We start from the raw sequence: 55,570 nt of genomic DNA, 5'->3' as shown, positions 1-55,570 counted from the left end.
CCGGCTCACCGGCCGCGCCGCCTTCCTCGCCCTGGTCGTCTGCTCCCTGGTGGTCGCGCTCGCCTACCCGATGCGGCAGTACGTCTCCCAGCAGGCCGCCATCGCCGACCAGGAGCGGCAGGCCGCCGAGGCCGCCGACCGGGTCGAGCAGCTGCGCGACGAGAAGGCCCGGCTGCAGGACCCCGCGTACGTCCGCCGGCTGGCCCGCGAGCACCTGCACTACGTGCTGCCCGGCGAGACCGGCTTCACCGTGAACGACCCGGACGCCGCGGGCCGCCCCCGCTCCGACGCCGGCGGCGACGGCCGCGCCTGGTACTCCGACCTCTGGGAAGGCGTCGACCACGCCGACGCGCGCCGCTGAGGGATGATGGGGGCGACCCCGCCCCGACGACGAGAAGACTTGACCACGCATGGAAACGCCCCCTCCGCAGACCGAATCCACCGCGCCCACCGAGGCGGACGTCGCCGCGTTCGAGGAACAGCTCGGGCGCCCGCCGCGCGGCCTGCGGGCGATCGCGCACCGCTGCCCCTGCGGGCAGCCGGACGTCGTCGAGACCGCGCCGCGGCTCCCCGACGGCACCCCGTTCCCGACCACGTACTACCTGACGTGCCCGAAGGCCAACTCGGCGATCGGCACGCTGGAGGCCAACGGGGTCATGAAGGAGATGCAGGCCCGGCTCGGCACCGACCCGGAGCTGGCCGCCGCCTACCGCGCCGCCCACGAGGACTACATCGCCCGCCGCGACGCCATCGAGGTCCTGGAGGGCTTCCCGAGCGCCGGCGGCATGCCGGACCGGGTCAAGTGCCTGCACGTGCTCGTCGGCCACGCGCTGGTCGCCGGCCCCGGGGTGAACCCGCTGGGCGACGAGGCGCTGGCGATGCTGCCGGAGTGGTGGGCCAAGGGTCCGTGCGTCACGCCGTGCGCCGACAAGGAGGCCGGCAAGGAAGAGGGGGCCGCCGAATGACGCGCGTCGCGGGCATCGACTGCGGGACCAACTCCATCCGTCTGCTCGTCGCCGACGTCCACCCCGACACCGGCGAGCTGATCGAGCTGGACCGGCGGATGACGATCGTCCGGCTCGGCCAGGGCGTGGACCGGACCGGCCGGCTGGCCCCCGAGGCGCTGGAGCGCACCTTCGCGGCCTGCCGTGAGTACGCCGCCGTGATCGAGGAGCTGGGCGCCGAGCGGCTGCGCTTCGTCGCCACCTCCGCCTCCCGGGACGCCGAGAACCGGGACGAGTTCGTGCGCGGGGTCGTGGACATCCTGGGCGTGGAGCCCGAGGTGATCTCCGGCGATCAGGAGGCCGCGTTCTCGTTCACCGGCGCGACGTCGGAGCTGGACGGGGACGAGCGGTACCTGGTGGTGGACATCGGCGGCGGCTCGACCGAGTTCGTCGTCGGCAACAGGCACGTCGAGGCGGCCCGTTCGGTCGACATCGGCTGCGTCCGGCTCACCGAGCGGCATGTGCGGCACGACCCGGTGAGCGCCGAGGAGGCCGACGCGATCCGCGCGGACGTCCGCGCCGCGCTCGACCTGGCCGAACAGACCGTCCCGCTCGCCTCGGCCGAGACCCTGGTGGGCCTGGCCGGCTCGGTCACCACCGTCGCCGCGATCGCGCTGGACCTGCCGGAGTACGACTCCGGGAAGATCCACCGTGCCGTGATCCCGTACGAGCAGGTCGTCGCCGTCACCGAGCGGCTGCTCGCCTCCACCCACGACGAGCGGGCCGCGATCCCCGTGATGCACCCCGGCCGGGTGGACGTCATCGTGGCCGGCGCGCTGGTCCTGCGGGAGATCATGGAGCGGACCGGAGCCCGTCAGGTCGTGGTCAGCGAGCACGACATTCTCGACGGAATCGCCCTGTCGGTGGCATAAGGGCCGGGTCGTGCGCCATCCGGCGACAGCCCGTCGGAAAAACTTCGTGAAGTTCTTCACAAGAAAAAGCCCCTGATGGGAGCCCAAGAGGGTCTCAGGACGGTCTTCTGAGCCTCACGCGCCCCTGTCGGGGCTCTTTCTTAGGTGTGAAGCCGAGTTCGCTCGAAGTTTCCATCGCGTGAACGTGTCGGGCCGTTCCGCGTTACGAACGGCTCTCTGGGCCAGTTCAACGGGGGTGAACAACGTTCACCCCTGCACCCGGGTTCCTTTGCGGCAACATGACCTGGGTCACGTGGGCCGCGGAGTGTAGCAGAGGTGGTCCAGAAGCTTGTGAAGGGGCGCACGAGCGACCCCCTCCGGGCGGGTGGATACTCGATGGCATGAGCACCACGGAGCGTCCCAGGATCCTCGTAGTAGGCGGTGGGTACGTAGGCCTGTACGCAGCTCGGCGCATTCTGAAGAAGATGCGCTACGCGGAGGCGACCGTCACGGTCGTCGACCCGCGGTCGTACATGACCTACCAGCCCTTCCTCCCCGAAGCCGCCGCCGGCAGCATCTCGCCGCGCCACGTCGTCGTCCCGCTGCGACGCGTCGTGCGCGGAGCGGAGGTGCTCACCGGCCGGGTCACCACCATCGACCAGGACCGCAAGGTCGCCACGATCGCGCCCCTCGTGGGCGAGGCGTACGAGCTGCCTTTCGACTACCTGGTCATCGCGATGGGCGCGGTCTCCCGCACCTTCCCGATCCCCGGCCTCGCCGAGCAGGGCATCGGCATGAAGGGCATCGAGGAGGCCATCGGGCTGCGCAACCACGTCCTCGAGCAGCTGGACAAGGCCGACTCGACGACCGATGAGGAGGTCCGCCGCAAGGCGCTGACCTTCGTCTTCGTGGGCGGCGGCTTCGCCGGCGCGGAGACCATCGGCGAGGTCGAGGACATGGCCCGCGACGCCGCGAAGTACTACCAGAACGTGAGCCGCGAGGACATGCGGTTCATCCTGGTGGACGCGGCCGACAAGATCCTTCCCGAGGTCGGCCCCAAGCTCGGCCAGTACGGCAAGGAGCACCTGGAGAGCCGCGGGATCGAGATCTACCTCTCGACCTCCATGGACTCCTGCGTCGACGGCCACGTCGTGCTGAAGAACGGCCTCGAGGTCGACTCCAACACCATCGTGTGGACCGCCGGCGTCAAGCCGAACCCGGCCCTGGCCCGCTTCGGTCTGCCGCTCGGCCCCCGCGGCCACGTGGACACCTCGGAGAAGCTCCAGGTCCAGGGCACCGACTACATCTGGGCCGCGGGCGACAACGCCCAGGTCCCGGACGTCGCCTCCCGCGAGGCCGGCATCGAGAACGCCTGGTGCCCGCCGAACGCCCAGCACGCCCTGCGCCAGGCCAAGGTCCTCGGCGACAACGTGGTGGCCGGCATGCGCGGCTTCCCGCAGAAGACCTACAAGCACTCCAACAAGGGTGCCGTCGCGGGTCTGGGTCTGCACAAGGGCGTCGCGATGATCGTCATGGGCAAGATCAAGATCAAGCTCAAGGGCCGTCTCGCCTGGTACATGCACCGTGGCTACCACGGCATGGCCATGCCGACCTGGAACCGCAAGATCCGCGTCTTCGCCGACTGGACCCTGGCGATGTTCCTCAAGCGCGAGGTCGTCTCCCTCGGTGCGATGGAGACGCCGCGCGAGGAGTTCTACGAGGCCGCCAAGCCGGCCCCGGCGCCCGCCAAGGCGGCCGCTCCGGAGAAGGCCAAGGCCTCCTGAGGCTCCGGCCGTACAACTGAACAACCCCGAAGGGGCCGTCCGCCATCCGTGGTGCGGACGGCCCCTCGGTGTGTTTTGAACGGTGTTGCGCGCAAAGGGGGACTGAAAACCCTACCGTCGGTGTTCCCATGGTGACTGGTGACGAACAACTGGGGCACGACATCAACGGAGGTGTGCGCCATGGCCGATGCCGCACAGCGGCTGACCGCTCTCGCCGAGGACCTGCTGGGGCGTCCGTTCCCGGTCCGGCTGCGTGCCTGGGACGGCAGCGAAGCAGGACCCGCCGGGGGACCCGTGCTCGTCGTCCGGCAGCGCCGGGCCCTGCGCCGGCTGCTGTGGAAGCCGGGCGAGCTGGGCCTCGCGCGGGCCTGGGTGGCCGGTGAGATCGACGTCGAGGGCGACCTCTACACGCTTCTGGACGGGCTCGCCGGGCTGCTCTGGGACCGCGGCGACGAGGACGGGACGCACGCCGTGCATCCGCTCCTCGACCCGCGGCTGCGGACCGCCGCCAAGGCCCTGCTGAAGGTCGCCGGCCCCTTCCCGCCGCCCCCGCCGCCGGCCGAGGAACTGCGCCGGCGCAGCGGCCGGCTGCACACCCGGGCCCGCGACAAACAGGTCATCAGCCACCACTACGACGTGGGCAACGACTTCTACGCGCTGGTCCTCGGGCCGTCCATGGTCTACTCGTGCGCCTACTGGACCGACGGCGGGACGCTGGAGGACGCCCAGCGCGACAAGCTGGACCTGATCGCCCGCAAGCTGGCGCTGCGGCCGGGCGACCGGCTGCTCGACGTGGGCTGCGGCTGGGGCTCGATGGCGATCCACGCGGCCCGCGAGTTCGGCGCCGAGGTCGTCGGCATCACCCTCTCCCGCGAGCAGGCCGCCTTCGCCCGCAAGCGGGTCGCCGAGGAGGGTCTGGCCGACAAGGTGGAGATCCGCGTCCAGGACTACCGGGACGTGAAGGACGGCCCGTACGACGCGATCTCGTCGATCGGCATGGCCGAGCACGTCGGCTCGGTGCAGTACCGGGAGTACGCGGACGACCTGTACGCCCTGCTCAAGCCCGGCGGGCGGCTGCTCAACCACCAGATCTCCCGGCGCCCTGAGCGCGACGAGGACGCGTACCACGTGGACGCGTTCATCGACGCGTACGTCTTCCCCGACGGCGAACTCGCCCCGATGGGCCGCACGCTGAGCACCCTGGAGGACGCCGGCTTCGAGGTGCGCGACGTGGAGGCGATCCGGGAGCACTACGCGCTCACGCTGCGGGAGTGGGTGGCGAACCTGGAGCGGCACTGGCCGCGGGCGGTGAAGCTCACCTCACCGGGCCGGGCCCGGATCTGGCGGCTGTACATGGCCGCCTCGGCGGTCTCCTTCGAGCGCAACCGGATCGGCGTGAACCAGTTCCTGGCGGTGAAGACCCCGGAGTCGGGGACGAGCGGGCTGCCGCTGCGGCCGCGGCGCTGGACCGAGCGGGACGAGCGGGAGGACTGAGGGGCCGTACGTCCTGTGTACGGCGAAGGGCCGGGTTCCCGCGGGGGAACCCGGCCCTTCGCCGTACCGCCGTTCCGCTACTCGGCCTTGATGGCGTTCAGCATGTTCAGCCGGGCCGCGCTGCGGGCCGGCCACAGAGCGGCGAGCACGCCGACCAGTCCGGCGAGGACCAGGAAGATCCCGATCCGGTCCCACGGCAGGACCAGCGTGTAGCCGGGCACGCTGCTCTTGAAGGTCTCGCCGACGGCCCAGCCGAGGAACGAGCCGAGTCCGATGCCGACCACGGCGCCGAACACCGAGATGACCACGGCCTCCAGACGGACCATCCGCTTCACCCGGCGGCGGTCCAGGCCGATCGCCCGCAGCATGCCGATCTCCTGCTGGCGCTCGAACACCGACATCGCGAGGGTGTTGACGACACCGAGGACGGCGATGAGCAGGGCCATCGCGAGCAGGCCGTACATGATGTTCAGCATCAGGTTGATCGGGCCGCCGAAGGCGTCACGGATGTCCTGCTTGTCCATCACGGTCATCGCCGGGTTGTCGCCCAGCGCCTTGACCAGCGCGTTCTCGTTGGCCGGCTTCTCGCCGCCGTCCATGCGGACGAAGACCTGCGGGATGAACGGCTTCTCCTCGTGGGCGTCCAGGATCTTGGAGTCCAGCAGGAACGGGGAGGTGAAGGCGCTCTCCTCGTAGATCGCGCCGACGGTCAGGGTCCCCTTCTTCTTGTCGTTGTAGACGACCGGCAGGCTGTCGCCGACCTTGAACCCCTGCTTCTTCGCGGTGGGCTCCGCCACCGCGACCTCGCCCCGGGCGAGCGAGCCCAGGTCGCCGTCGACGGTCTTGAGGTTCAGGACCTGCTCGACGTCGCCGGGGGTGACGCCGGAGAACGAGCGGAACTCGCCCTTGACGTCCAGGTAGCCGGACTGCTGCGGGGAGGCCGCGGTGACGCCCGGGGCCTTGCGCAGCGCGGCCAGGGCCGAGCCGTCCATACCCGGGCCGGCGCCGTCGGCCATGGTGACCATGTAGTCGGCCTTGACCTGGTCGACGGTCGCCTTGTCCAGGGCGGTGCCGACCGTGGCGCCGAGCACCGACAGACCGGTGACGAGGGTGAGGCCGATGGCCAGCGCGGAGGCGGTGGCGCCGGTACGGCGCGGGTTGCGCACCGCGTTCTGGCCGGCCAGTTTGCCCGCCACGCCGAAGCCCTTCAGGACCGGCTTCAGCAGCGCGATCACCGGGCGGGACAGCAGCGGGATCAGGATGATCACGCCGACCAGGGCGCAGAACGCGCCGCCGCCGACGAGCATCCGGCCGGTGTCGCCGGCCTCGGAGGCGCCGACGACGATCAGCGCCGCGCCGATCGCGGTGATCAGCCCGCCGATGGAGTTGCGCAGCACCAGCGACTTGACCGTGGCGACCGCGTGGACGCTGCCCATCGCCGCCACCGGCGGGATCTTCGCGGCCCGGCGGCCCGGCAGGTAGGCGGCGACCATGGTGATGATCACGCCGACGGCGAGCGCCGCGACGACGGGGGTGGCGCCCAGGATCAGCGGGCCGTCGGGCACCTTCATGCCGAAGGCGGACATGCCCGAGCGGAGCCCGGTGGCCAGGCCGATGCCGAGGAGGTAGCCGACGGCGGAGGCGATCAGGCCGACGAGGAAGGCCTCGAGCAGCACCGAGCGGGTGATCTGGCGGCGCGAGGCGCCGACCGCGCGGAGCAGGGCCAGTTCCTTGGTGCGCTGGGCGACCAGCATGGAGAAGGTGTTGGAGATCAGGAAGACGCCGACGAACAGAGCGATGGCGGCGAAGCCGAGCAGCACCTGGTTGAGCGCGCCGAGGCCGCTCTCGATCTCCTCGGCCTGCTGGTCGGCGAGGGCCTGGCCGGTCTGGGCGGTGCCGGAGGCCGGGAGCAGCGGGACGATCCGGTCGACCAGGGCCGTGTCGTCGGTGCCCTTCGCGGCGCTGACGGTGGCGTCCGTGTACCAGCCGGGCTGCAGGTAGAGCTTCTGCGCCATGGCGTTGTCGAACAGGATCAGGCTGCCGCCGGCGTTGACCGCGCCGTCGTCGGTGGTGAAGACGCCGGAGAGGGTGAACTCCCGGACCGGCCCGTTGGTGGCCACGCGGACGCGGTCGCCGACCCGGTAGCCGCCCTTGTCGGCGGTGTCCTTGTCGAGGGCGACCTGGCCGGCCTGCGTGGGGCCGGTGCCGTCGCCGAAGTCGTACGCCGGGTCCTCGCCGTCCTTGCCGGGGGCGAAGTTGGTGCCCTTGTTGGACCAGCCGGCGCCGATCAGCTTGCCGTCCTTGTCGGCGACGCCGGCGAAGCCGTCGACCCGGCCGGTGACGGACTCGACGCCGTCGAGCTTCCCGATCTTGTCGAGGACCTGCTGGGAGAGGCCGGGGGCCTTCTGGGCGTCCTCGGGGGAGGGGTGCGCGCTGACGGCGACGGCGACGTCGTCGTAGCTCTTGGCGGACTGGCTGCGGAAGGCGTTGCCGAGGGTGTCGGTGAAGACCAGGGTGCCGGAGACGAAGGCCACGCCGAGCATCACGGCGAGCACGGTCATCAGCAGTCTGGCCTTGTGCGCGAGCACGTTGCGCAGGGCGGTACGGAACATGGGTGTGAGTCCTGGAGGAGGAGGTCTGGGGCGGGACGAGGAGCCGGCCGGCCGGTCCGGCCGGGGCGTCAGCTCGTACGGCCCTTGGCGTCGAAGGCCTTCATCCGGTCGAGGACGCCGTCCGCGGTGGGGTGCAGCATCTCGTCGACGATCCGGCCGTCCGCGAGGAAGATCACCCGGTCCGCGTAGGAGGCGGCCGCGGGGTCGTGGGTGACCATGACGACGGTCTGGCCGAGCTCGCGCACCGAGTTGCGCAGGAAGCCCAGGACCTCGGCGCCGGACCGGGAGTCGAGGTTTCCGGTGGGCTCGTCGCCGAAGATGATCTCGGGACGGGAGGCGAGCGCGCGGGCCACGGCGACGCGCTGCTGCTGGCCGCCGGAGAGCTGGGCGGGACGGTGGCTGAGCCGGCCGGAGAGGCCGATCATCTCGATGACCTGGTTCAGCCACTGCTGGTCGGGCTTGCGGCCGGCGATGTCCATCGGCAGCGTGATGTTCTCAAGCGCGGACAGCGTCGGCAGCAGGTTGAACGCCTGGAAGATGAAGCCGATCTTGTCGCGGCGCAGCTGGGTCAGCTGCTTGTCCTTGAGGGTGCCGAGCTCGGTCTCGCCGAGCCGGACCGAGCCGGAGCTGAACGAGTCCAGGCCCGCGACGCAGTGCATCAGCGTCGACTTGCCGGAGCCCGAGGGGCCCATGATCGCGGTGAACTCGCCCTGCCGGAAGTCCACGGTGACCCGGTCGAGGGCGACCACCTGGGTCTCGCCCTGTCCGTAGACCTTGGTCAGATCCATGGCGCGGGCGGCCGCCGCGGTGACGCGGGGGACGGTCGGGGTGGTGGTCACGGGGACTCCTGTCGGAACGGGCGTTTGCGGAACCGTTCCATCGTCTCGGCCGCCGGTCCGGCGGTCGTCCGTCCACGTGCCCGTTCCCGGGGCCGTCTCGAGTCGGACCGGCTCCCCGCTTCCTCATCCTGAGGTATGACGGCGACCCCGAGCCCGCCGGGCGGGCCGGTACCCCGAGGGGGAATGCGTCACCGGGCGACGACTTTTCGTCATTCCCGCGTGTACAACTTTGCGCCTGCGAGCCCCGTCACACTTTGCCGGAAGGCCCCCGACCTGCACTGACGCACCCTCAGACGTCAATAAAATAAGACAACATCGGGTCAGTGTTCCGCTGAACGAGGGAAGCGTCCCGATAGTCTCGTGTGCGCACGCGGACACCGCGCGTCACGCCCGGATGGTGGAATGCAGACACGGCGAGCTTAAACCTCGCTGGCCTTCGGGCCGTACCGGTTCGAGTCCGGTTCCGGGCACTTCCTCCCGATACGTCCGAGGATGCCCCCGGAGAGGCCCCCGGACGGGCCCCCGACACTCACCCCGATGCCCTTGCCCCGGCCGGGAAATCTCCTCCCCGAGCACTAGCGAGATTCTTTTGCTTCCGCATTACTCTTGACGCAAGGCCGCGCAGTGCGGCCATGGAGGAGTGAGATGAGGAGCAGCAACCCGGTCTTCTCGCGACGGGGGTTCAGCCGCGACAACGGCTACGCGGGCTTCAACGCGCAGCAGCAGCAGGCCGGGGGCCCCGCCGTCGGGACGAACCCGTACGCGCAGGGCGCGGCCAACCCGTACGCCCAGGGCGCCGGCAACCCGTACGCCACCAACCCGTACGCCCCGCAGGACACGCAGCACGGCGCCCCCGCGCCGGTCCGCACGGGCGCCATGACGATGGACGACGTCGTCGCGCGCACGGCCATCACGCTCGGCACCGTCGTCGTCGGCGCGGTCCTCGCCTGGACGCTGCTGCCGGTCTCGCCGACCAGCTACGCGCTGGCCGTGGGCGCCGCCCTGGTGGCCTTCGTGCTCGCGATCGTCCAGTCGTTCAAGCGGACCCCGGTGCCCGCGCTGATCATCGGCTACGCCGCGTTCGAGGGCGTCTTCCTCGGCGTGATCAGCGAGATGTTCAACGCCCGCTGGTCCGGCGCGCCCTTCCAGGCCGTGCTCGGCACCATGGCGGTCTCCGGCGCCACGCTGTTCATGTACAAGCAGCGCTGGATCCGGGTCACCGCCCGCTACGCCCGCATCGGCATGACCATCGCGATCGCGTTCGTCGTCGTGATGGCGGTCAACCTGCTGCTCAGCGTCTTCGGCGCGGTCGACGACGGCGGCCTGCGGAGCTTCGGCCCGCTGGGCGCGATCGTCGGCATCCTGGCCATCCTCATCGGCTGCTTCTTCCTCACCCTCGACTTCAAGCAGATCGAGGACGGCGTCGCCTACGGGGCTCCGCGCGAGGAGTCCTGGCTGGCCGCCTTCGGTCTGACCATGTCGCTGGTCTGGATCTACCTGGAGATGCTGCGCCTCGCCGCGATCTTCTCCGGCGGCGACGACTAGCTGGCCGCGCCGGGGCATGTCCCCGGCTTGTGCGAAGGGCCCGTCCGGCTTCTGCCGGGCGGGCCCTTCGGCCGTTGTCGCTCAGAGCAGCCGGCGGGCGGCTCGGCGGAGGTCGTACTCGTGGATGATCGCCTTCGCGTGTCCGTACGCGAGGTCGTGTTCGCCGCGGAGCCAGCTCACCTTCTCCTCGAAGCGGACGAGGGAAGGGCCTTCCTCCACGGTGCGCAGCCAGTCGGCCACTTCACGACCGGTGCAGTGGGGGATGCGGGCGAGCAGATTGCGGTGGGTCTCTTCGGAGAAGACATGGGACATCGGCGCCTCCGGACGCATGTTGCCGTTGCTCCTTCACGTCACCGTGCCTGAGCGTTCGCCCGTTGGCAACAGTCCCCGGCGGGCCACTAGGGTCGTGGCATGGCTGAGATGGAGGAGCTGAGCACCGCGGTGGAGCGCTTCGCGGACCGGCTGCGGGCCGCCCCGCAGAGCCGGCTGCAGCGCGGCGCGGCCGCCGAGGGACTGGCCCTGGCCAGGGAGTTGTCCCGGCGCGCGCAGCGCCTGGAGGAGCCCGGGACCGAGCCGCGGACCATGCCGGACGCGGGCGTGTTCGCCGTCGCGGACCAACTTGTGGTCGCCGGGAACGATTTGGCGGAGATTCTGCGGACGGCCCCGTCCGGCGTCCCCGAGGGGGAACTGGACGAGGCCGTGCGGGAAGTGCGGGAGGCTCAGGCGCGGTCCGGGCTGTAGCCGCGCGCCCGCTGTCTCCGGAGGGACGTCAGAGGGACGCGATCACGCGGTCCGCGAGGATGTAGACGCTCTCGTCGTCCTCGGCGTCGCCGCAGGCGAACGTCAGCGCGTAGGCGCCGGAGACGCCCGAGCCGCCGAGCAGGACCGGGCTCTTGCCCTGGCGCAGCGCCTCGGCGAGCCGCTCCGCGGTCTCCCGGTGGCCCGGGGTCATGCAGAGCGTGGTGCCGTCGGCGAACACGTACACGTCGAGGGTGCCGAGCGGGCCGGGGCGCACGTCGGTGAGCGCCGTGCGGTCGTCGGCGAGCTCCTCCAGGCGGGCCACGGTGCGCTCGTGGTCGGTGACCACGGGGGTGCGGACCGGGACGAAGTCGGGGTGCGAGGGGTGCCGGCGGCGGGCCGCGGCGAGTTCGGGGGAGTCCTCGGCGTACTCGGTGAGCTCCGGAATGTCGTCCAGGACCTCCTCCAGGGCGGCGGCCTCCAGGGCGGCGCCGTCCAGCGCCGTGCCGTCCAGGGACGCGGCCTCCAGGGACGCGGCCTCCAGAGCGGCGGCCTCCAGCTCCATGGCCTCCAGGCCGAGCGCCTCCAGGCCCGCGAAGTCGGCCTGACGCGGCACGTAGTAGGGGCCGCCGTCCTCGCCGGGGCCGGCCAGGCCGCCGAGCACGGACGGGGCGTCCGCGGCGTCCCGCGCCTCCTGCGCGGCCCAGAAGGCCCGCGCCTCGGCGAGCTCGCGCTCGCGCTCCTCGGCCAGGGCTTCGGCGACCGCGGCCCGTATCTCCAGGGCGGGCGTCTGCCGGGCGTGCGGGACGGTGGCTCCCTGGGCGCCGGCGAGCTCGCCGCGCAGGGCGGTGACCTGCTTGCGGAGACCGTGGGCGGCGTGCAGGGCAGCGGCGCCCACCACCGTGGCGGCGGCCGTGGTCACCAGCAGGGCAAGAGACATGGCGCTCACTGACGTACTCCCGTTCCGAGTCGATCCCCCGACTTCCTACATCAGCTTGTCCCGGGGTGGGACCCCCTGTCAGTGCATTACGTCACGAAATGGACAGGTATTTATGCCTGGTGTTTAGTCCCGAACCACCTGTGACCTGGGGATATGACTCTCCCCCGGGACGTAGGTCACATCCTGGGGGAGATTCGGTCACGGCTTGGACGCGGGGTGGTTAGCCGGGGCGCGCCGGGAGAGGCGCGCCGCAGGTCAGCCCGGGTCGGGTCAGCTCAGGCGCTCGATGACCATGGCCATGCCCTGGCCGCCGCCGACGCACATGGTCTCCAGGCCGAACTGCTTGTCGTGGAACTGCAGGCCGTTGATCAGGGTGCCGGTGAGGCGGGCGCCGGTCATGCCGAAGGGGTGGCCGACGGCGATCGCGCCGCCGTTGACGTTCAGCTTGTCCAGCGGGATGCCGAGCTCCTGGTACGAGGGGATCACCTGGGCGGCGAAGGCCTCGTTGATCTCGAACAGGTCGATGTCGTCGACGGTCAGGCCGGCGCGCTGAAGCGCCTGCTTGGACGCCTCGACCGGGCCGAGGCCCATGATCTCGGGGGAGAGGCCGGAGACGCCGGTGGAGACGATCCGGGCCAGCGGGGTCAGACCGAGCTCGCGGGCCTTCGTGTCGGACATGATCACCAGCGCGGCGGCGCCGTCGTTGAGCGGGCAGCAGTTGCCGGCGGTGACCAGGCCGTCGGGGCGGAAGACCGGCTTCAGGCCCTCCACGCCCTCCAGGGTGACGCCGGCGCGCGGGCCGTCGTCCGTGGAGACCACGGTGCCGTCCGGGAGCGTCACCGGGGTGATCTCGCGCTCCCAGAAGCCGTTCTTGATGGCCTGCTCGGCGAGGTTCTGCGAGCGGACGCCGAACTCGTCCAGCTCGCGGCGGCTGATGCCCTTCCAGCGGGCCAGGTTCTCGGCGGTCTGGCCCATGGCCATGTACGCGTCCGGGACGAGGCCGTCCTCGCGCGGGTCGTGCCAGGTGGAGCCCTCGGAGGCGGCGACGGCCGCGGTGCGGGCCTCGGCCTCGGCGAACAGCGGGTTGTGCGTGTCCGGCAGGGAGTCGGAGTTGCCCTTCGTGAAGCGGGACACCATCTCGACGCCGGCGGAGATGAAGACGTCGCCCTCGCCGGCCTTGATGGCGTGCAGCGCCATGCGGGAGGTCTGCAGGGAGGACGAGCAGTAGCGGGTGATCGTGCAGCCCGGCAGGTGGTCCATGCCCATCTGCACGGCCACGATGCGGCCCAGGTTGTTGCCCTGCTCGCCGCCGGGCAGACCGCAGCCGAGCATCAGGTCGTCGATGTCGCGCGGGTCGAGCTCGGGGACCTTGGCCAGCGCGGCCTGGATGATCGTGGCGGTCAGGTCGTCCGGCCGCAGGTCCTTCAGGGAGCCCTTGAAGGCCCGGCCGATCGGGGAGCGGGCGGTCGAGACGATGACGGCTTCGGGCATCACGGCTCCATGAGGGTGTGGCGACGACGGGAGACTGCTAGCGAAGCTACCTGTACGTACGGCACGGGTCACCGCCGGGAAGGTGTGACACAGACCTCTTTTCTAAGCGCTCGCTCAGGAGCTTTTGTTCCCGCTATGGCGCCGGGCTGTCCGTGGGCGCCGGTGTTTCCACCGGAGCGGCCACCCGCCTGCGGCGGCGGTGCTTGAGCAGGGCCCACGGGGCCCGCGCGCCGGTGACCTCCGTGCCGGCCTCCGCGGCCGCCTCCGCCGCCGCCTTGGCGACCGGGAGCATGCCCTCGCGGCGGTCGACCTCCAGGCGCTCCCCCTCCGGCCAGACGCCCAGGGACGCGCAGACTGTGGGCAGTATCGCCATCGCGGCCGTCGCGTACCCCTCCGCGGAGGGGTGGAAGTTGTCCACCCCGAACATCTCCCGCGGGTTCGCCGCGAACTCCGGGCCCAGCAGATCGCCCAGCGACACCGTCCGCCCGCCCTGTTCCACCACCACGATCGTCTGCGCCGCCGCCAGCTGCCGCGAGGCCCGCCGGGCGAGCCAGCGCAGCGGCTGGTACACCGGCTCGATCGTCCCCAGATCCGGGCAGGTGCCGACCACCACCTCCGCGCCCGCGGTTCGCAGTCGCCGCACCGCCGCCGCCAGATGCCGCACCGACTCCGTCGCCGGCATCCGGTGCGTCACGTCGTTCGCGCCGATCATGATCACGCACACGTCCGGAGGCCCGCCGGCCGCCGACATCAGCAGCGCCACCTGCCGGTCCAGATCGTCCGAGCGCGCCCCCGGCAGTGCCACGTTCCGCAGGTCCACCGGCCGCTCCGCGACCGCCGCGAGCCCCGAGGCCAGCAGCGCCCCCGGCGTCTGACCCGCCCGGCGCACCCCCTGCCCCGCGGCCGTCGAATCACCCAGAAGGGCCAGCCGCAGCGGCTCCTCCCCGCTCGCCGGCTGCTCGAACGACCGCCCGTAGCGGCCGTCCGCCGTCGGGGCCAGCGGCGCCACGCCCCCGCCCACCGACCGCCGGGCCAGTTGCACCTCGGCCAGCAGCACACCCACCGTGGCCACCCCGAGCAGCCCGATCCCGCCTCCGCCGTACGCCGCGCCCGCCGCGATCCGGCGCGCCACCCTCGCCCTGGACATCCGGGCAGCCACCTCCTTCAAGCCGTTCAGGGAGTAACTGCCCCGTAACGTGCTCCGACTACGCATACGCTGGCTGCATCACTACGGAGACCCCGGAGATTACGGTGCAATTCCACGACTCGATGATCAGCCTCGTCGGCAACACCCCGCTGGTGAAGCTCAACAGTGTCACAGAGGGCATTTCGGCGACCGTTCTGGCCAAGGTCGAGTACTTCAACCCCGGCGGCTCGGTCAAGGACCGCATCGCCCTGCGCATGATCGAAGCGGCCGAGGCGAGCGGCGAGCTCAAGCCCGGCGGCACGATCGTCGAGCCCACGTCGGGCAACACCGGCGTCGGCCTCGCCATCGTGGCCCAGCAGAAGGGCTACAAGTGCATCTTCGTCTGCCCTGACAAGGTGTCCACGGACAAGATCAACGTGCTGCGCGCCTACGGTGCCGAGGTGGTGGTCTGCCCGACCGCCGTCGACCCCGAGCACCCCGACTCGTACTACAACGTGTCGGACCGCCTCGTGCGTGAGACCGAGGGCGCGTGGAAGCCGGACCAGTACTCCAACGCGAACAACCCCCGGTCCCACTACGAGACCACCGGCCCCGAGCTCTGGGAGCAGACGGACGGGAAGATCACCCACTTCGTCGCGGGCGTCGGCACCGGCGGCACCATCTCCGGCACCGGCAACTACCTCAAGGAGGTCTCCGGCGGCTCGGTGAAGGTGATCGGCGCCGACCCGGAGGGCTCCGTGTACTCCGGCGGCTCCGGCCGCCCGTACCTGGTCGAGGGCGTCGGCGAGGACTTCTGGCCCACGGCCTACGACCGGAACGTCGCCGACGCGATCGTCCCGGTGTCCGACAAGGACTCCTTCCAGATGACCCGCCGCCTCGCCAAGGAGGAGGGCCTGCTGGTCGGCGGCTCCTGCGGCATGGCGGTCGTGGCGGCGCTCGAGGTCGCCAAGGAGCTCGGCCCGGACGACGTCGTGGTCGTGCTGCTGCCGGACTCCGGCCGCGGCTACCTGTCGAAGATCTTCAACGACGAGTGGATGGCCGACTACGGCTTCCTGGAGGACACCACCTCCGCCACCGTCGCCGACGTGCTGCGCCACAAGTCCGGCGGGCTGCCGTCGCTGGTGCACATGCACCCGGACGAGACCGTCGGCCAGGCCATCGAGGTGCTGCGCGAGTACGGCGTCTCGCAGATGCCGATCGTGAAGCCGGGCGCCGGCCACCCCGACGTGATGGCCGCCGAGGTCGTCGGCTCGGTCGTGGAGCGCGAGCTGCTCGACCACCTGTTCACGAAGAAGGCCTCCCTGGAGGACGCCCTGGAGCAGCACATGAGCGCGCCGCTGCCGCAGGTCGGCTCCGGCGAGCCGGTCGCCGACCTGATGTCCGTGCTGGGCGCGGCGGACGCGGCGATCGTGCTGGTCGAGGGCAAGCCCACCGGCGTCGTCAGCCGCCAGGACCTGCTGGCCTTCCTGGCCAACGACGGCGCGAAGTAACGCAGCACGGCGTGGCGTGACGGGCGGCGTGCTGCGGTTCGCGCAAACGGTACGGGCCGGACACGTACCCGCAGCACCCGCTTAACACGCGTCCGGCAGAGTCGTTCCTGTCGGCGTCACGGACCTCCGGAGCGGCTCCCGGACCTCCCTGCACGCCGCGGACGCGGAGACCGGCCCTGACCCGGGCCCGTGTCCCCCGCGGGGACCGCCGTCGTCCCGCCCCCCAGTCATGGGGGTGCGGCGGTCCCCGCGCCAACCGCCTTCCCCGTGAGCTCCGGCCCCCGGGGCCTCGCCTTGCTCGGCTGCATATCCTCATGCAGAGTTCTGGATGAGTGAATAGTCGATGTGGGGACGAAGGGGGACGGCGCGGTATGAGCGACAGCCCGGCCGGACGGCTGCAGACGCTCTTCGAGGGGCACCGGCTCACGCCGACCCAGCGGCGGATCGCGCACTGCATGGTGCGCCGCGCCGCCGACGTCCCCTTCCTCTCCAGCGTCGAGCTGGCCGAGCTGGCCGGCGTCAGCCAGCCCTCGGTGACCCGCTTCGCCGTCGCCCTCGGCTTCGACGGCTACCCGGCGCTCCGCCGGCACCTGCGCGAGGTCGCCCCGCCCGAGCAGCCCCGGGCCGCCGACGGGGGCAGCGAGCACAACGAGTACCAGCAGGCCGTGCTCGCGGAGATCGAGAACCTGCGGCACCTCGCCGGACTGCTCGCCGACCCCGCCCCCGTGGAGCGGGCCGGCCGGCTGCTCGCCGCCTCCCGGCCGCTGCCCGTGCTCGGGCTGCGGGCCGCCTCCTCGCAGGCCCGCGGCTTCGCGTACTTCGCCGGCAAGGTCCACCCCGACGTCCGGCTGCTCGACGAGGGCGGCTCGATGCTCACCGACCGGATCGACGCGGCCGTACGCGCCGGGGCCACGGCGCTGCTCTGCTTCGCGCTGCCCCGCCACCCCCGGGAGGTCGTCGAGGCCCTGGAGTACGCCAGGGGCGCCGGGCTGACCGTGGTGACGGTCGCCGAGTCGGCGTTCGCCCCGGTCGCCGCGCACAGCGACCTGCTGATCCCGGCCGCCGTCGGCACCGGCCTCGCCTTCGACACGGCCTGTGCGCCGATGCTGCTCGGCCGGGTGCTCCTGGAGGCGATGGCCGACGAACTGCCGGACGCCCAGGCCCGCCTGGAGCAGTTCGACGCGAAGGCCGCGGCCCGGGGCCTGTTCGTCGACTAGTCGGCTACACGTCCAGCTCGGCCCCGATCTTCGACAACTGGTGCCGGGCCATTGCCAGGTTGGCCCGGCCCTTGTCCAACGCGAGGTAGAGGAACAGGCCGTTGGACTGGCGGCCCTTGAGCAGCCGGATCAGGTGGTACTGGCCGCCCAGGGTGATCAGGATGTCCTCGATCTCGTCCTTGAGGCCCAGCATCTCCATCGTCCGCACCTTGGCGCGGACCACGTCCGTGTTGCCGGCCGCGGCCATGTTCAGGTCGAGGTCCTTGCCACCGCCGATCGTGCCCAGGGCCATGCCGCTGGTGTAGTCGACGAGGGCGGCGCCGACGGCGCCCTCGATCGAGGCGGCTTCCTTGAGGGAGGTCTCGGTGTTCGCCATGGTTCTTTCCTTCTCGGTGTCGTCGGGTGAATCGGTGTGGAGCAGTCGGTTCGGTTCGGATCTCTGCGTCAGTTCGGTTCTCTGCGTTCCAGCGCCCCGTCGACCAGCTCGCCTATCCGGGCGCTGGAGCGCCGGGCCTCCAGATGGAGCCGGCCCACGTTGATCCGGGGTTCGGCGATGAGGGTCAGGACGGCGGCGCCGCCCGCCGCGTACGTCGCCACGTAGCCGTGCTCGCCGCGGACCAGCAGTTCGCGGAAGCCGCCCTGGCCGGTGGCGTCGGCCAGCCGCTGTCCGACGCCGAGGGCCGCCGCGGTCAGCGCGGCCACGCTCTCCGCCTCGCCGTCGACGGTGTCCTGGGCGAGGACGAGGCCGTCGGCGCTGGCGGCGAGCGCGCCGGTCAGCTGGGGGAGCCGTGCCCGCAGCCGTCTGAGCTCGCCGAGCACCTCGGCTTCTGCGGTCATCAGCAGTCTCCTCTCGGCGCGCAGGCGCAGGGCACGCCTCATCACAGACTTGCCTCCAGGGCGTCACGGAGCCGGCGCAGCAGGGCGATGTCGGGGTCGTCGGCGACCTCGCCCACCCAGGAGGGCAGCGGGGCCGGCGCTTCGGGCACGGGGTCGAGCGGGGTGGTCACGAGCCCGGCGGCGGCCAGCCGCCGGACGTCGAGCAGGGTGTGGAAGGCGGGCCGGCCGAGCAGCCGTGCCAGGTCGGCGGGGGTGCGCCGGCCGTCGGCGGCGGCCAGCAGGGCGCGCCGGCGCGTGCCCAGGGTCCGTGCGGCCTCGTCGGCGCGCGGCCGTACGGGGGCGCTGTCGACGGCCGGGTACGGCCAGACGTTGTCGAGCAGTTCGCGGCGGCGTTCGGTCTCGCGCTCCACGGCCGCGGCGGAGACCGGCCGCAGCTGGCCGAACCAGTGCGCCACCCCGTACCGGAAGCGGGTCGGCCCGCTGGCCGGGGCGAGGGCGAAGAACGCGGCGTCGAAGACCGCGCCGAGGTGGCATATCTCCAGTTCGCCGTCGCGGAGCCGGCCGCTGTCGACCAGGAACCGGCCGACCTCGTGGCGCGCCCCGGCCCGGTTCACGGCCTCCTCCCAGCCCTCGCGGGGCAGTCGCCCGCCGGCCGTGAGCAGGACGTCCAGGCCGGGCGCGGCCGGGCTCTCGGCGTGCACGACGCGGCCGTCGACGAGGTAGAGCGTGCCGTGGTCGCGCAGCAGGGCGCCGGTGGCCCGCTCGGCGGCGAGCCGGACGAGCATCGGGGAGACGGTCATCCCAGGACCAGCCGTTCCGCGAGGTCGCGCAGCCGGATCCGGGCCAGGGCCAGGTTGCCCTCGGCGCCGTCCAGCCACAGGTGCAGGAAGACGCTGCTGTCGAAGGAGGTCTCCACGAACCGGAGTACGTGGTAGCCGGTGCGGGTGGTGAGGATCAGGTCCTCGACGGGCAGCCCCTTTGGTGAGTCAGCGGCGTCCGAGGCGCCTGCGGCGCCCGGGGGGTCGGTCGCGAAGGACTCGTACTCCGCGGCCGCGCGGGCGAGTTCGGCGGTCTCGGCCGCGGTGGTCTCGTGGTCGCCGACCGGCGACTCGCCGGCCGTGCCCAGCGCGAGCCCGCTGGTCCAGTCGACCAAGGAAGCCCCGCGCGCACCTGGTAAGGCCATGGCCTCGAGCAGGCACTCGTCGATTCCGGGCACGCTGGTTCCCCTCCCGGCACGGCGTGCGAATGTTCGGCAGTAACCAGGACGTTACTCAACGTGCAGTGACCGGAGGGGAGTTCCGGCATTTTCCATCGGAACATGCCGGAAGGATGGTTGGATGGGCGGGCTGCGGCGTCAGCCGCGTCGTTCGACGGCCCGCGCCATCTCGTCCAGGTCCTTGGCGAGCGCCCGGCTCACCGCCTTGACGCCGAGCCCGCCGATCAGCCGGGACAGCAGGCCCATGGGTCCGCCGGCGGTGGGGGTGGCGGTGAATCGCATCACGGCCGTGGTCCAGGTGGCCGCCGCGTCCCCCTTCATCAGCTCGAACTCGGACTCGTAGTGCATGCCGTGCGAGTCGGCGACCGTCACGTACCGCTCCGGCGGCACGCACTCGGTCACCGTCATCACCTCGGTGGCCTCCTTGCCCAGCATCCGCCGGGTCTCCCGCCAGCGGGTGCCCACGGCGAAGCCGCCCTCGGTCAGCACCTCGATCCGCTCGACCCCGCTGAGCACCTGTGCCATCTCCGGCAGGTCGGTGATCGCTTCCCAGACCAGGCCCGGGGGCGCCTGGATCCGCCGCTCGACGACGACGGTTCTGCTCGCAGCCATGTCTTCATGGAAACACCCTCAGCCCGGCGGCGCGTCCGGGTCGGCGCCGCCCGACTCGGCCACCAGCTCGGCGAGGGTCTGCGCACGGCGGACGGGCGTGAACCGGAGGCCGTCCGCCGTGCGGGTGAAGCCGTGCACGGCCGGCCGGGGCAGGCTGTTGTAGCCGTAGTGGCTGGAGAAGCAGTACGCCCCGGTGTCCAGGACCGCCACGACGTCCCCCGGCGCGAGGCGCGGCAGCGGCCGGGCCGCGGCCAGCAGGTCGCCGGCGAAGCAGGCCGGTCCGGCCACGTCCTGGACGACGTCGGGCCCGGTGCGGGGCCGGCCCTCGGCGTCGTACGCGGCGAGCCGCAGCGGGTACGTCTCGGGGGCGTACACCGTGCGGGTGGCCAGCTGTACGCCCGCGTGGGTGACGGCCACCGGGCGGCCGCCGGAGGTCTTGGCGTACTCGACGCGGGTCAGGACCGTGCCGTGCCGGGCGAGCAGCGAGCGGCCGTACTCGGTGACCAGGGCGTAGCGGCCGCCGAAGAGGCCGGGGACCCGCTCGGCGAGCAGCCGGGCGTACTCGGCGTGGGTGGGGGTGTCCTCGTCGGAGGCGAAGTTCACCGGCAGGCCGCCGCCGATGTCGAGGGTGTCGACCTGGGTCCGGCCGGCCTTCGCGTTGATCTCCTCGGCCAGCGCGTACAGCTCCGCGACGCCCTCGGCCATCAGGGCGAGCGGCACGCCCTGCGAGCCGCTGTGCACGTGCAGCCGGGTGAGCCAGGGCCGGTCGAGGTACGCCCGGACGATCTCGTCGCGGGCTCCGGGGTCGCGCAGGGCGACGCCGAACTTCGAGGTGGGGACGGCGGTGGACAGCGCGCCGATGGCGCCCGCGCCGAGCTGGGGGTTCACCCGCAGGCCGACGCGCGGGAAGCGCGCCGTCCGGGCGACGAGCGCGTCGAGCCGGGCCAGCTCCTGGTGGTTGTCGGCGTTCAGCGCGATGCCCAGGGTCAGCGCCTCGCGCAGCTCGCGTTCGGTCTTGGCGGGGGAGTCGAGGACGGTACGGGGGGCGGGGACGCCGGCCGCGCGGGCCAGGGCCAGCTCGCCGGGGCTCGCCACCTCGGCGCCGAGCCCCGCGTCGTGGAGCAGGCGCAGGACGGGCACGAGCGGGCAGGCCTTGACGGCGAAGGCGTGGAGGAAGCGGACGTCCGGGGCCACGGCGGCGAAGGCGTCCCGCAGTGCGGCGGCGGAGGCCCGGATGCCGTCGGTGTCGAGCAGGGCGACGACGGGCTCGTCGGCGGTGAGCAGTCCCTGTTCGACGGCGGCGCGGACGGCCGGATCGCGACGTGAGGAAGCCATGGCTCCATCCCATCACCGGGCGACGCGCCGCCGCAGGAGTTCCGCAGGTGTTGACTACATTTATTCAGCAGTCCAAGATGTGAATACGCCAGTTCATTCAGGTCCGCCACCGAGGAGGCTCACGCCATGTCAGGACCCCGCCCCGTACGTGCCCCGCGCGGCACCGAGCTCAGCGCCCTGGGATGGCAGCAGGAAGCCGCGCTGCGGATGCTGCAGAACAACCTCGACCCCGAGGTCGCCGAGCACCCCGACAAGCTCGTCGTCTACGGCGGCACCGGCAAGGCGGCCCGCGACTGGCGCTCCTTCGACGCCATGGTCCGCACGCTGCGGACGCTGAAGCAGGACGAGACGATGCTCGTCCAGTCCGGCCGCCCGGTCGGCGTCATGCAGACCCACGAGTGGGCCCCGCGCGTCCTCATCGCCAACTCCAACCTGGTCGGCGACTGGGCCAACTGGGAGGAGTTCCGCCGCCTGGAGCAGCTCGGCCTGACCATGTACGGCCAGATGACGGCCGGCTCCTGGATCTACATCGGCACCCAGGGCATCCTCCAGGGCACCTACGAGACCTTCGCCGCCGTCGCCGCCAAGAAGTTCAACGGGACCCTCGCCGGCACCATCACCCTCACCGCCGGCCTCGGCGGCATGGGCGGCGCCCAGCCGCTCGCCGTCACCATGAACGACGGCGTCGCCATCTGCATCGACGTCGACCCGCGCGCCATCGAGCGCCGCATCGAGCACCGCTACCTGGACGTCAAGGCCGACAACCCGGCCCACGCCCTCCAGCTCGCGGTCGAGGCGCGCGACGCCCGCCGTCCGCTCTCCATCGGTCTCCTCGGCAATGCCGCCGAGCTGCTTCCGCAGATGCTCGCCGAGGGCGCGCCGATCGACATCGTCACCGACCAGACCTCGGCCCACGACCCGCTGTCGTACCTCCCGATCGGCGTCGCCTTCGAGGACATGGCCGACGCCGCCGCGAAGGACCCGGCCGGCTTCACCCAGCGGTCGCGCGAGTCCATGGCCAAGCACGTCGAGGCCATGGTCGGCTTCATGGACGCCGGCGCCGAGGTCTTCGACTACGGCAACTCCATCCGCGGCGAGGCCCAGCTGGCCGGCTACGACCGCGCGTTCGCCTTCCCCGGCTTCGTCCCGGCGTACATCCGTCCCCTCTTCTGCGAGGGCAAGGGCCCGTTCCGCTGGGCCGCGCTGTCCGGCGAGGCGTCCGACATCCACAAGACGGACAAGGCGATCCTCGACCTCTTCCCGGAGAACGAGTCCCTGCACCGCTGGATCAAGATGGCCGGCGAGCGCGTCCACTTCCAGGGCCTGCCCGCCCGCATCTGCTGGCTCGGCCAGGGCGAGCGCGACAAGGCCGGCGACATGTTCAACGACATGGTCGGCAACGGCACCCTCGCCGCGCCCCTCGCCATCGGCCGCGACCACCTCGACTGCGGCTCGGTGGCCTCCCCGTACCGCGAGACCGAGGCCATGCTCGACGGCTCCGACGCCATCGCCGACTGGCCGCTGCTCAACGCCATGGTCAACGTCGCCTCCGGCGCGTCCTGGGTCTCCATCCACCATGGCGGCGGCGTCGGCATGGGCCGCTCCATCCACGCCGGCCAGGTCTCCGTCGCCGACGGCACCAAGCTCGCCGGCGAGAAGATCCGCCGCGTGCTCACCAACGACCCCGGCATGGGCGTCATCCGGCACGTCGACGCGGGCTACGACATCGCCGAGCGGGTCGCCGACGAGAAGGGCGTCCGCGTCCCGATGCGCGAGGGCTCCGGCGACGAGGCCTCCGCGTGAGCGACACCTTCCACGCCATGTGGCGGTCGCTGCGGCCCATCGGCCGCAGCGCCGCCTCGGGCGGCTACCGCCGCTACGCCTGGACCGACGCGGACGCCGACTGCCGGCTCTGGTTCCGCATGCAGGCCGAGGCGCGCCGACTGAACTACGAGGTCGACCGGAACGGCAACCAGTGGGCCTGGCTCGGCGACCCCGCCGCCGGCGACGCCGTCGTCACCGGCTCCCACCTGGACTCCGTACCGGACGGCGGCGCCTTCGACGGCCCGCTGGGCGTCGTCTCGTCCTTCGCGGCGCTCGACGAACTGCGCGCCCGCGGCGTGCAGTTCACCCGCCCCTTCGCGATCACCAACTTCGGCGACGAGGAGGGCGCCCGGTTCGGCCTCGCCTGCGTCGGCTCCCGGCTCGCGTCCGGACAGCTCACGAAGGAGCAGGCGCACGAGCTGCGCGACGGCGACGGCGTCTCGCTGCCGCAGGCCATGGAGGCGGCGGGCTACGACCCCGACGCCATCGGCCCGGACACCGAACGCCTCTCCCGCATCGGCGCGTTCGTCGAACTGCACGTCGAGCAGGGCCGGGCGCTCGACCTGTCCGGCGACGCCGTCGGCGTCGCCTCCGCGATCTGGCCGCACGGCCGCTGGCGCTACGACTTCCACGGCGAGGCCAACCACGCGGGCACGACCCGGCTCGTGGACCGGCGCGACCCGATGCTGACGTACGCCGAGACGGTCCTCGCGGCCCGCCGCGAGGCGGAACTCGCCGGCGCGGTCGCCACCTTCGGCAAGATCTCCGTCGAGCCGAACGGCGTCAACGCGATCCCGTCCCTGGTCCGCGGCTGGCTGGACGCCCGGGCGGCCGACCAGGGCGCGCTGGACACGGTGATCGCCGGGATCGAGACGGCGGCGCGGGAGACGGCGGCGAAGCACGGCATCGACCTGAGCGTCGTCCGTGAATCCTTCACCCCGGTGGTCGAGTTCGAGCACGCCCTGCGCGACGAGCTGGTGCGGCTGCTCGGCGGGAAGGCCCCCGTGCTCGGCACGGGCGCGGGCCACGACGCCGGCATCCTGTCGGCGTCCGTCCCGACCGCCATGCTGTTCGTACGCAACCCCACCGGCGTCTCGCACTCCCCGGCCGAGTCCGCGGCCGAGGACGACTGCGTGGCGGGGGTCATCGCACTCGCCGACGTACTGGAGGGCCTCGCGTGCCGCTGACGACGACGTACTGGCTGGAGCACGCCTGGCTCGGCGACGCGGTCGAGCCGGGAGTGGTGCTGGAGGTCGAGGCGGACCGGATCAAGGCCGTCCGGCGCAGGGAGACGCCCCCCGCGGGGGCGGTCGTGCTCCGCGGCTTCACGATCCCCGGCCTGGCCAACGCCCACTCGCACGCCTTCCACCGGGCCCTGCGGGGCACGGTGCAGGTCGGCTCCGGCACGTTCTGGACGTGGCGCGAGGTCATGTACGGCGTCGCGTCCCGGCTGACGCCGGAGACGTACCACGCGCTGGCGCGCGCCGTGTACGCGGAGATGGCGCTGGCGGGCGTCACGTCCGTCGGCGAGTTCCACTACGTGCACCACGCGCCGGACGGCACGCCGTACGCCGACCCCAACGCCATGGGCGAAGCGCTGATCGCGGCGGCGGCCGACGCGGGCATCCGCATCACGCTCCTCGACACGGCGTACCTGTCGTCCGGCTTCGGCGCGGCTCCCGAGCCGCACCAGGTCCGGTTCTCCGACGGGACGGCGGACGCGTGGGCGGAGCGGGTCTCGGGCCTGAAGGAACGGGCCGGCGTCCGGATCGGCGCGGCGATCCACTCCGTACGAGCGGTCCCGGCTTCGCAGCTCGCGACGGTCGCGCAGTGGGCGCGGGAGCGGGAGGCGCCGCTGCACGTCCACCTCTCGGAGCAGACCGCCGAGAACGAGGCCTGCCTCGCGGCGTACGGCTGCACGCCGACGCAGCTCCTCGCCGAACACGGGGTGCTGGGGGCGCGCACGACCGGCGTCCACAACACGCACCTGACGGACGGCGACGTGACGCTGCTCGGCTCGTCCGCGACGGGCACGTGCATGTGCCCGACGACGGAACGGGACCTCGCCGACGGCATCGGACCGGCGGTCGCGCTGCAGCGGGCGGGCTCGCCGCTGTCGCTCGGCAGCGACAGCCACGCCGTCATCGACCTCCTGGAGGAGGCGCGCGCGATGGAGCTCAACGAGCGCCTGCGCACCCGGACCAGGGGCCACTGGACGGCGGCGTCGCTCCTGCGCGCCGCGACGGAGACCGGCCACGCGGCGCTGGGCTGGCCGGACGCGGGCCGCCTGGAGGCGGGCGCGCTCGCCGACTTCACGACGCTGCGGTTGGACTCCATCCGCACGGTCGGCGCGGAGCCGCGGCTCGCCGCGGAGACGGCGGTCTTCGCGGCGACGGCGTCGGACGTCACGGACGTGGTGGTCGGCGGCCGCGTGATCGTCCACGCCGGCGAACACACCCACATCCCGAACCCGGCGACGGCCCTGTCGCAGGCGATCACGGCACTCCGCGCCTGAGCGCACGACGGGGGCGGGCAACCGCCCCCGTATCCACTCACCGAGAGGGAACATGACCACCACGCTCGTCACCAACATCGGACGGCTCGTCACCAACGACCCCGCGCTCGGCAGCGGGCCCCTCGGGCTTGTCGAGGGGGCCGCGTTCGTCGTGGAGGGGGAGCGGGTGGTCTGGATCGGCGCGGCCACCCACGCGCCCGCCGCCGACCACCGCGTGGACGCCGGCGGCCGCGCCGTCATCCCCGGGTTCGTCGACTCCCACTCGCACCTGCTGTTCGCCGGCGACCGCACCGCCGAGTTCAACGCCCGCATGTCCGGGCAGCCGTACGCGGCCGGCGGCATCCGGACCACCGTCGCCGCCACCCGCGCCGCCTCCGACGCCGAGCTCGAGGCCAACCTCACCCGCTATCTCAGCGAGGCCCTGCGCCAGGGCACGACCACCTTCGAGACCAAGTCCGGGTACGGCCTCACGACCCTCGACGAGGCCCGCGCCCTGCGCATCGCAGCGGCGTACACGGACGAGGTCACGTACCTCGGCGCGCACATCGTGTCGCCCGACTACGCCGACGACCCCGCCGGCTACGTCGCCCTCGTCACCGGCGAGATGCTCGACGCCTGCGCCCCGCACGCCCGCTGGGTCGACGTGTTCTGCGAGAAGGGCGCGTTCGACGGCGACCAGGCCCGCGCGATCCTCACCGCCGGCAAGGCGAAGGGCCTGCACCCGCGGGTGCACGCCAACCAGCTCTCGTACGGCCCCGGCGTCCAGCTCGCCGTCGAGCTCGACGCCGCCAGCGCCGACCACTGCACGCACCTCACCGACGCCGACGTAGACGCCCTCGCGAGCGGCAACACGGTCGCCACCCTCCTCCCCGGCGCCGAGTTCTCCACCCGCGCCGAATGGCCCGACGCCCGCCGCCTGCTGGACGCCGGGGTGACCGTCGCTCTCTCCACCGACTGCAACCCCGGCTCGTCCTTCACCTCCTCCGTCCCCTTCTGTATCGCCCTCGCCGTGCGCGACATGGGGATGACGCCGGACGAGGCCCTCTGGTCCGCCACCGCCGGCGGCGCGGCCGCCCTGCGCCGCACCGACATCGGCCGGCTCACCTCCGGCGCGTACGCGGACTTCGCCGTCCTCGACGCCCCGTCCCACGTCCACCTCGCCTACCGCCCCGGCGTCCCGCTCGTGACGGAGGTCTGGCGCAGGGGAGTCCGCGCGGTCTGATCACTGCCTACGATCACCCCATGGCGATCATCCACCGCACCACCATGTCCCCCACCAAACTCGAACTCCTTGCCGCGTGGCTGCCCACCCGCCCCTGGTACGAGGCCACCGGCGGTGCGCCCGAGCCGGCGAAGGCGGGCGGGTTCCGGCTGGACGACCCCGAGGGCGAGGTGGGCATCGAGTTCATGGTGGTCACCGACGCCTCGGCGGCCGAGCCCGTCGCGTACCTCGTCCCCATGACGTACCGCGGCGCACCGCTGGAAGGGGCCGCGGCGGACGCGCTCATCGGCACGTCCGAGCACGGTGTCCTCGGCACCCGTTGGATCTACGACGGCGTCCACGACCCGGTCCTCGCGGACCGGCTCCTGGCCCTCCTCCGTGGTGAGGCGCAGCCGCAGGCGCAGAGCGAGACGGACACCCCGGACCCGACGGTCCACAGGGCGGGCGAGCCGCTGCCCCCGGAGTCGACCTTCGCGGATCTGACGGTCTCCCGCCGCCTGACCTCCCCGTACGAGGAGACGGCCGCCGCCCACGTCACCGCGCCGTGGCGGCTCGCGGACGGCACCGAGGTCCGCGGCGTCGTGGTCACGGCGGGCTGACCGCACCGGGCACAGTTCCTGAGCGTCACTTCCGCGCGCAACCTGGACAGTCGTCCACCAGGGCGGCGCGGAAGGCCAGGTCGCAGTCCTCGCAGTACTGCATGGGGAGGGGCGAGGCGGGCCCGGGTGGCGCGGGCGGCAGCTCCGGCGGCAGCCACTCGCGCAGCCGGAAGGCGAGCAGCCGCCCGGGCCAGCGGATCGTCCCCGAAGGCAACCCGCCCGCCAGGGTCCGTGTCACGGCCTGCGGCGCGACGCCTCGCTCCAGCCAGAGCTGCACGGCTGGAGCGAGGCGGCACACGTCGCTCTCGGAGAGCAGCAGCCGAGGCTCGACCTGGCGGAGTCCGGCGAGAAGGGCAGCCGCGGGCTTCAACTCCGGGGTGAGTGAAGGTACTTCAGGCTCCGGCGGTGGGGTGGATCGCTCCCGCCGGGCGGGCCGGGCACGTTTGACCAGGTCGACCGGGTGCGGATGCTCGTACCAGGTGGTCAGGGTCACGAGCTTGGCCGACTCGCCCCGCACGACCTGCCGCTTCAGATAGCCGGCCGTCTCCAGTTCTCGCAGGGCACCGGCGATCCGGTGCGCGCCCTCGCGGAAGCGTGCGGTCAGCACCTTGATGCCGACGAGCGCGCCGTCGGGCAGGGACTGGATGTACACGCCGATGCCAATCGCACAGGCGGAGAGCTCGGGGTGTTGTGCGAGATGGTTCCCCACGACGGTGAACTTCTCGTCGTGCCGGTGCCGAATGTGCGTCACGCCCGCCCGCGAGGGCGCGGCGGCGCTAAACTGCGTCGCAGTCATAGGGAAGGTCCGCTTCCTGAATGATCAGGCCCTCGACCGGGATGCCAGTCCCGCCGGGGGCCGAAATCTTTTGTGGGCACTACAAGTTGGCGGCACCGTACCCCGCCCACCAGTCGGTCTGCCACAAACTCACCCGAAAGTGTGAGCTGTCGGGTTTGGGGCGGTAGCGGTTCTTACTCCCGTTCTTCTTCCGGGATTTCCCGCCTTCCCGCTTCGCACCCTCCCGGGTCGCGTCAGCCCGAATCCGGCGTCAGCGCAGAGCCTCGATCGCCCGGAGAATCAGCGCGCGTGCGTCGGCTCCGTATACGGCCATGCGGCGCAGCCGCTCGAACGCCCTGAGGTAGATGTCCAGTTCGCCCGGAGCGGTGATGGTCACCTTTGCTGCCAGCAGTTCCACGTGGATCCGCACGTCGTCGAAGACCGTGAACTGCTCGAGCGGCCACATGGCGCCCTCCCGTATGGCCGTGGCCGGGATGACGCCCAGCGACATGGACGGCAGGGGCATGGCTGCGAGCAGGTTGCCCAGCTGGCCGGCCATCACGTCCTTGTCTCCGACTCGGTGGTTGAGGACGTGCTCCTCTATGAGCGTCGCGAACCGGTGGTCGCCTTCATGGATGACTCGGGCGCGTCGTATGCGGACCTCGACCGCCTCGGCGACGTCGTCGGGGGTGCCACGGAACCCGGCGATCGAGCCCATCAGCGCGGCCGCGTACCCGGGTGTCTGGAGGTAGCCGGGCATGACGTGGGAGGCGTACACGCGGAACAGGCGGGTGCGCTCGTACAGCTTCGTCGACGTCTCCGCGAGCTGCTTCATCCCTGTGCGCTGGAGCCGCTTCCACTGCAGGTACATGGCGTCGACCTGGCGGTTCGCGGCGATCAGATCGCCTGCTTGGCCGTCAGCGTCGCATGCCGCGCACCAGGCCCGGATGTCTGCGTCCGAGGGGGCGGTGACGGCGTTCTCGACCCGTGAGGACTTGGCGACGGACCAGCCCGCCCGCCGCGCGAGTTCCTTGCTGGTGATGGCCGCGTCCAGGCGCAGCTCGCGCAGCCGGGCCGCGAGAACTGCGCGCGCTTCCTGCACGCTGGACGTGGGGTACGTGGAACGCTGCCGCCCCGCCGCCCAAGACCCCCGAGTGCCGCCTCGACGTCCACGGCTTGTGCCGGCCCGGGCCGGTGGCGACGTCGTACGGCGACGTCGTCTTCACGGTCCGGTGCGGTTGCACGTGCCATGGTGCGAGCGGGTGCGGTCGGTGAGCCGGTACGACGTCCGCCGGGACGAGTACACGACGTTCGCACCGATCGGAGAGACGTGCCCCGAGTGCGATCGGGCGATCAGGGCCCTCGAGGTCTGCCGCCGGGGCACCGCGGTCCGGGGGGCCGGTCCGCCCGCCGTCGTCTACCGGCACATCGAATGCGCCGAGCCGTACCGACGGAAGGCTGCGCCGGTGTGACACGAGGCGCCACCTATGCTGAGGCGCCCGCCGCCGGTCGCCTCAGCCCGAGGAAAGGTCAGTTGACTCCGTACTCGCTCGCGTTCTACTTGGACGTGATCACCTCCGGAACCGTGCTCGGTGCGAAGCCGACGGACGGTCCCGACGACGTCACCGCGGTCCTGGGGGACGACTTCGCCGAGAATTCCTTCGACAGGCTGAGCATGTGGCGCGACTACGGGCTCGTCGAGTTCTTCTGGCAGCGGGAGTCGCCCGATCACCCGTGGGTGGGGCACCACTTCACCCTCCAGGTGCACCGGCTTCCGGCCCTCGGCGGCAGCCTCGTCAGCGCGGCGATCCGCGAACGGTACGGCCGCTTCGACCGCCACCTCCGCTTCGACAAGCTGTCGCGGCTGCTGGCCCACCGTGGCGTGCCCCTGGAGAACGTCCCGGATCCCAACGGTCCTGCCTACTCCCTGCACTGGCAGCCCGACTCCCAGGTGTCCGTCATGGCGCGCCGGGCCCATGAGTGGGGGAGGCATCGTCGTGGGGGCGAGCGGATCGGGGACGTCTACCGTGTGTCGTCCTCGATGACCGCCGAGCAGGTGGCTTGGTACCGGGAGCGTTACGGGCGACGCAACGCTTAGGACAGGTCCTGGCGGCTACGGTGCGTGCCGCCCGGCCTTCCTGTCCCGTTGGTCTCTGGATCACCATGAATTTCCCCCATCAACACCCCTTCGCCCATCGGTGACGGAAAGTGCAAGTAACCCTGTCCCGGAGGGATTTGGACCGGTACCGTCCTGTAGCGGCAAGGCTCTGGGGGGATGACCGGGGGGTCGAGAGTTGAGCGGTGTGCGTACGCGTGTCGTCCGGCCGGGGGAGCTGGGGGAGCGGGAGATCGAGGCGTGGCGGGAGCTGCGCGCCAAGTCCGGGCAGCCGGCGAATCCGTTCATGGAGCCCGAGTTCGCGCGGGCGGTCGGCGAGGTGCGGCCGTGGGCGCGGGTCGCCGTGCTGCTGGAGGGGTCCGAGCCGGTGGGGTTCCTTCCGTACGAGAAGGGGCTGCTGGGGCAGGGGCGGGCCATCGGGTTCGGGGTGTCCGACTGTCAGGGCATCGTGCTGCGCCCGGGGCTCGTCGCCGGGCCCCCGCGGCTGTTGAGGGACTGCGGGCTCGTCTCGTACGTCTTCGACAATCTGGAGGACGGGCAGACCGTGCTTGGCGGCTCCTCCTCCGGCGCCGATGCCTTCGGCTCTCCTGTCATCGATGTCGGTGAGGGGTATGCGGCCTACCTCGAGCTGCTGCGCGCGCAGTCGCCGAAGTTCCTGAAGACGACGCTCGCCAAGGAGCGGAAGCTCGGGCGGCAGGCCGGCGAGGTGCGGTTCGTCTTCGACGAGCGGGATCCGGCCGCGCTGCGCACGCTCATGGAGTGGAAGTCCGCGCAGTACCGGCGCACGGGGCGGCGCGACCGGTTCGCCAAGGAGTGGATCAGTACGCTCGTCCGGCGGCTTCATGCTCTGCAGTCGCCCGGGTGTTCCGGGACTCTGTCTGTGCTGTACGCCGATGAGCAGCCCGTCGCGGCGCACTTCGGGCTGCGGTCCGCGACCGTGCTGTCCTGCTGGTTCCCCGCCTACGACCCCGAGTACGCCAAGTACTCGCCCGGGCTCGTCCTGCATCTGCGGATGGCCGAGGCCGCCGCCGGGCAGGGGATCGGGATGCTCGACCTCGGGCGCGGGGCCGCCGAGTACAAGGACGCGCTCAAGACCGGCGAGCTCACGGTGTACGAGGGCTCCGTCGTCCGCCCCGGCGTGCGCGCCGGGCTGTACTGGCTCTCCCGCGAGCCGTCCCGCCGGGCCCACGCGTTCGTCCGCAACCGGCCCGGGCTCGCCGCCCACGGCCGTGAGGCCCTCAACCGGCTCGCCCGCGCCCGCGGCCACCGCTGACGTCTGTACGACGACCGTTCTCTGGGGGATCAGTGACCCGTACCCGTACGACCGGCATGCCCACGCCCGCCGTCTCCGTCGTCCAGCTCGATCTCGACTCCCTCCGTGGTGACGTGCTCTCTCTCGCTCCCGTCCCCGGCGGGCCGCCGCCCGTCGTTCCCGGTGACGTCTACGCCCTCGTACGGCTCCGGGGTCGTCCCGTCGGCACCCTGATCGCGCGGCTGCGCGAGGGCGACGAGGCCGCCGTCGTGCTGGCCTCGCTCGCGCGCGAGCGGATCACGCCCGCTCCCGAGCCCCCGCCGCCCGCCGGGCACCCCCCGCGTGCCACCGTCGTCGTCGCCACCCGCGAGCGTCCCGCCCAACTGGCGCGTGCTCTCGACTCGTTGCTCGATCAGGATCATCCCGACTATCGCGTGGTCGTGGTCGACAACGCGCCCCGCACCCGGGACACCGAGCAGCTCGTCACGCGCACGTACCGGGACCGCGTCGGCTACGTCCGCGAGGACCGTCCCGGGCTCGCCGTCGCGCACAACGCCGGTCTCGCCGCCGCCGACGGGGCCGTCGTCGCCTTCACCGACGACGACGTGATCGCCGACCCGAACTGGCTCGCCGCCCTCACCGCGCCGTTCGCCGCCGATCCCCGGCTCGGCTGCTCGACCGGGCTCATCCTGCCCGCCCGGCTGCGGACCCCCGCCCAGATCCTGCTGGAGTCCCACGGCGGCTTCGCCAAGGGCTTCGCCCCCCGCACCTACGACCCGGACCGGCCGCCCGCCGACGAGCCGCTGTTCCCGTTCACCGCCGGCAGCTTCGGCTCCGGCGCCAACATGGCCTTCCGCACCGCTGCCCTGAAGGCGGCCGGCGGCTTCGACCCGGCCACCGGCACCGGCACCCCGGCGAAGGGCGGCGACGACCTGTACGCCTTCGTCGCCGTGCTCACCGCCGGGTACCGGCTGCGCTACACCCCCGAGGCCCTGGTCTGGCACCACCACCGCGAGACCTGGCAGGACCTGCGGAACCAGGCGTACGGCTACGGCGCCGGCCTCACCGCGTACCTCACCGCCGTCCTCGTCCGCCGCCCCGCCCTGCTTCCGGCCCTCCTCGCCCGGCTGCCCCGCGGGCTCGCCCACGCCCGGGCCATGACCGCCCAGCGCGGCCCCACCGGGCAGGGCGTCCCCGGCGAGCACGGGGTGCACGCCCATCCCTGGCCGAGCAGCCTCTCCCGGCTCGAACGGCGGGGGATGCTCTACGGGCCCCTCGGCTACGCCCGGGCCCGGCTCCGCCTCCGCAGCAGCGGAGGTGCGAGATGAGCGCGCCCGTCCACACCCGCATCCCGGTCCTGCTCTACCACGCCGTCATGGCCGACCCGCCCGCCTGGATCGCCGAATTCACCGTCACGCCCGAGGAGTTCGCCGCCCAGCTCGACGCGATCGTCGACAGCGGCCGCACCCCTATCCGTATCGGCGACCTCGTCGACTGCCTCGCCGGCCGGGCCCCGCTGCCGCCCCGCCCGGTCGTCCTCACCTTCGACGACGGCTTCGCCGACCTGCCCGGCCCCACCGCCGAGGCGCTCGCCGCCCGCGAGCTGCCCGCCACCGCCTATCTGACGACGGGCGCGATCACCCCCGGCCGGGCCAGCCTGCTGCCGCCCGCGCCGATGATGACGCTCGGCCAGGCGCCGCTCCTGGAGCAGTACGGACTGGAGATCGGTGGCCACACCGTCACGCACCCGCAGCTGGACACGCTGCCGGCCGCCGCGGTCCGCCGCGAACTGCGGGAGTCCAAGGCCGTCCTGGAGGACGTGCTCGGGCACGAGGTGCTCCACCTCGCCTACCCGCACGGCTACAACAGCCGCGCCGTGCGCCGGGCCGCGCTGGCCGCCGGGTACCGCTCGGCGGTCGCGGTGCGGCACGCGCTCAGCTCGGAGCGGGACGAGGCGTACCGCATCGCCCGGCTCATCGTGCGCCGCACGCACACCGTCGCCGACGTGACGGCGTGGATGGCGGGCGCGGGCGCGAAGGCCGCGCCGTACCCGGACTCGCTGCCGACCGTCGGCTGGCGGCTGTACCGCCGGGCCCGGGCCGCGCTGCGCGGACCCGGGTTCGCCGGATAGGAGGGGGAGACATCGTGCAGCGATCCGTGCCCACGGCCGTGGCGGCACCGGGCGGCGCCCCGCCGCCGCAGGGGACCGGGGCGGACTCCGGCGGTGCCGGCGGCCGTCCGCCCCGCCGTCCCGTCCGTCTCTCCGGCCACACCCTCCTCGGCCTCCTCCCGCTTCTCGTCGCCGCCGCCCTGTGGGTGTACGCGCTGCCCCGCATCCCCTTCCGGGAGATCGGCGACTACGGTCTCCTTGACCGCTTCCCGGCCCCGTACTACGCCGCGCTCGCGCTGCTGACCTGCGGCTTCCTGGTCGCCCTGCGGCGCGCCGGGACCGCGCCGCCGTGGCCGGCGGCGTACACGGTCGCGATGCTCGTGGCGCTCAAGGCCCCGCCCGCGGTGCTGTACGACTCGGTGCGCTACGCCTGGGCCTCCAAGCACGACGCCGTGATCACCCGGCTGCTCGCCGAGGGCACCGTCCATCCGCACGCCGAACTGTCCGGCGGGATGTCCGCGTACGACCAGTGGCCCGGGTTCTTCTCCCTCGACGCCGCCCTGGTCCGGGCCTTCGGAGTCGAGTCCGCGGCCTCGTTCGTCAACTGGGCGCCGGTGGCGCTCGGCCTGCTCACACTGCCCGTGCTGCTGCTGATCTACCGCACCTTCACCGACGACTGGCGGCTCGTCTGGACCGCCGTGTGGATCTTCCAGCTGGCGAACTGGGTCGGCCAGGACTACCTCTCCCCGCAGGGCTTCGCGTATCTGCTGTTCCTGACCGTGTTCGCCGTCGTCGTCCGGCACTTCGTCCGCCCCGGCTCGGCCGGGCGGCTGCGCGACCGGACGCTGCTCGACCCGGCCGCGGCGTCCGTGCCGCCGCCGACGACCGTGCGGCAGCGGGCCGTCTGCGTGCTGATCCTCGTCCCGCTGATCGCCACGATCAACGCCTCGCACCAGCTCACCCCGGTCATGCTGTGCGCCACGCTGTTCGCGCTCTGCCTCACCCGCCGCTACCGCAACATCGGTCTGCTGGTGGTCACCGGGCTGATCATGCTGGCCTGGGACCTGACGATGGGCCGGGTGCTCTTCCTGGACACCCTCGCCACCCTCAAGGACTCGGCCGGCGACCTGCTGTCCAACTCCCGCGCCGGATACGCCGGTGAGCCCACCGGCCCCGGCCCGGAGCTGGTCGGCACGGCCAACATCCTGATGGTGCTGGCCCTGGCCGCGCTCGCCGGGACCGCCGTGCTGCTGCGCCGCCGGCTGGTCCGCAGCGCGCTGCCGCTGCTGCTGGCCGCCGCTGCGCCGGTGCCGATGTTCGCCGTCAACGACTACGGCGGCGAAATGCTCTTCCGCGTCTACCTGTTCGGGCTGCCCGGCACCGCGTTCTTCGCCGCCGCCGCGCTCGTCCCCGCCGCCGGGGCGCGCGGCCGGGCGGCGCGGCTGGGGCGGCGGGCGGCCGCGGTCGCCCTGCCGGTGGCGCTCGCCGCCCTGCTGGCCGGCTTCCTGCCCTCGTACTACGGCAAGGAGGGCATGCACTACGCGCCCCCCGCCGAGCTCGCGCTGACCGAACGCGCCTACGACCGCGCGCCCGACGGGGCGCTGATCCTCGCCACGACCGGCTCGTTCCCCGGCGCCTACCACCGCTACGACCACTACGAGCGCTGGTTCTTCACCGAGCAGGAGGTGCCGGAGAACCTCAAGATGCTGGCGGACCCGGCCGGTTACCTCTCCGCCGGCATCCCCGCGGGCCGCCCCGCGTACGTGATCCTCACGCCCACGCAGGAGAAGGCGGTCATCGGCGAGGGCTATCTGCCGCCCGGCGGCTTCGCGAAGCTGCGCGCCGACCTGAAGCGCTCCCCGCTGTTCCGGGTCGTGGAGGAGAACGAGCACGGGCTCGTCCTCGCGTACCGCCCGACCACGCCCGAGTGACAAGGCGTACCGTCCGCACCCGCCTCCAGGAGGTCGTCGCCATGGCCGTCCAGCCCGCCCCGTCCGCCACGCCGCTCGCTCCCAGACTGGTCCTCGCCGCCTCCGGCTGGGCCGCGCTCGGCGCGACCGCGCTGCCCGGCGGCTCCCCGCTGCGCTGGCTGCCGGTGCTCGCCTTCGTGACCTTCGGCCCCGGCCTGGCGCTGCTGCACCCGCAGCCGGGACGGCTGCGGCCCGGCGCGCGCCGGGAGGCGGTGGCGCTGGCGGCGCCGCTCAGCCTGTCGCTCGCGACGCTCACCGCGACCGCGCTGTTCCTGGCCGAGGGCTGGTCCACGACCGTGTTCCTGACGGTGCTCGCCGCGTTCACCACGGTCGTGGCCGTCCTGCCCGGCGTCCCGCTGCCCGCCGCCACCCGCGGCGCGGTCGGGCGCACCGAACGCCGGCCCGGGGGCAGTTGATGTCCGGACGCCATGCCGTCGTCCCGCGCCGGCCCGCCCGCGCCGCGGCCCTGCTGGGCGTCCTGCTCGCCGTCGTCGCCGCCCTGCTGGCCGGACTGGCCGCCCGCGGGCCGCAGGAGGACCCCTGCGCGCCCGACGCGCGGCTCGTGCCGCGCTGCGGCGCCTGGTGGGGCGCGTACGTCCCGTACGACGCGAACGGCTCGCTGACCGCCCCGGTGCACGCCTTCGAGAAGAAGATCGGCCGCCGGCTCGACCTCGTGTACACGTACCACGACATGTCCGGCAAGCCGCTGGACGGTGAGCTGCTCACCCCCGACGAGCGGGAACTCGGCCGCGACCGGCTGCTGATGCTGGCCTGGGAGTCCACGGTGTGGAAGGAACCGCACCACGCCGGCTGGACCGAGACCCAGCTCGGCTGGCGGAACATAGCGTCCGGGAAGTACGACGAGACCCTCATCGACCCGCAGGCCCGCCGGCTCAAGGCGTACGGCAAGCGGGTCTTCTTCTCGTTCGACCAGGAGACCGACTTCCGCATCAAGGAGGGCGCGGGCACCCCGGAGGAGTACGTCGCCGCCTACCGGCACATCCACGACCGGTTCCGCGAGCTGGGCGTGACCAACGTGGTGTGGGTGTGGACGGTCTCCGGCTACCTGGGCCACGCGGACGCGATGAAGCGGCTCTACCCGGGGGACGCGTACGTCGACTGGATCGGCATGGACCAGTACAACTACTTCCTCTGCCACAAGTCCACGAACTGGCTGGACTTCGAGGCGAGCCAGCGGCCCTCCTACGAGTGGCTGCGGGCCGAGATCTCGGCCCGCAAGCCGGTCATGGCCTCGGAGTTCGCCACCGCGCCGGACCCGGCGCGGCCGCAGCGGCAGCGGGACTGGTACGCCGAGATCCCGCGCGTCGCCCCACGGCTCCCGCAGCTGCGCGCCCTGGTCCACTGGAACCGCCCGGTCCCCGGACCGGGCTGCGACCTGACGGTGAACTCGGGCCCGGCACTTGAGGGTTACCGCCTGGCCGGCCAGGACCCGTACTTCGCGCAGCCCCTACCGGGCCGCTGACCGGGTCTCCCCCGATCCGTCCCTCCGCCGTGCCCGCCACAGCGCCGCCGCCGCGCCGCACCCCACGCCCAGGAACACCGGCAGCGCGATCCCCGCGAACGCGCCCTGTGCCGCCCAGCCGGCCCACACCAGCGCCCACACCGCGCAGGCCGTGAGCCGCTCGGAGAGCCCCAGGGCGCGCAGCAGGACCGCCACGAGCAGCAGGCACAGCGCCTGCAGGACCAGCGGGGCCACCCGCGGCGTCGCCTCGGGCGCGGCGGCGAGCAGCCGGGCCAGGACGTCCGCGCCGGGGCCGCTCAACGGCTCAGGGGGTACGCCGAGCAGCCACGGCGCCGTGTGCAGGGCCAGGAACGTGGCGAGCAGCACCGTCCCGGTGAGCGCGGCCGGGATCCGGCGCGGCCGCAGCGCCGCCCCGCAGACCACGACCAGCAGCGCGCCTCCGGCCAGGCTGACCGGCGGCAGTGTCGCGAGCAGCGCCGTGCCCGTGAGCCGGTCCGCGCCGGGCCCGCCGGCCCGCAGCAGCGGGATCCAGAACAGCCCGGCGGCGAGGCCGAGCAGCAGCCACCGCCAGATCCCGGCCGACCGCCCGTCCTCGGCCGGTGCCCGCACCGGGATGCCGAACGCGGGCGTCGGCGCGTCGTGCGCCCCGCGCAGATACGCGGCCTGCCGGGCCCACTCCGTGCCGTACTCGGGCGCCTCGGCGCGCCGCTTCCCGCTCCGCCCCGCCAGCGCGGCCCGCAGCCCCGGCGCGCACCCCACGGCGACCAGGGTCATCGAGCAGAGCACGCCGAGTCCCGCCCCGGAGATCCCCGCGGGCCCGAGCAGCGCCGCTGCGCTGCCGAGCACCAGCACGCACATGACGCCCTGCAGCACGGCGAGCATCCCCGTCCGGCCCTGGACCCGCAGCACCCCGATGTACAGCTCGACGGCGACCCGCGGCAGCGCGGCCGCGGCGAGCAGCCGCAGCACGGTCGTGCCGTGCTCCGCGTAGTCCGGGCCGAACGGCGCGAGGATGTACGGCGCGAAGACGATCAGCACCGCGACGACGGGGACGAGCAGCAGCGCCATCCGGCGCAGCGCCCCGCGCACCCCGGCGGCGAGGCTCTCGGGACTGTGGGAGGCGTGCGCGGTGAGCGAGGAGGCCATGTTGATGGCCATGAACTCCATCGTGCCGCCGACGGTGTACGCGGTGTAGAAGAACGCGTTGTGGGCGGCGTCGAAGCGGACCGCCACCATCACCGGCAACAGGTTGATCATGGCCAGGCTGAACAGGGCCCCGACCGAGTCGCCGGCCATGAAGCGGCCGATCTCGCGGGTGCTGGGCGGTTCGCGGTCGCGGTCGGCGGCGGCCTGCCGGGGGATGAGCCGGCGGAACACCAGCCAGCCCAGCGGCAGCACGGACAGCGCGATCGCCGCCGACCAGGACACGAACACCCCGAGCACCGGCATCGTGCCCGCCACGGCGACCAGCAGCAGCAGCTTGCCGACGGAGAAGCCCGCGTTGCCGACCGGCACCCAGAACGCCCGGCGCAGCCCGGTCAGCACCCCGTCCTGGAGGGTGAGCAGCGCCCAGCCGACGCAGGAGGCGGTGAAGAACAGCCCGGCGGACAGACTGCCGAGGGGGGCGTACGAGGGGCCCCACCGGTCCAGGGTGAGCAGGAAGGCCCCGCAGGCCAGGGCCACGACGACGGAGCTGACCAGGTAGATCCGGCCGACCAGCGGCCCGGTGGCCCGGCCGGCCCGGGGTACGTACCGGACCACCGCGCCGATCATGGTGGTGGCGGTGATCGAGGCGAGCAGCCGCTGCGCGGCGATGGCGGCGGAGCCCTGGCCGACGGCCTCCTCGCTGTAGTACCGCGCGGCGACCAGCCAGAAGCCGAGGCCGAGGGCGGCGGAGACGCCGGTGGACAGCATGAGCGCGTAGGCGTTCCGGAAGAGCGAGTTCCCGGGATCCTCGGGCGGCTCGGCGGCCTCGTGCGGTCCGGCGGCGGGCGCGTCCGGGCGGCGCAGCCGGACCGCGTCAGACACCGGGCCGGCTTCCGCCGCGCGGCGGGCGTACGGGCTCGGCGCCCGCGGCGCGCAGGACCGAGAGGACCTCCGGGGCGCGGCGCGGGTCGACGGGCAGTGCGTGACGGGCGAACCAGGCCGCGCCCTCGGGCGCGGGGGACGGCTCGGTGAAGCCGGGGGCGTACGCGTCGAGCGGCGGGTCGTACAGGTAGCCGGTGGTGATCCGGCGGGCGGCCAGCGCGGCGATCGCCGCGTCGCGGTCGGCGACCAGGAGCGGGACGCGGAACAGCGGCTGGACGGAGCCGTCACCCCCGTATTCGCTGCCGGAGAGCACTTCCGTGCCCGCGCGGCAGGCGGCGAGGACGGCGTCGAGGCGGGCGAGCTTCGCCGTGGTGCGGCGCAGCCGGCCGCGGCCGGGCCGCAGCCGGTAGTCGTGCATGTCGACCCGGACCCAGGAGTGGAAGGGCGTGAGCCGGGGCGCGTCGGGCAGCGCCTGCTTCAGCTCGTCCGCCCGCAGCGGCATCCGGATCTCCTCGCGCTCCTCCATGCCGAGCCGCCGCATCACGGCGTGCGCCGCGCCGACCAGGCGCAGTCCGCGCACGGTCGCCTCCGCGTACGGCCGTAACAGGTGGGCGAGTTCGGCGGTGGGGCGGTACGGGTCGAGCAACGCGTCGCGGGCGGCGGCGAGTTCGCCGCGTACGGCAGGGTCGGCGACGGCGAGGAAGCCGCCGGTCTTCGCGCCGGTGTGCTTGGAGAGGCTGAACACGGCGGCCTCGCCGTACGAGCCGACCGGCCGCCCGTCGGCGGACGAGCCGATGGCGTGCGCCGCGTCCTCGATCAGCGGGATGCCCAAGGCGTCGCAGCGGGCGCGGAGTTCGGGTGCCGGGTCGGGGTTGCCGTACAGGTTGGTGGTGAGCACGGCGGACAGGTCCCGCCAGATCTCCTCGGGCACGGCGGTCATGTCGATCGAGCCGTCCCGCGGGTCCAGCGGGGCCTGCACGGGTCTGAGACCGGCGGCGAGCACCACGAAGAAGATGACGTCGTCGTTGACCGGGGACATCAGCACCCGGCCCCCGGGCGCGCACCAGTGGCGCAGCGCCAGGTAGAGCCCGAGCCGGCAGGACGGCACGTAGAGGCACTCCCTGCCGAGCCGGTCGCGCATCAGCTCTTCCAACTCGGCGAACGGCGCCGCCGCGTACGCAGAAACCATGCGATTCCCCCCTGAACCCCGGGCTCAATGTCGCCCATTCCGGACGGCCCCGTCAATAACGCGGAGGGGCCCGTCCGGTGAAGAGCGGGCGACGGAAGGGGGTGTGCCGCCGCCCCGCGGGGCCCGGGGGTCACTCCTCCAGCGTGAGGCCCTTCCGCAGCCGGCCGAGGGTGCGGGCGAGCAGCCGCGAGACATGCATCTGCGAGATGCCCAGCTCCTCGCCGATCTCGGACTGCGTCATGCCGGCGGTGAAGCGGAGCGAGAGGATCTTGCGGTCGCGGGCGGGCAGCGCCGCGATCATCGGCTTGAGGGACTCGACGTACTCGATGCCCTCCAGGCCGTGGTCCTCGTAGCCGATGCGGTCGGCGAGGGTGCCCTCGGTCTCGTCCTCCTCCGGCTGGGCGTCCAGCGAGCTCGCCGTGTACGCGTTGCTCGCCGCCATGCCCTCGACCACCTCCTCGTGGGAGAGGTCCAGTTCGGCGGCCAGTTCCTCGACGGTGGGCGCACGGTCGAGTCGCTGGGCGAGTTCGTCGCCGGCCCGGGCCAGGTCGAGACGGAGTTCCTGGAGGCGGCGGGGGACGCGCACGGACCAGGAGGTGTCGCGGAAGAAGCGCTTGATCTCGCCGATGATGGTCGGCATCGCGAACGTGGGGAACTCGACGCCGCGGCTGAGGTCGAAGCGGTCGATGGCCTTGATCAGGCCGATCGTGCCGACCTGGACGATGTCCTCCATGGGCTCGCTGCGGGTGCGGAACCGGGAGGCGGCGAACTTGACCAGGGCGAGGTTCAGTTCGACCAGGGTGTTGCGCACGTAGGCGTACTCGTGGGTGCCCTCCTCGAGCGCTTCGAGCCGGGCGAAGAGGGTCTTCGACAGGGCGCGCGCGTCGAGCGGGTCGATCTGTTCGAACGGCGGGATCTCGGCGAGCGCGCTCTCGGTGAGTGCGCTGAACTCGGCGTGATCCGGCGGTGCGGTGGGAGTCGTCGACGGCGCGTGGGGGGAACGCGAGGCGTCGAGCCGGGGTGACATGGTCTCCTCCATCGTCATGTTCTGCTGCGGTTTGCGGCGCCTCCAAAGCCGGCCGTGGTCGGGTGTCACTACTAGCCCTACCGGCTTTACGGGGAAGGTTGCAAGTCCCAAATGTCCGTTTAGGGTTGGTTCATGGTGGAGTCCGGGTGTCGGGCGTAGCGCTCCACTTGTATGGTTCTTCGTGCGTCAACCGGTATCCGGAGAGCGAGAAGAGGCACGGGCATGGACCGCCAGACCTTGGGTCGCGCACGACCTGCCCGACTTCGGGTCGAGGCTCGGACCCTGGGTGTCAGCGAGATCGTCAAGCCGGTGGGTGAGCTCGATCACCACACGGCAGATCTGTTGCGTACGCCACTCGACGACGCCCTCGGTCAGGGCCGCTCGCGCCTCGTGGTCGACTGCTCGGCGCTCGACTTCTGCGACTCCACCGGACTCAACGTGCTCCTCGGCGCCCGCCTGAAAGCCGAGGCCGCAGGGGGTGGCGTCCATCTCTCCGGGATGCGGCCGGCGGTCTCCCGGGTCTTCGAGATCACCGGGGCGGACGCGGTCTTCACCGTCCATGACTCGCTCGAGGCGGCGCTCGCCGACTGAGATAGCGGGTGTTGTCGTGACACTGCGGGGCAGGAGAGCCTCCGCTGTCGGTCTTGGGTCCTGGTCAATGGGTGAATCGGTGAGGTGAAGCGCTGATGGACACTGCTGCGGGTGCCGGCGACGTCGCCCTTGAGGTGCGCACGCTCGCCCTCGGTGACGCTCCCGGCGTCGTACCGCTCGCCCGCGACTTCGCGCGGCAGGTGCTGCACGAATGGGGCTGGCTGCCCGCCGCCACCGCCGACCGCAGGGCCGCCGCCGAGGACGTACTGCTGGTGGTCTCCGAACTCGTCACCAACGCCTGTCTGCACGCCGAGGGGCCCGAGCTGCTCCGGATCGCTCGCGGCGAGAAGGCGCTCCGGCTGGAGGTCGCCGACCGCGGCGCGGGCCACCCCGCCCCGCGTTCCCCGCACCGGGCGGGCCGGCCCGGCGGGCACGGCATGTTCATCGTCCAGCGGCTCTGCCTCGACTGGGGCGTGGAGCGGGTGCCCGGGGCGCCGGGCAAGACGGTGTGGGCGGAGCTCGCCGCACCGGCCTGAGCCGTCCCCGTATCAGGCGCCGTATTCGGGCCCGTGTGCGAACGCTGCCCGGTGCTTGTGGAGTTGTTGAGGAGCGCGTCAATACGGCGCGCACTTTGTCTTCCCTCCATCAGGCCCCGGGCGTACCTTGAGCGCCCAATCTGATGTGCCGTCAGTAACTTCGGCGGTGCGAGCCCGGCGTGAGGGGTGCTCGAAGTGACCAACCGGAAGAGGACGGCCGCGGCCGCGGCGCTGGCCGCGGCGTTGGCGGGCCCGGTGGTGCTCGCGAGCGCCTCGGCCGCGCACGCCGACGTGGTCGACGTGAACTACGCATGCCAGACGAAGATCGGCCCGAAGAGCGCCGTGTCGCCCGTCGACGTCACCGCCGTCAAGAGCGGCGACGGCTACACGGTCACCATGTCCTTCGACAAGGGCGTCTCCGACAGCCCGATCGAACTGCCCAAGGGCGTGATGAAGCCGCGCGCCGAGCTGAAACTGGGCGGCGCGGACAGCGGCACCGTGAAAGTCTCCGGAGTGCCCAACGCCGAGAAGATTCCGCCCAACACCCCCATCAAGATCGGCAAGTTGACGGGCACGTACACGCCGAAGAAGTCGGGCAAGGTCACCTTCACGGCCGGCACGCTGATCGTCCACGCCCTGGGTATGGACGCCGCCACCTGCACGCCCACCAACAATCCCAAGCCCTCGCTGGAACTGGACGTCACGGCCGCGGGCGGCGGCTCCGGCGGTGACGACGGCGACTCGGGCGGCTCCGGCGAGCTGCCGAAGACCGGTCCGCTCGACTCCGCCATGGCCCTCGGCACCCTCGGCGGCACGGTGCTGCTGACCGGCGCGGCCGGAGTGCTCTGGCTCACCCGGCGCACGGCGCGCTGATGCGGGCGCGGGACACGGCCGTACCCGCCGCCGCGCTGCTCTGCCTCGCCGGGGCGGCCCCCGCCGCGGCGGCGGACGCGTGGACGGCGGGGCCGGCCGCCGGACGGCCGTACGTCTACCTGGAGGGCGCGGCGGGCAGCGTCCTGCAGGACACGGTCTCGGTCACCAACTCCGGCGCGCGGCCGGTAAGCGTACGGCTCACGGGCGCCGGTGGTACGGGGCAGAAGGCCTCCGTCCCGCTCGCCCTCGCCGCCCGCGCGGTCACCGTCCCGGCCCGCACCCGCGCCGACGTCCCCTTCGCGGTGACCGTCCCCGCCGACGCCGCTCCCGGCGAGCGGACCGGGACGGTCGTGGTGAGCGCAGGCGGCCGCGAGGTCCCGGTCCGCGTCCATCTGCGGATCAGCGGCCCCCGGCTCGCCGCCCTCACCGTGGAGCGGGTCCGCGTCGACGACGCCGGAACCGTCCACTACACGCTGGTCAACCGCGGCAACACCGCGCTCGCGCCCCGGCTCTCGGTACGCGCCGACGGCGTGTTCGGCACCGTCCTGGACCGCCCCGCCCGCGCGCTGCCGCTGACCCTGCGCCCCGGCGAGCGGCGCGCCCTCACCGAACCCTGGCCCGACCGGCCCGCCCTCGACGCGGTCACCGTCCAGCTGACCGTCACCGCCGGCGACGGGGCCCGGGCGACGGCCCGCGCGGAGGCCCGGTTCGCCTCGGCGGGCGCGCCGGCCGTCCTCGGCGGAGCGCTGCTCGCCGCGGCCGCCGCGGCGGGGCGGGCGCTGCGCCGACAGCGCCGTACACCGCCCGAACCCCCGGACGAAGAGCAGCTGTTGACGCCCACGGCGGCGGGAGCGAGCCGATGACCCGTACGAGCCCGACCAGGCTGGGCGCGCTGCTGCTGGCCCTGACGGCGATGGTCCTGTGCGCCCTGCCGACGGCGACAGCGACAGCCACAGCGGCGCCTACGGCCGCCGCGGCGCCCGCCCCGAAGGTCACTCTTTCCCAGCAGGAGGCCGGCAAGGGCGGCGAGCTCACCGTCAGCGGCACCGGCTGGCGGCCCGGCGCGCTGCTCATGCTGCTGGTCTGCGGGCGGTCGACACCCGCGAAGGGCCTGATCGGCGGCACCAACTCCTGCGCCAACACCGACGGACGGGCCGCCACCGCCGACGCCGAGGGCGCGTTCAGCCAGAAGCTGCCGGTCGCCGAGCCGCCCGTGCCCTGCCCCTGCGTGGTGCACGTCGCCGTCGTCACCGGCGGCGAACAGGCCGCCGTCGACGTGGCGTTCACCGTCGCCGGACACCCCACCGCCCCGCTGCCCGCGCAGACCGGCGGCGGCCGGCTCTCGGTCCTCGCCTCGGTACGGCTCGAAGGGTCGAGCGGCGTCCTCGTCTGGTTCGGCGCGCCGGCCCAGCGGCGGATCGTCTTCACCGTCGGCAACCTCGGCTCCGGACCGGTCAAGGACCCGGTCTTCCAGGTCGGCGTGGCGCACGGCGTGTTCGCGCCGCAGTACGAGGAACGGCAGTGGCGCGGCACCGTCGAACCCGGCCGCAAGGCGCTGGTCGAGCTGCCGGCCGAGCTGACCGCCGGCGCGCACGGCGACTACCGGGTGACCGTGAAGTTCGGCGACCAGGTGCTGGTCGAGCAGCCGTGGGGGGTCGGCCGGCCGTGGGGCGTGGTCGTCTTCTGGGTGCTGCTCGCGGTGGTCGTCCCGACCGCGCTGTTCCGCATCGGCATGGCGGTGGTGGACCGGTGGCGCCCGGCAGGGACGCCGGCCCGCCACCGGGCGAGGCCGAACCGCGCACCCGTACGGCCCCACCCCGAACCCACGGCCCTGCCGTGGTTCACCCCGGACTCCGCACCGTCAGAGAACCGACCCACGACGAAGGGACATTCGTGAGCACGCAACGGAGGGTGAGCGCGGCGGGAGTCGCGCTGATGCTCGGCGGCGCGGGGATCCTGCTGGCCGCCGCCCCCGCACAGGCCGCCGAGGTCTCGTTCAAGACCGAGTGCATACCGCCGGCGATCTCCGGCATGCCGCCCGTGCAGGGCACGACGAAGGTGCAGATCACGGCACCGGCCGAGGCCAAGGTCGGCGACGAGGTCGAGGTGGTGTGGAAGACGGTCGAGGCCGCCTCCAAGAACCCCGACGTCCTCGACCTCGAGAAGGACACCGTCAAGCCGACCGGTGTGATCAAGGTCGGCGGCGCGGCGAGCGGAACGCTGAACATGGAGGGACCGCGGCAGAACCCGCCGATCCCGAAGAACAGCCCCATGATCCTGCCGGACATGAAGGGCAAGCTGAAGCTGGAGAAGGCCGGCGAGATCACGCTGACGCCGGACAAGTACAACATCAACGTCTCCAAGCCGATGTCGACGGACACCAAGTGCGCCCCGAAGGAGACGCCGGCGGTCGGCGCGACGATCAAGGTCACGGACGGCGGAGGCGGTGCGGACTCCGGAGGCACCACGTCGACGGGCGGCAGCTCGACGACCACGTCCGGCGGCACCACCACCACGTCCGGCGGAAACACCACCACGTCCGGCGGCACCACCACAACGTCCGGTGGCGGCGGTGGGGGCGGACAGACCGACTTCCCCGGCAAGGAGGTCGCGGTCCAGTTCGCCTGCCAGTCCCCGGGCCCGGCGAGCATCTCGTCCAAGGTCACGATCAACGCCAAGAAGAACGGCGGCGGCTACGACCTCACCGTCAAGACGGCGAAGGGCGTCATGAACAGCCCCGCGCCGCTCCCGGCGGGGGCGCTGAAGCCGTCGATGGCGGTGAAACTGGGCGGCGCGGACAGCGGCTCGGTGAAGGTCGAGGGCCCGGCGAACTCCGCCCCGCTGGAGCAGGGCAAGCCGGTCGACCTGCCCGACATGAAGGGCACGTACAAGCCCGGCGCGACGGGCAAGTCGACACTCAGCCCCGGCGCCCTGACGATCACGGTGAACCTCGGCGGCTCGCCGATCGTGATCCCCTGCCAGGTCAAGGGCTCGGTCCAGGCCTCCCTGGAACTGGACACCGCACAGCAGCCCGGCGGCGCGGCGGGCGGCGGTGACGCCACGGCCGGCGGCGCCGCGGCCTCCGGCGGCGACTCCGGCGGCGGACTGGCCGAGACCGGCGCGGAGGACGAGGGCGCCCTGCGCGCCCTGGCCCTGGTGGCCGGCACCGTGATCCTCCTCGGCGGCGCCGTCTTCACCTTCACCCCGTGGGCCCGCCTGCGCAGGTGACCGCGCGGACAGCCCCGTACACGAAAGCGGAGGGCCGCCGCACCGGAGACGGTGCGGCGGCCCTCCGGCCGCACAGGGGGCGTGACGTCAGTGCACGCCGCCCATGAGGGCCTTGACCTTCCGGCGGTACATGAAGATCGCGACACCGGCGATGGCGGCCAGGACGCCCTGGCTGGCGAACCACGCCTGGGTGTCCGTCGGCGCGCCGACGAGCTGGAGCAGGGCGATGACCGAGTCGCCCGCCGTGACGGCGAGGAACCAGACGCCCATCATCTGCGAGGCGTACTTCGCGGGGGCGAGCTTCGTCGTCAGCGACAGGCCGACGGGGGACAGGCACAGCTCACCCACGGTCTGGATGAAGTACACGCCGACCAGCCACATCGGGGAGACCTTGGCGTCGCCGGCGGCCAGGCCCTGGGCGACCATCATGACGCCGAAGGAACCGCCGATGAGCACCAGCGCCGCCGCGAACTTCGACAGCGTGCTCGGCTCCTTGTCGCGCTTGAACAGCGCCACCCACAGCATGGCGAACAGCGGCGCCAGCGCCATCACGAACAGCGGGTTCAGCGACTGGAACCAGCTCTCCGGGAAGCTGAAGCCGAAGAGCGTCGACTGGGTGTCGTTCTTGGCGAACAGCGACAGCGTCGAGCCGGTCTGGTCGTAGATGCCCCAGAACACGGCCGCGGCGACGAAGAACCAGATGTAGCCGGACATGCGTCCCTGCTCCACCGGCGTCAGGTCCTTGTCCCGCTTGATGCGGAGCAGGTACCAGGCCGGCAGGACCAGGCCGAGGACGGTCAGCGGCCACAGCGCCCAGTCGATGGTGAAGAGACCGGCCAGACCGATGATCGCGTACGCCGCGCCGGCGACGCCGATCCAGATCAGGGCCTTGCGGACGAGGGCGGAGCGCTCGGCGGCGTCCAGCGGCGACGGGACCCGGCTCGACTCCGCGTTCAGGTGGCGGAAGCCGATGAAGTAGAAGATCAGGCCGAGCGCCATGCCGACACCGGCCATGGCGAAGCCGAGGTGCCAGTTGACCTGCTGGCCGACCCAGCCGATGGTCAGCGGGGCGACGAAGGCACCGAGGTTGATGCCCATGTAGAAGATCGTGAAGCCGCCGTCGCGCCGCGGGTCGTTCTTGTCCGTGTACAGGTGGCCGACCATCGTCGAGATGTTGGCCTTGAGGACACCCGAACCGGCCGCGATCAGCGCCAGGCCGATGAAGAAGGAGGCCTGCGCGGGCACGGCCAGCAGGAAGTGGCCGGCCATGATGACCACGCCCGCGACGGCCACGGCCTTGCGGGCGCCCCACACGCGGTCGCCCAGCCAGCCGCCCGGCAGGGCGAGCAGGTAGACCATCGCGTTGTAGACGGAGTAGATCGCGACGGCCGTCGCGTCGTTCATGCCGAGTCCACCGTCGGCCACGTTCGTGGCCAGGTAGAGCACGAGCAGGGCCCGCATGCCGTAGAAGCTGTAGCGCTCCCACATCTCGGTCATGAAGAGGAAGGCCAGGCCCATCGGGTGGCCGAGGAACGTCTTCTCGGAACCCGAGGTTCCGGGAGAAGTCGTCAGGCTGGACGCCATGTCGATCCTTGCTCTGTCGGGACGCGCGCCTTGTGGGCACAGGCGCCCGGTGGGGGGAGGCCGTTCGGATCCTCCTCGACGGCGGTGCCGTCTTGGGCAGGAAAGAGACCCTTGGCTGGAAACGCGGCCAAAGGTCCTATCGTCAGTGGTACAGACGTCTCGCCACCATACGACACGACAGTGTCTGAATTGGAAGGACTTGAGAGATGGATCACAGGTGACATAGGAACCAACGGAGAGGTTTCGAAGGTCATCTGCTGGTTGACGCCCTGACTCGCAGGCATCCGCGATCACCCTCCGAGGGGACTCGCACGCCGACTACCATCACCCCATGACCCGTGTACTGCTCGCCGAGGACGACGCCTCCATCTCGGAACCGCTGGCTCGCGCCCTGCGGAGAGAGGGGTACGAGGTCGAGGTGCGCGAGGACGGGCCGACCGCGCTCGACACCGGGCTCCAGGGCGGCGTCGACCTGGTCGTCCTCGACCTGGGCCTGCCCGGCATGGACGGCCTGGAGGTCGCCCGCCGGCTCCGCTCCGAGGGCCACACCGTCCCGATCCTGGTGCTCACCGCCCGCGCCGACGAGGTCGACACCGTCGTCGGGCTCGACGCCGGCGCCGACGACTACGTCACCAAGCCCTTCCGGCTCGCCGAGCTGCTCGCCCGCGTCCGGGCCCTGCTCCGGCGCGGCGCCACCGAGCCCGCAGCCCCGCCCGCCACCCACGGCGTCCGCATCGACGTCGAGTCGCACCGCGCCTGGATGGGCGACGAGGAGCTCCAGCTCACCGCCAAGGAGTTCGACCTGCTGCGCGTCCTCGTCCGCGACGCCGGCCGGGTCGTCACCCGCGACCAGCTGATGCGCGAGGTCTGGGACACCACCTGGTGGTCCTCCACCAAGACCCTCGACATGCACATCTCCTGGCTCCGCAAGAAGCTCGGCGACGACGCGGCCAACCCCCGCTACATCGCCACCGTCCGCGGCGTCGGCTTCCGCTTCGAGAAGAGCTAGGACCCGAAGAGCCGTGCGCCGCAGGCTGATCAACTCCACCCTGGCCGTGGTGCTCGTCGTCATCGGCGTCTTCGGGGTCTCGCTCGTCATCGTCGAGGCCCGCACCATCTCCGCCGCCGCCCAGGAGTCCGTGGACGTCGAGGCGGTGCGGCTGGTCTCCATCGTCGACAGCCGCCTCTTCGGCGGGGAGCCGGTCAACCCGGACATCCTCACCGAGCAGAGCGGCGCCAAGCGGTACGCGCTCATCGAGATCCCCGGCCGGCCGCCCATGGAGATCGGCGAGCGCCCCCAGGGCAGCGTCATCCGCGGCACCGCGACGGGCGAGCGCGGCGAGACCGTCACCGTCGAGGTGGCCCGGTCCGCGATCACCGCCGAGGTCGGCCGCACCCTGCTGATCATCTGCGGGGTCGCCCTGCTCGCCGCGCTGGCCGCCGTCGGCCTCGCCGTACGCCAGGCCAACCGGCTCACCACCCCGCTCACCGACCTCGCCGAGACCGCCGAGCGGCTCGGCTCCGGCGACCCGCGCCCCCGCCACAAGCGGTACGGCGTCCCCGAGCTCGACCGGGTCGCCGACGTGCTCGACGGCTCCGCCGAGCGGATCGCCCGGATGCTCACCGCCGAGCGCCGGCTCGCCGCCGACGCCTCCCACCAGCTGCGCACCCCGCTCACCGCGCTGTCCATGCGCCTGGAGGAGGTGGCGCTCGCCGACGACCTCGACACCGTCAAGGAGGAGGCGACGATCGCGCTCACCCAGGTCGAGCGGCTCACCGACGTCGTCCAGCGGCTGCTCACCAACTCCCGCGACCCCCGGACCGGCTCCGCCGTCGCCTTCGACCTGGACGAGGTCATCAAGCAGCAGATCGAGGAGTGGATGCCGGCCTACCGCAGCGCCGGCCGCGCACTCGTGCACTCCGGCAAGCAGGGCATGCGGGCCGTCGGCACCCCGGGCGCGGTCGCCCAGGTCCTCGCCGCGCTCATCGAGAACTCGCTCATGCACGGCGGCGGCACCGTCGCCCTGCGCACCCGGGTCACCGGCAACCAGTCCGTGATCGAGGTCACCGACGAGGGCCCCGGCGTCCCCGCCGACCTCGGCGCGCGGATCTTCGAGCGGGCGGTCAGCGGCCGCAGCTCCACCGGCATCGGCCTGGCCGTCGCCCGCGACCTCGCCGAGGCCGACGGCGGCCGTCTGGAGCTGCTCCAGCAGCATCCGCCGGTGTTCGCCCTGTTCCTGGGCCGCGAGGTCCGCGACCGCGGCCAGCAACGCGAACGCCCGGTCCGCTGAGGACCGGGCGTACGAGGAAAGGCGTGGGATCAGCCCACGCGGTCGGGCTGCGGGCGCACCGCCTGCTTCGGAGCTTTCTCCAGGAACGATTCCGCCACCGTCACGGCCTCGTGCTCCGGCATCGTCCGGAACACCCACGTCCGGTACGACCAGAAGCGGAACAGCGTCGCGACGCCGATGCCGAAGAACTTGAAGAAGTTGCTCTGCAGCGGGGTGTCCCAGTCGAAGCCGTACGTCGCCACGAACAGGATCCCGTTCTGGATCACCAGACCGATGGCGCTGAACACGAAGAACAGCGAGACCTCGCGGGCCCGCCGGCTCTTGTCGCGGTCCCGGTAGGTGAAGTACCGGAAGCCGACGTAGTTGAAGGCGATCGCCACGACGGTGGCGATGATGCTCGCCCTGACCACCGGCAGGTCCGTGAAGTGGCGTACGAGGTTGAAGACGCCGAGGTCCACCAGGAGCCCGACACCGCCCACCGCGCCGAACTTCGCGAACTCACGGGTGAGCCGGTCCAGCCGCACCCGCAGTGCGCTTCGTTCACTCATGGTGATCGCTCAGCCCCGTCCGTTCGGTTTCGTCAACCCAGCCATGCTAACGAGCCGCACGAGTGACCGCCCGGGGACACCTCAAACCCCCGCGATCGCCCGCCCGAGTGCTGTGGCAAACCACAGGGTGACGGGGTTCCCCGGCTCGGCGGATACCCTAAGAGGGTGACGTTCCCGGTAGTCGGCATGGTCGGCGGCGGTCAGCTCGCTCGTATGACACACGAGGCAGGCATCCCCCTCGGCATCAAGTTCAAGCTCCTCAGTGACACCCCCCAGGACTCGGCGGCCCAGGTGGTCAGCGAGGTCGTCATCGGCGACTATCGCGACCTGGACACGCTGCGTGACTTCGCACGCGGCTGCGACGTGATCACCTTCGATCACGAGCACGTGCCCGCCGAGCACCTGAAGACCCTGGAGGCGGACGGTGTCGTCGTCCGCCCCGGGCTCGACGCCCTGGTGCACGCCCAGGACAAGGGGGTGATGCGGGCGAAGCTCGACGAGATCGGCGCGCCCGGTCCGCGGCACCGCCTGGTGGCCGACCCGGCCGACGCGGCCGCGTTCGCCGCCGAGGTCGGAGGCTTCCCGATCATCCTGAAGACCGTGCGCGGCGGCTACGACGGCAAGGGCGTGTGGTTCGTCCGCTCCGAGGCGGACGCCCGCGACCCGTTCCTGGCGGGCGTCGCGGTCCTCGCCGAGGAGAAGGTCGACTACGTCCGCGAGCTGGCGGCCAACATCGTCCGCTCCCCGCACGGCCAGGCCGTCGCCTACCCCGTGGTCGAGTCCCAGCAGGTCGACGGCGTCTGCGACACCGTCATCGCCCCTGCCCCCGGCCTCTCCGAGGAGCTGTCCGGCCAGGCGCAGGAGCTGGCGCTGCGGATCGGCAAGGAGCTCGGCGTCGTCGGCCACCTCGCGGTGGAGCTGTTCGAGACCACCGACGGCCGGATCCTCGTCAACGAGCTGGCCATGCGACCGCACAACTCCGGCCACTGGACCCAGGACGGCGCGATCACCTCGCAGTTCGCCAACCACGTCCGGGCCGTCCTCGACCTGCCGCTGGGCGACCCCCGTCCGCGCGCGCGGTGGACGGTCATGTGCAATGTCCTGGGCGGCGACTACCCGGACATGTACACGGCCTACCTGCACTGCATGGCCCGGGACCCGCAGCTCAAGATCCACATGTACGGCAAGGACGTGAAGCCCGGCCGCAAGGTCGGACATGTCAACACCTACGGCGACGACCTGGACGACGTGCTGGAGCGCGCGCGTCACGCCGCCGGCTATCTGCGAGGAACGATCGTTGAGTAATCCGCTCATTGGCATCGCCATGGGGTCCGACTCCGACTGGACCGTCATGGAGGCCGCGGCCCAGGCCCTGGACGAGTTCGAGATCCCGTACGAGGTCAATGTCCTCTCCGCGCACCGGATGCCGCGCGAGATGATCTCGTACGGCGAGGACGCCGCAGACCGCGGCCTGAAGGCGATCATCGCGGGCGCCGGCGGCGCCGCCCACCTGCCGGGCATGCTGGCCTCCGTCACGCCGCTCCCGGTCATCGGCGTCCCCGTGCCGCTGAAGTACCTCGACGGCATGGACTCGCTGCTGTCCATCGTGCAGATGCCGGCCGGCGTCCCCGTCGCCACCGTCTCGGTGGCCGGCGCGCGCAACGCGGGCCTGCTCGCCGCCCGGATCCTCGCCGCGCACGACGCGGACCTGCTCGCCCGGATGAAGGAGTTCCAGCAGGAGCTCAACGACCAGGCGACCGAGAAGGGCAAGCGCCTGCGCGCGAAGGTCGAGGGCTCCACGTCGTTCGGCTTCGCGAAGTGACGGCGGCGGACGGCTCGGCGGCGTACCTGGACCAGGCGCGGGAGCTGCTCGCCGCGCACCCCGTGGCCGACGGCCACAACGACCTGCCGTGGGCGCTGCGCGAGCACGTCCGCTACGACCTGGACCGGATGGACATCGCCCGGGACCAGGCCGACCGGCTCCACACCGACCTCGGCCGGCTGCGGGCCGGCGGGGTCGGCGCGCAGTTCTGGTCCGTGTACGTGCGCTCGGATCTGGCGGGGGACGCGGCGGTGAGCGCGACCCTGGAGCAGATCGACGTCGTCGACCAACTGCTCGCCCGCTACCCCGCCGATCTGGCCCCCGCCCTGACCGCCGACGACATGGAGGCGGCGCGGGCCGCCGGCCGGATCGCCTCCCTCAAGGGCGCCGAGGGCGGCCACTCCATCAACGACTCCCTCGCGACGCTGCGGGCGCTGCACACGCTGGGCGTGCGGTACATGACGCTCACCCACAACGACAACATCGCCTGGGCGGACTCGGCGACGGACGAGCCGGGCGTCGGCGGCCTGTCGGCCTTCGGCCGCGAGGTCGTCCGCGAGATGAACCGGCTCGGCATGCTGGTCGACCTCTCGCACGTGGCCGCGACGACCATGCGGGACGCGCTGGCGACCACCGAGGCGCCGGTGCTGTTCTCGCACTCCTCGGCCCGCGCGGTCTGCGACCACCCGCGCAACATCCCCGACGACGTGCTGGAGCTGCTGGCCGGCAACGGGGGAGTGGCGATGGCCACCTTCGTCCCCAAGTTCGTGCTGCCGGCCGCGATGGAGTGGACGGCCGCCGCGGACGAGAACCTGCGGGCGCACGGTCTGCACCACCTGGACACCACGCCGGAGGCGATGAAGCTCCACGCCGCGTTCGCCGAGGCGCACCCGCGCCCCGTGGCGACCGTGGCGACGGTCGCCGACCACCTCGACCACATGCGCGAGGCGGCCGGCGTCGACCACATCGGCATCGGCGGCGACTTCGACGGCACGGCGTTCACGCCGGACGGCCTGGACGACGTCGCCGGCTACCCGAACCTGATCGCCGAACTGCTGCGACGCGGCTGGTCCCGCCCCGACCTGGCCAAGCTGACCTGGAGCAACGCGGTACGCGTCCTCCGCGACGCGGAAGCGGTGTCCCGAGACGCCCAGACGCGCCGCTCCCCGTCGATCGCGACGATCGAGCAGCTGGACGGGGCACAGGACTGAGAGACCGGGGGCCCGCCCCGCGCGGGGCGGGCCCCCGGCCCTGGTGTCTCACCCTTGCGTCACGCCGCCGGGCGGCCCATCGCGCGGTACGTCCAGCCCGCCTCCCGCCACCGCTCCGCGTCCAGCGCATTGCGCCCATCAAGCACAACCCGCGCCGAAGCCACCGCACCAAGCTCCTCCGGCGACAGCTCGCGGAACTCGCGCCACTCCGTCAGGTGCAGCACCACGTCCGCGCCGCGCACCGCGTCCAGCGCCGAGTCCGCGTACACCAGCGTCGGGAACAGCCGGCGCGCGTTCTCCATGCCCTTCGGGTCGTACACCGTGACCTGGCCGCCCTGCAGCTGGATCTGGCCCGCCACGTTCAGCGCCGGCGAGTCGCGGACGTCGTCCGAGTCCGGCTTGAACGTCGCGCCGAGCACGGCCACCCGCTTGCCGAGGAACGAGTCGCCGCCGACCGCCTCGCGCGCCATCTCGACCATCTGGCCGCGGCGCCGCATGTTGATCGAGTCGATCTCGCGCAGGAACGTCAGTGCCTGGTCCGCGCCCAGCTCCCCGGCGCGCGCCATGAACGCGCGGATGTCCTTCGGCAGACAGCCGCCGCCGAAGCCGACCCCGGCCCGCAGGAACTTGGACCCGATCCGCTCGTCGTGGCCGATCGCCTCCGCGAGCTTCGCCACGTCGCCGCCCGCGGCCTCGCAGAGCTCCGCCATCGCGTTGATGAACGAGATCTTCGTGGCGAGGAAGGAGTTCGCCGCGGCCTTCACCAGCTCCGCCGTCGGGTAGTCGGCCACCACGAACGGCGTGCCCTCGGCGACCGGCACCGCGTACACCTCGCGCAGCAGCTTCTCCGCGCGCTCGCTGCGCACGCCGACCACGATCCGGTCCGGGTGCAGCGTGTCGTCGACGGCGAAGCCCTCGCGCAGGAACTCCGGGTTCCAGGCCAGCTCCACGCCCTCCGGCAGCAGCGCCGAGAGCCGTTCGGCGGAGCCCACCGGCACGGTCGACTTGCCGACGACCAGCGCGCCCTCGCGCACCACCGGGGCGAGCGCGGCGAAGGCGGCGTCCACGTACGACATGTCGCAGGCGTACTCGCCGTGCTTCTGCGGAGTGTTCACGCACACGAAGTGGACGTCGCCGAACGCGCCGATCTCCTCCCAGGAGGTCGTGAAGCGCAGCCGCCCGCTGGAACCCTCGATCCCGGCGACGTGCTGCGCCAGCAGCTCCTCCAGACCGGGCTCGTACATGGGGACCCGGCCCGAGGACAGCAGCTCGACCTTCTCGGGGACGATGTCGAGCCCGAGCACCTCGAAGCCCAGCTCCGCCATCGCCGCTGCGTGGGTGGCGCCGAGGTAGCCGGTGCCGATCACGGTGATCTTGAGGGCCATGCGGGGACTCCAGTGACGTCGGGCGGAATGCCTGCCCGAGCATAGTCGGGCCCTGGCCCGGCGCTCCCCCACGCCCTACCATTTGAGTTACTTAACGGTAGTTAGCAACTGTGGGAGTGAATGAGCGTGGCGGGTTCCGTGGATTTCGACCTGTACCGGCCGTCGGAGGAGCACGACATGCTCCGTGAGACGGTTCGTTCGCTCGCGGAGGCGAAGATCGCTCCGTTCGCGGCGGCGGT

Annotated in this window: 52 protein-coding genes and 1 tRNA gene (1 of these 53 cut by a window edge); 33 read left to right on the top strand and 20 right to left on the bottom strand. The window is 72.4% G+C overall.

Translation table 11 applies throughout. The features are described 5' to 3' along the window. From ACGFMM_RS06940 to ACGFMM_RS06920, 5 genes are all read left to right on the top strand, one after another. Positions 1–361, top strand: partial view of a septum formation initiator family protein gene (locus ACGFMM_RS06940; RefSeq protein WP_393644695.1) — the 3' portion only. The gene continues 113 nt to the left of window position 1, outside the view; only the last 361 of its 474 coding nucleotides appear in the window; its start codon lies beyond the left edge, outside the window; the stop codon is at positions 359–361. A gap of 49 nt (positions 362–410) precedes the next feature. Further along, positions 411–965, top strand: coding sequence for a DUF501 domain-containing protein (locus ACGFMM_RS06935; protein ID WP_393643861.1), 555 nt, complete (start codon positions 411–413; stop codon positions 963–965). Continuing rightward, a complete protein-coding gene (locus ACGFMM_RS06930) occupies positions 962–1,876 on the top strand; it encodes an exopolyphosphatase (RefSeq protein WP_393643859.1) in 915 nt (304 codons plus the stop codon). Before ACGFMM_RS06935 ends, ACGFMM_RS06930 begins: the two co-directional genes overlap by 4 nt. A gap of 380 nt (positions 1,877–2,256) precedes the next feature. Next, the gene (locus tag ACGFMM_RS06925) at positions 2,257–3,639 is read left to right on the top strand and encodes an NAD(P)/FAD-dependent oxidoreductase (RefSeq protein ID WP_393643857.1); all 1,383 of its coding nucleotides are present in this window, start codon (positions 2,257–2,259) and stop codon (positions 3,637–3,639) included. 180 nt (positions 3,640–3,819) lie between these two features. Further along, a complete protein-coding gene (locus tag ACGFMM_RS06920) occupies positions 3,820–5,133 on the top strand; it encodes a class I SAM-dependent methyltransferase (protein ID WP_393643856.1) in 1,314 nt (437 codons plus the stop codon). Positions 5,134–5,210: 77 nt separating this feature from the next. Here ACGFMM_RS06920 and ACGFMM_RS06915 read toward each other — a convergent pair whose 3' ends face one another. Next, a complete protein-coding gene (locus tag ACGFMM_RS06915; RefSeq protein WP_393643854.1) occupies positions 5,211–7,745 on the bottom strand; it encodes an ABC transporter permease in 2,535 nt (844 codons plus the stop codon). A gap of 68 nt (positions 7,746–7,813) precedes the next feature. Continuing rightward, positions 7,814–8,584: an ABC transporter ATP-binding protein gene (locus ACGFMM_RS06910; protein WP_393643852.1), complete on the bottom strand. Its 771-nt coding sequence runs from the start codon at positions 8,582–8,584 to the stop codon at positions 7,814–7,816. Between the two features lie 388 nt (positions 8,585–8,972). On the opposite strand from ACGFMM_RS06910, the gene ACGFMM_RS06905 reads away from it, so the two are divergent. Both ACGFMM_RS06905 and ACGFMM_RS06900 read left to right on the top strand, forming a co-directional pair. Then, a tRNA-Leu gene (locus ACGFMM_RS06905) sits at positions 8,973–9,054 on the top strand. A 175-nt stretch (positions 9,055–9,229) separates the two neighbouring features. Beyond that, positions 9,230–10,129, top strand: coding sequence for a Bax inhibitor-1/YccA family protein (locus tag ACGFMM_RS06900; RefSeq protein ID WP_393643850.1), 900 nt, complete (start codon positions 9,230–9,232; stop codon positions 10,127–10,129). An 81-nt stretch (positions 10,130–10,210) separates the two neighbouring features. On the opposite strand, the gene ACGFMM_RS06895 is transcribed toward ACGFMM_RS06900, so the two are convergent. Continuing rightward, the gene (locus ACGFMM_RS06895) at positions 10,211–10,441 is read right to left on the bottom strand and encodes a DUF4287 domain-containing protein (RefSeq protein ID WP_318106436.1); all 231 of its coding nucleotides are present in this window, start codon (positions 10,439–10,441) and stop codon (positions 10,211–10,213) included. Positions 10,442–10,540: 99 nt separating this feature from the next. On the opposite strand from ACGFMM_RS06895, the gene ACGFMM_RS06890 reads away from it, so the two are divergent. Then, the gene (locus ACGFMM_RS06890; RefSeq protein ID WP_393643848.1) at positions 10,541–10,870 is read left to right on the top strand and encodes a hypothetical protein; all 330 of its coding nucleotides are present in this window, start codon (positions 10,541–10,543) and stop codon (positions 10,868–10,870) included. Between the two features lie 28 nt (positions 10,871–10,898). Here the strand turns inward: ACGFMM_RS06890 and ACGFMM_RS06885 are convergent, their stop codons facing one another. From ACGFMM_RS06885 to ACGFMM_RS06875, 3 genes are all read right to left on the bottom strand, one after another. Continuing rightward, positions 10,899–11,807 (bottom strand): hypothetical protein, encoded by a 909-nt coding sequence (locus tag ACGFMM_RS06885; RefSeq protein ID WP_393644693.1) that lies wholly within the window; start codon positions 11,805–11,807, stop codon positions 10,899–10,901. Between the two features lie 270 nt (positions 11,808–12,077). After that, complete coding sequence (locus ACGFMM_RS06880) at positions 12,078–13,298, bottom strand: acetyl-CoA C-acetyltransferase (protein ID WP_393643846.1); 1,221 nt, start codon at positions 13,296–13,298, stop codon at positions 12,078–12,080. A 133-nt stretch (positions 13,299–13,431) separates the two neighbouring features. After that, positions 13,432–14,445 (bottom strand): SGNH/GDSL hydrolase family protein, encoded by a 1,014-nt coding sequence (locus ACGFMM_RS06875; protein WP_393643845.1) that lies wholly within the window; start codon positions 14,443–14,445, stop codon positions 13,432–13,434. A gap of 104 nt (positions 14,446–14,549) precedes the next feature. On the opposite strand from ACGFMM_RS06875, the gene ACGFMM_RS06870 reads away from it, so the two are divergent. Then, positions 14,550–15,935: a cystathionine beta-synthase gene (locus ACGFMM_RS06870; RefSeq protein WP_393643843.1), complete on the top strand. Its 1,386-nt coding sequence runs from the start codon at positions 14,550–14,552 to the stop codon at positions 15,933–15,935. 371 nt (positions 15,936–16,306) lie between these two features. Continuing rightward, positions 16,307–17,152, top strand: a complete 846-nt coding sequence (locus ACGFMM_RS06865) for a MurR/RpiR family transcriptional regulator (protein WP_393643841.1) — start codon at positions 16,307–16,309, stop codon at positions 17,150–17,152. Positions 17,153–17,156: 4 nt separating this feature from the next. Here ACGFMM_RS06865 and ACGFMM_RS06860 read toward each other — a convergent pair whose 3' ends face one another. From ACGFMM_RS06860 to ACGFMM_RS06835, 6 genes are all read right to left on the bottom strand, one after another. Beyond that, a complete protein-coding gene (locus ACGFMM_RS06860) occupies positions 17,157–17,528 on the bottom strand; it encodes a hypothetical protein (protein ID WP_393643839.1) in 372 nt (123 codons plus the stop codon). A gap of 68 nt (positions 17,529–17,596) precedes the next feature. After that, a complete protein-coding gene (locus ACGFMM_RS06855) occupies positions 17,597–17,989 on the bottom strand; it encodes a roadblock/LC7 domain-containing protein (protein WP_393643838.1) in 393 nt (130 codons plus the stop codon). Between the two features lie 41 nt (positions 17,990–18,030). After that, entirely contained in the window at positions 18,031–18,789 is a 759-nt protein-coding gene (locus tag ACGFMM_RS06850; RefSeq protein ID WP_393643837.1) for a transcriptional regulator, read from the bottom strand. Then, positions 18,786–19,205 (bottom strand): hypothetical protein, encoded by a 420-nt coding sequence (locus ACGFMM_RS06845; RefSeq protein ID WP_393643835.1) that lies wholly within the window; start codon positions 19,203–19,205, stop codon positions 18,786–18,788. The genes ACGFMM_RS06850 and ACGFMM_RS06845 overlap by 4 nt, the downstream gene beginning before the upstream one ends. A 138-nt stretch (positions 19,206–19,343) precedes the next feature. Next, complete coding sequence (locus ACGFMM_RS06840; RefSeq protein ID WP_393643833.1) at positions 19,344–19,817, bottom strand: SRPBCC family protein; 474 nt, start codon at positions 19,815–19,817, stop codon at positions 19,344–19,346. 18 nt (positions 19,818–19,835) lie between these two features. Then, positions 19,836–21,152: a diaminopimelate decarboxylase gene (locus ACGFMM_RS06835; RefSeq protein ID WP_393643831.1), complete on the bottom strand. Its 1,317-nt coding sequence runs from the start codon at positions 21,150–21,152 to the stop codon at positions 19,836–19,838. Between the two features lie 126 nt (positions 21,153–21,278). Between ACGFMM_RS06835 and hutU the strand changes: the two genes are divergently transcribed. The 5 genes from hutU to ACGFMM_RS06810 are packed head-to-tail and all read left to right on the top strand — an operon-like array spanning position 21,279 to position 27,312. Beyond that, on the top strand, positions 21,279–22,955 hold the full coding sequence (hutU, locus tag ACGFMM_RS06830) for a urocanate hydratase (RefSeq protein WP_393643830.1): 1,677 nt from the start codon (positions 21,279–21,281) through the stop codon (positions 22,953–22,955). Positions 22,956–22,972: 17 nt separating this feature from the next. Next, positions 22,973–24,163, top strand: coding sequence for an allantoate amidohydrolase (locus tag ACGFMM_RS06825; protein WP_393644691.1), 1,191 nt, complete (start codon positions 22,973–22,975; stop codon positions 24,161–24,163). Beyond that, positions 24,154–25,491 (top strand): formimidoylglutamate deiminase, encoded by a 1,338-nt coding sequence (locus ACGFMM_RS06820; protein ID WP_393643828.1) that lies wholly within the window; start codon positions 24,154–24,156, stop codon positions 25,489–25,491. The genes ACGFMM_RS06825 and ACGFMM_RS06820 overlap by 10 nt, the downstream gene beginning before the upstream one ends. 52 nt (positions 25,492–25,543) lie before the next feature. Then, complete coding sequence (gene hutI, locus ACGFMM_RS06815) at positions 25,544–26,713, top strand: imidazolonepropionase (protein WP_393643826.1); 1,170 nt, start codon at positions 25,544–25,546, stop codon at positions 26,711–26,713. A 20-nt stretch (positions 26,714–26,733) separates the two neighbouring features. Next, positions 26,734–27,312 carry a 1,4-alpha-glucan branching protein gene (locus ACGFMM_RS06810; protein WP_393643824.1) on the top strand — a complete coding sequence of 193 codons (579 nt, stop codon included), beginning with the start codon at positions 26,734–26,736 and terminating at the stop codon, positions 27,310–27,312. A 25-nt stretch (positions 27,313–27,337) separates the two neighbouring features. On the opposite strand, the gene ACGFMM_RS06805 is transcribed toward ACGFMM_RS06810, so the two are convergent. Continuing rightward, positions 27,338–28,108, bottom strand: coding sequence for a helix-turn-helix domain-containing protein (locus ACGFMM_RS06805; protein ID WP_393643823.1), 771 nt, complete (start codon positions 28,106–28,108; stop codon positions 27,338–27,340). 250 nt (positions 28,109–28,358) lie between these two features. After that, a complete protein-coding gene (locus tag ACGFMM_RS06800) occupies positions 28,359–29,189 on the bottom strand; it encodes a helix-turn-helix domain-containing protein (RefSeq protein WP_393643821.1) in 831 nt (276 codons plus the stop codon). A gap of 432 nt (positions 29,190–29,621) precedes the next feature. On the opposite strand from ACGFMM_RS06800, the gene ACGFMM_RS06795 reads away from it, so the two are divergent. From ACGFMM_RS06795 to ACGFMM_RS06765, 7 genes are all read left to right on the top strand, one after another. Beyond that, positions 29,622–30,185 carry a hypothetical protein gene (locus ACGFMM_RS06795; RefSeq protein WP_393643819.1) on the top strand — a complete coding sequence of 188 codons (564 nt, stop codon included), beginning with the start codon at positions 29,622–29,624 and terminating at the stop codon, positions 30,183–30,185. Between the two features lie 205 nt (positions 30,186–30,390). Next, positions 30,391–31,476 carry a GNAT family N-acetyltransferase gene (locus ACGFMM_RS06790; protein ID WP_393643817.1) on the top strand — a complete coding sequence of 362 codons (1,086 nt, stop codon included), beginning with the start codon at positions 30,391–30,393 and terminating at the stop codon, positions 31,474–31,476. A gap of 56 nt (positions 31,477–31,532) precedes the next feature. Next, the gene (locus tag ACGFMM_RS06785; RefSeq protein WP_393644689.1) at positions 31,533–32,783 is read left to right on the top strand and encodes a glycosyltransferase; all 1,251 of its coding nucleotides are present in this window, start codon (positions 31,533–31,535) and stop codon (positions 32,781–32,783) included. Next, on the top strand, positions 32,780–33,586 hold the full coding sequence (locus ACGFMM_RS06780; protein WP_393643816.1) for a polysaccharide deacetylase family protein: 807 nt from the start codon (positions 32,780–32,782) through the stop codon (positions 33,584–33,586). The genes ACGFMM_RS06785 and ACGFMM_RS06780 overlap by 4 nt, the downstream gene beginning before the upstream one ends. 14 nt (positions 33,587–33,600) lie before the next feature. Beyond that, the gene (locus tag ACGFMM_RS06775; RefSeq protein ID WP_393643814.1) at positions 33,601–35,496 is read left to right on the top strand and encodes a hypothetical protein; all 1,896 of its coding nucleotides are present in this window, start codon (positions 33,601–33,603) and stop codon (positions 35,494–35,496) included. Beyond that, the gene (locus tag ACGFMM_RS06770) at positions 35,493–35,951 is read left to right on the top strand and encodes a hypothetical protein (RefSeq protein ID WP_393643812.1); all 459 of its coding nucleotides are present in this window, start codon (positions 35,493–35,495) and stop codon (positions 35,949–35,951) included. Before ACGFMM_RS06775 ends, ACGFMM_RS06770 begins: the two co-directional genes overlap by 4 nt. Next, entirely contained in the window at positions 35,951–37,018 is a 1,068-nt protein-coding gene (locus ACGFMM_RS06765; protein ID WP_393643810.1) for a glycosyl hydrolase, read from the top strand. The genes ACGFMM_RS06770 and ACGFMM_RS06765 overlap by 1 nt, the downstream gene beginning before the upstream one ends. Here ACGFMM_RS06765 and ACGFMM_RS06760 read toward each other — a convergent pair. The 3 genes from ACGFMM_RS06760 to ACGFMM_RS06750 all read right to left on the bottom strand — a co-directional run bounded on the left by ACGFMM_RS06760 (position 37,004) and on the right by ACGFMM_RS06750 (position 41,274). Continuing rightward, positions 37,004–39,046, bottom strand: coding sequence for a lipopolysaccharide biosynthesis protein (locus ACGFMM_RS06760; RefSeq protein ID WP_393643808.1), 2,043 nt, complete (start codon positions 39,044–39,046; stop codon positions 37,004–37,006). The genes ACGFMM_RS06765 and ACGFMM_RS06760 overlap by 15 nt on opposite strands. After that, positions 39,039–40,235, bottom strand: a complete 1,197-nt coding sequence (locus ACGFMM_RS06755; protein ID WP_393643806.1) for a DegT/DnrJ/EryC1/StrS family aminotransferase — start codon at positions 40,233–40,235, stop codon at positions 39,039–39,041. Before ACGFMM_RS06755 ends, ACGFMM_RS06760 begins: the two co-directional genes overlap by 8 nt. Before the next feature lie 130 nt (positions 40,236–40,365). Beyond that, positions 40,366–41,274 (bottom strand): RNA polymerase sigma factor SigF, encoded by a 909-nt coding sequence (locus ACGFMM_RS06750; protein WP_393643804.1) that lies wholly within the window; start codon positions 41,272–41,274, stop codon positions 40,366–40,368. A gap of 210 nt (positions 41,275–41,484) precedes the next feature. On the opposite strand from ACGFMM_RS06750, the gene ACGFMM_RS06745 reads away from it, so the two are divergent. The 6 genes from ACGFMM_RS06745 to ACGFMM_RS06720 all read left to right on the top strand — a co-directional run bounded on the left by ACGFMM_RS06745 (position 41,485) and on the right by ACGFMM_RS06720 (position 46,490). Then, positions 41,485–41,853: an STAS domain-containing protein gene (locus ACGFMM_RS06745; protein WP_393643802.1), complete on the top strand. Its 369-nt coding sequence runs from the start codon at positions 41,485–41,487 to the stop codon at positions 41,851–41,853. A gap of 95 nt (positions 41,854–41,948) precedes the next feature. Beyond that, positions 41,949–42,389, top strand: a complete 441-nt coding sequence (locus tag ACGFMM_RS06740; RefSeq protein ID WP_393643800.1) for an ATP-binding protein — start codon at positions 41,949–41,951, stop codon at positions 42,387–42,389. 195 nt (positions 42,390–42,584) lie between these two features. Continuing rightward, on the top strand, positions 42,585–43,262 hold the full coding sequence (locus ACGFMM_RS06735) for a peptidase (protein WP_393643799.1): 678 nt from the start codon (positions 42,585–42,587) through the stop codon (positions 43,260–43,262). Continuing rightward, positions 43,262–44,125 (top strand): hypothetical protein, encoded by an 864-nt coding sequence (locus ACGFMM_RS06730; protein ID WP_393643797.1) that lies wholly within the window; start codon positions 43,262–43,264, stop codon positions 44,123–44,125. Before ACGFMM_RS06735 ends, ACGFMM_RS06730 begins: the two co-directional genes overlap by 1 nt. Beyond that, the gene (locus tag ACGFMM_RS06725; RefSeq protein WP_393643795.1) at positions 44,122–45,159 is read left to right on the top strand and encodes a hypothetical protein; all 1,038 of its coding nucleotides are present in this window, start codon (positions 44,122–44,124) and stop codon (positions 45,157–45,159) included. The genes ACGFMM_RS06730 and ACGFMM_RS06725 overlap by 4 nt, the downstream gene beginning before the upstream one ends. 14 nt (positions 45,160–45,173) lie before the next feature. Continuing rightward, positions 45,174–46,490 (top strand): hypothetical protein, encoded by a 1,317-nt coding sequence (locus ACGFMM_RS06720; RefSeq protein ID WP_393644687.1) that lies wholly within the window; start codon positions 45,174–45,176, stop codon positions 46,488–46,490. A gap of 87 nt (positions 46,491–46,577) precedes the next feature. On the opposite strand, the gene ACGFMM_RS06715 is transcribed toward ACGFMM_RS06720, so the two are convergent. Continuing rightward, on the bottom strand, positions 46,578–48,074 hold the full coding sequence (locus ACGFMM_RS06715; RefSeq protein WP_393643793.1) for a peptide MFS transporter: 1,497 nt from the start codon (positions 48,072–48,074) through the stop codon (positions 46,578–46,580). A gap of 331 nt (positions 48,075–48,405) precedes the next feature. Here ACGFMM_RS06715 and ACGFMM_RS06710 point away from each other — a divergent pair, with 331 nt between their 5' ends. Together ACGFMM_RS06710 and ACGFMM_RS06705 are read left to right on the top strand one after the other, a co-directional pair. Beyond that, the gene (locus ACGFMM_RS06710) at positions 48,406–49,083 is read left to right on the top strand and encodes a response regulator transcription factor (RefSeq protein ID WP_393643791.1); all 678 of its coding nucleotides are present in this window, start codon (positions 48,406–48,408) and stop codon (positions 49,081–49,083) included. 13 nt (positions 49,084–49,096) lie between these two features. Beyond that, entirely contained in the window at positions 49,097–50,365 is a 1,269-nt protein-coding gene (locus ACGFMM_RS06705; protein ID WP_393643789.1) for an ATP-binding protein, read from the top strand. Between the two features lie 29 nt (positions 50,366–50,394). Here the strand turns inward: ACGFMM_RS06705 and ACGFMM_RS06700 are convergent, their stop codons facing one another. Further along, on the bottom strand, positions 50,395–50,913 hold the full coding sequence (locus tag ACGFMM_RS06700; protein WP_393643787.1) for a GtrA family protein: 519 nt from the start codon (positions 50,911–50,913) through the stop codon (positions 50,395–50,397). Positions 50,914–51,099: 186 nt separating this feature from the next. Here ACGFMM_RS06700 and ACGFMM_RS06695 point away from each other — a divergent pair, with 186 nt between their 5' ends. From ACGFMM_RS06695 to ACGFMM_RS06685, 3 genes are read left to right on the top strand one after another with little or no spacing between them, the layout of a single operon-like run. Beyond that, positions 51,100–52,218 carry a 5-(carboxyamino)imidazole ribonucleotide synthase gene (locus ACGFMM_RS06695; protein ID WP_393644685.1) on the top strand — a complete coding sequence of 373 codons (1,119 nt, stop codon included), beginning with the start codon at positions 51,100–51,102 and terminating at the stop codon, positions 52,216–52,218. Between the two features lie 19 nt (positions 52,219–52,237). Further along, a complete protein-coding gene (gene purE, locus ACGFMM_RS06690; RefSeq protein WP_393644683.1) occupies positions 52,238–52,735 on the top strand; it encodes a 5-(carboxyamino)imidazole ribonucleotide mutase in 498 nt (165 codons plus the stop codon). Then, positions 52,732–53,946, top strand: a complete 1,215-nt coding sequence (locus ACGFMM_RS06685) for a dipeptidase (protein WP_393643786.1) — start codon at positions 52,732–52,734, stop codon at positions 53,944–53,946. The genes purE and ACGFMM_RS06685 overlap by 4 nt, the downstream gene beginning before the upstream one ends. Before the next feature lie 59 nt (positions 53,947–54,005). Here the strand turns inward: ACGFMM_RS06685 and ACGFMM_RS06680 are convergent, their stop codons facing one another. Beyond that, entirely contained in the window at positions 54,006–55,331 is a 1,326-nt protein-coding gene (locus ACGFMM_RS06680; RefSeq protein ID WP_393643784.1) for a UDP-glucose dehydrogenase family protein, read from the bottom strand. Positions 55,332–55,570: the final 239 nt, after the last annotated feature.

It is taken from the genome of Streptomyces sp. NPDC048604 (assembly GCF_043199435.1).
Taxonomy (GTDB): Bacteria; Actinomycetota; Actinomycetes; order Streptomycetales; family Streptomycetaceae; genus Streptomyces.
Note: the sequence above shows the minus strand (reverse complement) of the source record. Positions and strands in the feature narration are given on the sequence as shown.

Coding starts and splice junctions, on each gene's coding strand:
- ACGFMM_RS06935 (WP_393643861.1), top strand. CDS start 411: ATGGAAACGCCCCCTCCGCAGACCGAATCCACCGCGCCCACCGAGGCG.
- ACGFMM_RS06930 (WP_393643859.1), top strand. CDS start 962: ATGACGCGCGTCGCGGGCATCGACTGCGGGACCAACTCCATCCGTCTG.
- ACGFMM_RS06925 (WP_393643857.1), top strand. CDS start 2,257: ATGAGCACCACGGAGCGTCCCAGGATCCTCGTAGTAGGCGGTGGGTAC.
- ACGFMM_RS06920 (WP_393643856.1), top strand. CDS start 3,820: ATGGCCGATGCCGCACAGCGGCTGACCGCTCTCGCCGAGGACCTGCTG.
- ACGFMM_RS06915 (WP_393643854.1), bottom strand. CDS start 7,745: ATGTTCCGTACCGCCCTGCGCAACGTGCTCGCGCACAAGGCCAGACTG.
- ACGFMM_RS06900 (WP_393643850.1), top strand. CDS start 9,230: ATGAGGAGCAGCAACCCGGTCTTCTCGCGACGGGGGTTCAGCCGCGAC.
- ACGFMM_RS06895 (WP_318106436.1), bottom strand. CDS start 10,441: ATGTCCCATGTCTTCTCCGAAGAGACCCACCGCAATCTGCTCGCCCGC.
- ACGFMM_RS06890 (WP_393643848.1), top strand. CDS start 10,541: ATGGCTGAGATGGAGGAGCTGAGCACCGCGGTGGAGCGCTTCGCGGAC.
- ACGFMM_RS06885 (WP_393644693.1), bottom strand. CDS start 11,807: ATGTCTCTTGCCCTGCTGGTGACCACGGCCGCCGCCACGGTGGTGGGC.
- ACGFMM_RS06880 (WP_393643846.1), bottom strand. CDS start 13,298: ATGCCCGAAGCCGTCATCGTCTCGACCGCCCGCTCCCCGATCGGCCGG.
- ACGFMM_RS06875 (WP_393643845.1), bottom strand. CDS start 14,445: ATGTCCAGGGCGAGGGTGGCGCGCCGGATCGCGGCGGGCGCGGCGTAC.
- ACGFMM_RS06865 (WP_393643841.1), top strand. CDS start 16,307: ATGAGCGACAGCCCGGCCGGACGGCTGCAGACGCTCTTCGAGGGGCAC.
- ACGFMM_RS06860 (WP_393643839.1), bottom strand. CDS start 17,528: ATGGCGAACACCGAGACCTCCCTCAAGGAAGCCGCCTCGATCGAGGGC.
- ACGFMM_RS06855 (WP_393643838.1), bottom strand. CDS start 17,989: ATGACCGCAGAAGCCGAGGTGCTCGGCGAGCTCAGACGGCTGCGGGCA.
- ACGFMM_RS06850 (WP_393643837.1), bottom strand. CDS start 18,789: ATGACCGTCTCCCCGATGCTCGTCCGGCTCGCCGCCGAGCGGGCCACC.
- ACGFMM_RS06840 (WP_393643833.1), bottom strand. CDS start 19,817: ATGGCTGCGAGCAGAACCGTCGTCGTCGAGCGGCGGATCCAGGCGCCC.
- ACGFMM_RS06835 (WP_393643831.1), bottom strand. CDS start 21,152: ATGGCTTCCTCACGTCGCGATCCGGCCGTCCGCGCCGCCGTCGAACAG.
- hutU (WP_393643830.1), top strand. CDS start 21,279: ATGTCAGGACCCCGCCCCGTACGTGCCCCGCGCGGCACCGAGCTCAGC.
- ACGFMM_RS06825 (WP_393644691.1), top strand. CDS start 22,973: ATGTGGCGGTCGCTGCGGCCCATCGGCCGCAGCGCCGCCTCGGGCGGC.
- hutI (WP_393643826.1), top strand. CDS start 25,544: ATGACCACCACGCTCGTCACCAACATCGGACGGCTCGTCACCAACGAC.
- ACGFMM_RS06810 (WP_393643824.1), top strand. CDS start 26,734: ATGGCGATCATCCACCGCACCACCATGTCCCCCACCAAACTCGAACTC.
- ACGFMM_RS06805 (WP_393643823.1), bottom strand. CDS start 28,108: ATGACTGCGACGCAGTTTAGCGCCGCCGCGCCCTCGCGGGCGGGCGTG.
- ACGFMM_RS06785 (WP_393644689.1), top strand. CDS start 31,533: ATGCCCACGCCCGCCGTCTCCGTCGTCCAGCTCGATCTCGACTCCCTC.
- ACGFMM_RS06780 (WP_393643816.1), top strand. CDS start 32,780: ATGAGCGCGCCCGTCCACACCCGCATCCCGGTCCTGCTCTACCACGCC.
- ACGFMM_RS06765 (WP_393643810.1), top strand. CDS start 35,951: ATGTCCGGACGCCATGCCGTCGTCCCGCGCCGGCCCGCCCGCGCCGCG.
- ACGFMM_RS06755 (WP_393643806.1), bottom strand. CDS start 40,235: ATGGTTTCTGCGTACGCGGCGGCGCCGTTCGCCGAGTTGGAAGAGCTG.
- ACGFMM_RS06750 (WP_393643804.1), bottom strand. CDS start 41,274: ATGGAGGAGACCATGTCACCCCGGCTCGACGCCTCGCGTTCCCCCCAC.
- ACGFMM_RS06745 (WP_393643802.1), top strand. CDS start 41,485: ATGGACCGCCAGACCTTGGGTCGCGCACGACCTGCCCGACTTCGGGTC.
- ACGFMM_RS06740 (WP_393643800.1), top strand. CDS start 41,949: ATGGACACTGCTGCGGGTGCCGGCGACGTCGCCCTTGAGGTGCGCACG.
- ACGFMM_RS06730 (WP_393643797.1), top strand. CDS start 43,262: ATGCGGGCGCGGGACACGGCCGTACCCGCCGCCGCGCTGCTCTGCCTC.
- ACGFMM_RS06725 (WP_393643795.1), top strand. CDS start 44,122: ATGACCCGTACGAGCCCGACCAGGCTGGGCGCGCTGCTGCTGGCCCTG.
- ACGFMM_RS06715 (WP_393643793.1), bottom strand. CDS start 48,074: ATGGCGTCCAGCCTGACGACTTCTCCCGGAACCTCGGGTTCCGAGAAG.
- ACGFMM_RS06710 (WP_393643791.1), top strand. CDS start 48,406: ATGACCCGTGTACTGCTCGCCGAGGACGACGCCTCCATCTCGGAACCG.
- ACGFMM_RS06700 (WP_393643787.1), bottom strand. CDS start 50,913: ATGAGTGAACGAAGCGCACTGCGGGTGCGGCTGGACCGGCTCACCCGT.
- ACGFMM_RS06695 (WP_393644685.1), top strand. CDS start 51,100: ATGGTCGGCGGCGGTCAGCTCGCTCGTATGACACACGAGGCAGGCATC.
- purE (WP_393644683.1), top strand. CDS start 52,238: ATGGGGTCCGACTCCGACTGGACCGTCATGGAGGCCGCGGCCCAGGCC.
- ACGFMM_RS06680 (WP_393643784.1), bottom strand. CDS start 55,331: ATGGCCCTCAAGATCACCGTGATCGGCACCGGCTACCTCGGCGCCACC.